This is a genomic window from Parasphingorhabdus sp. (assembly GCF_036568145.1).
Classification (GTDB): Bacteria; Pseudomonadota; Alphaproteobacteria; order Sphingomonadales; family Sphingomonadaceae; genus Parasphingorhabdus.
The window spans coordinates 1-55,962 of record NZ_DATCTC010000031.1 but is presented as its reverse complement, the minus strand read 5'-3'; the positions used below and the strand labels follow the sequence as shown (position 1 = coordinate 55,962).

At 54.0% G+C, this 55,962-nt stretch carries 60 protein-coding genes and 1 pseudogene (1 of these 61 only partly in view); 29 read left to right on the top strand and 32 right to left on the bottom strand.

All coding sequences use genetic code 11. From position 1 onward, the window contains the following. Window positions 1-106, bottom strand: the start of a protein-coding gene (locus tag VIN76_RS11830) for a DMT family transporter (protein ID WP_332042057.1). It extends 863 nt beyond the left edge of the window; 106 of the gene's 969 nt are visible here — the first part of the coding sequence; it begins with the start codon at window positions 104-106; the stop codon falls past the left edge of the window. A 259-nt stretch (window positions 107-365) separates the two neighbouring features. Here VIN76_RS11830 and VIN76_RS11825 point away from each other — a divergent pair, with 259 nt between their 5' ends. The 6 genes from VIN76_RS11825 to VIN76_RS11800 all read left to right on the top strand — a co-directional run bounded on the left by VIN76_RS11825 (window position 366) and on the right by VIN76_RS11800 (window position 6,292). Further along, the gene (locus VIN76_RS11825) at window positions 366-1,784 is read left to right on the top strand and encodes an aldehyde dehydrogenase family protein (protein WP_332042056.1); all 1,419 of its coding nucleotides are present in this window, start codon (window positions 366-368) and stop codon (window positions 1,782-1,784) included. Window positions 1,785-1,847: 63 nt separating this feature from the next. Beyond that, complete coding sequence (locus tag VIN76_RS11820) at window positions 1,848-2,993, top strand: acyl-CoA dehydrogenase family protein (protein WP_332042055.1); 1,146 nt, start codon at window positions 1,848-1,850, stop codon at window positions 2,991-2,993. Between the two features lie 27 nt (window positions 2,994-3,020). Further along, window positions 3,021-4,070, top strand: coding sequence for an enoyl-CoA hydratase/isomerase family protein (locus VIN76_RS11815; RefSeq protein ID WP_332042054.1), 1,050 nt, complete (start codon window positions 3,021-3,023; stop codon window positions 4,068-4,070). A gap of 94 nt (window positions 4,071-4,164) precedes the next feature. Next, window positions 4,165-4,950 (top strand): enoyl-CoA hydratase-related protein, encoded by a 786-nt coding sequence (locus tag VIN76_RS11810; RefSeq protein ID WP_332042053.1) that lies wholly within the window; start codon window positions 4,165-4,167, stop codon window positions 4,948-4,950. A gap of 253 nt (window positions 4,951-5,203) precedes the next feature. Continuing rightward, window positions 5,204-6,082: a 3-hydroxyisobutyrate dehydrogenase gene (mmsB, locus tag VIN76_RS11805; RefSeq protein WP_332042052.1), complete on the top strand. Its 879-nt coding sequence runs from the start codon at window positions 5,204-5,206 to the stop codon at window positions 6,080-6,082. Between the two features lie 6 nt (window positions 6,083-6,088). Continuing rightward, a complete protein-coding gene (locus tag VIN76_RS11800) occupies window positions 6,089-6,292 on the top strand; it encodes a hypothetical protein (RefSeq protein ID WP_332042051.1) in 204 nt (67 codons plus the stop codon). Window positions 6,293-6,295: 3 nt separating this feature from the next. Here the strand turns inward: VIN76_RS11800 and VIN76_RS11795 are convergent, their stop codons facing one another. After that, window positions 6,296-7,840 (bottom strand): CpaF family protein, encoded by a 1,545-nt coding sequence (locus VIN76_RS11795; RefSeq protein WP_332042050.1) that lies wholly within the window; start codon window positions 7,838-7,840, stop codon window positions 6,296-6,298. Between the two features lie 172 nt (window positions 7,841-8,012). Here VIN76_RS11795 and VIN76_RS11790 point away from each other — a divergent pair, with 172 nt between their 5' ends. Continuing rightward, entirely contained in the window at window positions 8,013-8,972 is a 960-nt protein-coding gene (locus VIN76_RS11790) for a DMT family transporter (RefSeq protein ID WP_332042049.1), read from the top strand. A gap of 162 nt (window positions 8,973-9,134) precedes the next feature. Here the strand turns inward: VIN76_RS11790 and VIN76_RS11785 are convergent, their stop codons facing one another. The 5 genes from VIN76_RS11785 to VIN76_RS11765 all read right to left on the bottom strand — a co-directional run bounded on the left by VIN76_RS11785 (window position 9,135) and on the right by VIN76_RS11765 (window position 14,147). After that, window positions 9,135-9,392, bottom strand: a complete 258-nt coding sequence (locus tag VIN76_RS11785) for an ATP synthase F1 subunit epsilon (RefSeq protein WP_332042048.1) — start codon at window positions 9,390-9,392, stop codon at window positions 9,135-9,137. Window positions 9,393-9,540: 148 nt separating this feature from the next. After that, window positions 9,541-10,986, bottom strand: a complete 1,446-nt coding sequence (gene atpD / locus VIN76_RS11780; protein WP_332042047.1) for a F0F1 ATP synthase subunit beta — start codon at window positions 10,984-10,986, stop codon at window positions 9,541-9,543. Window positions 10,987-11,078: 92 nt separating this feature from the next. Further along, window positions 11,079-11,951: a F0F1 ATP synthase subunit gamma gene (locus VIN76_RS11775; protein ID WP_332042046.1), complete on the bottom strand. Its 873-nt coding sequence runs from the start codon at window positions 11,949-11,951 to the stop codon at window positions 11,079-11,081. A 76-nt stretch (window positions 11,952-12,027) separates the two neighbouring features. Continuing rightward, window positions 12,028-13,557, bottom strand: a complete 1,530-nt coding sequence (gene atpA, locus VIN76_RS11770) for a F0F1 ATP synthase subunit alpha (protein WP_332042045.1) — start codon at window positions 13,555-13,557, stop codon at window positions 12,028-12,030. 35 nt (window positions 13,558-13,592) lie between these two features. After that, on the bottom strand, window positions 13,593-14,147 hold the full coding sequence (locus VIN76_RS11765; protein ID WP_332042044.1) for a F0F1 ATP synthase subunit delta: 555 nt from the start codon (window positions 14,145-14,147) through the stop codon (window positions 13,593-13,595). Window positions 14,148-14,502: 355 nt separating this feature from the next. Here VIN76_RS11765 and VIN76_RS11760 point away from each other — a divergent pair, with 355 nt between their 5' ends. Together VIN76_RS11760 and ada are read left to right on the top strand one after the other, a co-directional pair. Next, on the top strand, window positions 14,503-14,994 hold the full coding sequence (locus VIN76_RS11760; RefSeq protein WP_332042043.1) for a DUF1203 domain-containing protein: 492 nt from the start codon (window positions 14,503-14,505) through the stop codon (window positions 14,992-14,994). Next, complete coding sequence (gene ada / locus VIN76_RS11755; RefSeq protein ID WP_332042042.1) at window positions 14,972-16,000, top strand: bifunctional DNA-binding transcriptional regulator/O6-methylguanine-DNA methyltransferase Ada; 1,029 nt, start codon at window positions 14,972-14,974, stop codon at window positions 15,998-16,000. Before VIN76_RS11760 ends, ada begins: the two co-directional genes overlap by 23 nt. A gap of 183 nt (window positions 16,001-16,183) precedes the next feature. On the opposite strand, the gene VIN76_RS11750 is transcribed toward ada, so the two are convergent. The 3 genes from VIN76_RS11750 to VIN76_RS11740 form a co-directional block, all read right to left on the bottom strand. Beyond that, window positions 16,184-16,927, bottom strand: a complete 744-nt coding sequence (locus VIN76_RS11750; RefSeq protein ID WP_332042041.1) for a flavodoxin family protein — start codon at window positions 16,925-16,927, stop codon at window positions 16,184-16,186. A gap of 166 nt (window positions 16,928-17,093) precedes the next feature. Further along, on the bottom strand, window positions 17,094-18,644 hold the full coding sequence (locus VIN76_RS11745) for a S1C family serine protease (RefSeq protein WP_332042040.1): 1,551 nt from the start codon (window positions 18,642-18,644) through the stop codon (window positions 17,094-17,096). A gap of 117 nt (window positions 18,645-18,761) precedes the next feature. Then, window positions 18,762-20,939, bottom strand: coding sequence for a primosomal protein N' (locus tag VIN76_RS11740; protein ID WP_332042039.1), 2,178 nt, complete (start codon window positions 20,937-20,939; stop codon window positions 18,762-18,764). A gap of 89 nt (window positions 20,940-21,028) precedes the next feature. Between VIN76_RS11740 and VIN76_RS11735 the strand changes: the two genes are divergently transcribed. Then, window positions 21,029-21,712, top strand: a complete 684-nt coding sequence (locus VIN76_RS11735) for a DUF4197 domain-containing protein (protein ID WP_332042038.1) — start codon at window positions 21,029-21,031, stop codon at window positions 21,710-21,712. Window positions 21,713-21,854: 142 nt separating this feature from the next. Further along, complete coding sequence (gene fsa, locus VIN76_RS11730) at window positions 21,855-22,508, top strand: fructose-6-phosphate aldolase (RefSeq protein ID WP_332042037.1); 654 nt, start codon at window positions 21,855-21,857, stop codon at window positions 22,506-22,508. A gap of 77 nt (window positions 22,509-22,585) precedes the next feature. Here fsa and VIN76_RS11725 read toward each other — a convergent pair whose 3' ends face one another. After that, window positions 22,586-23,827, bottom strand: a complete 1,242-nt coding sequence (locus VIN76_RS11725; RefSeq protein ID WP_332042036.1) for a penicillin-binding protein activator — start codon at window positions 23,825-23,827, stop codon at window positions 22,586-22,588. 1 nt (window position 23,828) lies between these two features. Here VIN76_RS11725 and rsmI point away from each other — a divergent pair, with 1 nt between their 5' ends. The 4 genes from rsmI (at window position 23,829) to VIN76_RS11705 (ending at window position 26,751) form a co-directional block, all read left to right on the top strand. Then, window positions 23,829-24,671 carry a 16S rRNA (cytidine(1402)-2'-O)-methyltransferase gene (gene rsmI, locus VIN76_RS11720; protein WP_332042035.1) on the top strand — a complete coding sequence of 281 codons (843 nt, stop codon included), beginning with the start codon at window positions 23,829-23,831 and terminating at the stop codon, window positions 24,669-24,671. Then, window positions 24,671-25,024 carry a YraN family protein gene (locus tag VIN76_RS11715; protein ID WP_332042034.1) on the top strand — a complete coding sequence of 118 codons (354 nt, stop codon included), beginning with the start codon at window positions 24,671-24,673 and terminating at the stop codon, window positions 25,022-25,024. Before rsmI ends, VIN76_RS11715 begins: the two co-directional genes overlap by 1 nt. Before the next feature lie 123 nt (window positions 25,025-25,147). Further along, entirely contained in the window at window positions 25,148-26,104 is a 957-nt protein-coding gene (gene gshB / locus VIN76_RS11710; protein ID WP_332042033.1) for a glutathione synthase, read from the top strand. Window positions 26,105-26,148: 44 nt separating this feature from the next. Then, entirely contained in the window at window positions 26,149-26,751 is a 603-nt protein-coding gene (locus VIN76_RS11705) for a DedA family protein (protein WP_332042032.1), read from the top strand. A gap of 3 nt (window positions 26,752-26,754) precedes the next feature. Here the strand turns inward: VIN76_RS11705 and VIN76_RS11700 are convergent, their stop codons facing one another. Genes VIN76_RS11700 through rph form a run of 4 tightly spaced genes read right to left on the bottom strand, consistent with a single transcriptional unit; the run spans window position 26,755 to window position 30,272 of the window. Continuing rightward, window positions 26,755-27,660 (bottom strand): tyrosine recombinase XerC, encoded by a 906-nt coding sequence (locus VIN76_RS11700; RefSeq protein WP_332042031.1) that lies wholly within the window; start codon window positions 27,658-27,660, stop codon window positions 26,755-26,757. A gap of 48 nt (window positions 27,661-27,708) precedes the next feature. After that, window positions 27,709-28,902 (bottom strand): radical SAM family heme chaperone HemW, encoded by a 1,194-nt coding sequence (gene hemW / locus VIN76_RS11695; protein WP_332042030.1) that lies wholly within the window; start codon window positions 28,900-28,902, stop codon window positions 27,709-27,711. A gap of 15 nt (window positions 28,903-28,917) precedes the next feature. Then, window positions 28,918-29,550, bottom strand: coding sequence for an RdgB/HAM1 family non-canonical purine NTP pyrophosphatase (rdgB, locus tag VIN76_RS11690; RefSeq protein WP_332042029.1), 633 nt, complete (start codon window positions 29,548-29,550; stop codon window positions 28,918-28,920). A gap of 8 nt (window positions 29,551-29,558) precedes the next feature. After that, window positions 29,559-30,272, bottom strand: coding sequence for a ribonuclease PH (gene rph / locus VIN76_RS11685; RefSeq protein ID WP_332042028.1), 714 nt, complete (start codon window positions 30,270-30,272; stop codon window positions 29,559-29,561). A gap of 97 nt (window positions 30,273-30,369) precedes the next feature. Between rph and hrcA the strand changes: the two genes are divergently transcribed. Beyond that, window positions 30,370-31,416, top strand: coding sequence for a heat-inducible transcriptional repressor HrcA (gene hrcA, locus VIN76_RS11680; protein ID WP_332042027.1), 1,047 nt, complete (start codon window positions 30,370-30,372; stop codon window positions 31,414-31,416). Window positions 31,417-31,436: 20 nt separating this feature from the next. Beyond that, window positions 31,437-32,042, top strand: coding sequence for a nucleotide exchange factor GrpE (gene grpE, locus VIN76_RS11675; protein ID WP_332042026.1), 606 nt, complete (start codon window positions 31,437-31,439; stop codon window positions 32,040-32,042). 13 nt (window positions 32,043-32,055) lie between these two features. Here the strand turns inward: grpE and VIN76_RS11670 are convergent, their stop codons facing one another. Further along, a complete protein-coding gene (locus VIN76_RS11670; RefSeq protein WP_332042025.1) occupies window positions 32,056-33,411 on the bottom strand; it encodes a GntP family permease in 1,356 nt (451 codons plus the stop codon). Between the two features lie 261 nt (window positions 33,412-33,672). Between VIN76_RS11670 and VIN76_RS11665 the strand changes: the two genes are divergently transcribed. Together VIN76_RS11665 and VIN76_RS11660 are read left to right on the top strand one after the other, a co-directional pair. Continuing rightward, window positions 33,673-33,981 (top strand): YMGG-like glycine zipper-containing protein, encoded by a 309-nt coding sequence (locus tag VIN76_RS11665; protein WP_332042024.1) that lies wholly within the window; start codon window positions 33,673-33,675, stop codon window positions 33,979-33,981. Window positions 33,982-34,185: 204 nt separating this feature from the next. After that, complete coding sequence (locus VIN76_RS11660; RefSeq protein WP_332042023.1) at window positions 34,186-35,583, top strand: MATE family efflux transporter; 1,398 nt, start codon at window positions 34,186-34,188, stop codon at window positions 35,581-35,583. A gap of 16 nt (window positions 35,584-35,599) precedes the next feature. On the opposite strand, the gene VIN76_RS11655 is transcribed toward VIN76_RS11660, so the two are convergent. Together VIN76_RS11655 and VIN76_RS11650 are read right to left on the bottom strand one after the other, a co-directional pair. Continuing rightward, window positions 35,600-36,094 carry a vgr related protein gene (locus VIN76_RS11655; protein ID WP_332042315.1) on the bottom strand — a complete coding sequence of 165 codons (495 nt, stop codon included), beginning with the start codon at window positions 36,092-36,094 and terminating at the stop codon, window positions 35,600-35,602. Window positions 36,095-36,133: 39 nt separating this feature from the next. After that, a complete protein-coding gene (locus tag VIN76_RS11650; RefSeq protein WP_332042022.1) occupies window positions 36,134-36,610 on the bottom strand; it encodes a copper chaperone PCu(A)C in 477 nt (158 codons plus the stop codon). A 199-nt stretch (window positions 36,611-36,809) separates the two neighbouring features. Here VIN76_RS11650 and dnaK point away from each other — a divergent pair, with 199 nt between their 5' ends. Then, the gene (gene dnaK, locus VIN76_RS11645; protein WP_332042021.1) at window positions 36,810-38,750 is read left to right on the top strand and encodes a molecular chaperone DnaK; all 1,941 of its coding nucleotides are present in this window, start codon (window positions 36,810-36,812) and stop codon (window positions 38,748-38,750) included. 124 nt (window positions 38,751-38,874) lie between these two features. Continuing rightward, complete coding sequence (dnaJ, locus tag VIN76_RS11640; protein WP_332042020.1) at window positions 38,875-40,023, top strand: molecular chaperone DnaJ; 1,149 nt, start codon at window positions 38,875-38,877, stop codon at window positions 40,021-40,023. Between the two features lie 175 nt (window positions 40,024-40,198). Here the strand turns inward: dnaJ and VIN76_RS11635 are convergent, their stop codons facing one another. After that, a complete protein-coding gene (locus VIN76_RS11635; protein WP_332042019.1) occupies window positions 40,199-40,321 on the bottom strand; it encodes a hypothetical protein in 123 nt (40 codons plus the stop codon). A 442-nt stretch (window positions 40,322-40,763) separates the two neighbouring features. On the opposite strand from VIN76_RS11635, the gene VIN76_RS11630 reads away from it, so the two are divergent. Beyond that, window positions 40,764-41,855 (top strand): GGDEF domain-containing protein, encoded by a 1,092-nt coding sequence (locus tag VIN76_RS11630; protein WP_332042018.1) that lies wholly within the window; start codon window positions 40,764-40,766, stop codon window positions 41,853-41,855. 606 nt (window positions 41,856-42,461) lie between these two features. Here the strand turns inward: VIN76_RS11630 and VIN76_RS11625 are convergent. The 13 genes from VIN76_RS11625 to flgB form a co-directional block, all read right to left on the bottom strand. Continuing rightward, a complete protein-coding gene (locus VIN76_RS11625) occupies window positions 42,462-43,328 on the bottom strand; it encodes a flagellar motor protein MotB (protein WP_332042017.1) in 867 nt (288 codons plus the stop codon). Window positions 43,329-43,330: 2 nt separating this feature from the next. After that, window positions 43,331-44,194: a flagellar motor stator protein MotA gene (gene motA, locus VIN76_RS11620; RefSeq protein WP_332042016.1), complete on the bottom strand. Its 864-nt coding sequence runs from the start codon at window positions 44,192-44,194 to the stop codon at window positions 43,331-43,333. A gap of 125 nt (window positions 44,195-44,319) precedes the next feature. Continuing rightward, complete coding sequence (locus VIN76_RS11615) at window positions 44,320-45,168, bottom strand: hypothetical protein (RefSeq protein ID WP_332042015.1); 849 nt, start codon at window positions 45,166-45,168, stop codon at window positions 44,320-44,322. A 49-nt stretch (window positions 45,169-45,217) separates the two neighbouring features. Further along, on the bottom strand, window positions 45,218-46,549 hold the full coding sequence (gene flgK, locus VIN76_RS11610; protein ID WP_332042014.1) for a flagellar hook-associated protein FlgK: 1,332 nt from the start codon (window positions 46,547-46,549) through the stop codon (window positions 45,218-45,220). Further along, on the bottom strand, window positions 46,549-46,914 hold the full coding sequence (locus VIN76_RS11605) for a rod-binding protein (protein ID WP_332042013.1): 366 nt from the start codon (window positions 46,912-46,914) through the stop codon (window positions 46,549-46,551). Before VIN76_RS11605 ends, flgK begins: the two co-directional genes overlap by 1 nt. Further along, window positions 46,911-48,047, bottom strand: coding sequence for a flagellar basal body P-ring protein FlgI (locus VIN76_RS11600; RefSeq protein ID WP_414696349.1), 1,137 nt, complete (start codon window positions 48,045-48,047; stop codon window positions 46,911-46,913). Before VIN76_RS11600 ends, VIN76_RS11605 begins: the two co-directional genes overlap by 4 nt. A gap of 21 nt (window positions 48,048-48,068) precedes the next feature. Beyond that, the gene (locus VIN76_RS11595; protein ID WP_414696362.1) at window positions 48,069-48,701 is read right to left on the bottom strand and encodes a flagellar basal body L-ring protein FlgH; all 633 of its coding nucleotides are present in this window, start codon (window positions 48,699-48,701) and stop codon (window positions 48,069-48,071) included. An 87-nt stretch (window positions 48,702-48,788) separates the two neighbouring features. Then, window positions 48,789-49,577, bottom strand: coding sequence for a flagellar basal-body rod protein FlgG (gene flgG / locus VIN76_RS11590; protein ID WP_332042011.1), 789 nt, complete (start codon window positions 49,575-49,577; stop codon window positions 48,789-48,791). A gap of 37 nt (window positions 49,578-49,614) precedes the next feature. Then, window positions 49,615-50,358, bottom strand: coding sequence for a flagellar basal body rod protein FlgF (locus tag VIN76_RS11585; protein WP_332042010.1), 744 nt, complete (start codon window positions 50,356-50,358; stop codon window positions 49,615-49,617). Window positions 50,359-50,392: 34 nt separating this feature from the next. Next, window positions 50,393-51,223: a flagellar hook basal-body protein gene (locus VIN76_RS11580; RefSeq protein WP_332042009.1), complete on the bottom strand. Its 831-nt coding sequence runs from the start codon at window positions 51,221-51,223 to the stop codon at window positions 50,393-50,395. 39 nt (window positions 51,224-51,262) lie between these two features. After that, window positions 51,263-51,931 (bottom strand): flagellar hook assembly protein FlgD, encoded by a 669-nt coding sequence (locus VIN76_RS11575; protein ID WP_332042008.1) that lies wholly within the window; start codon window positions 51,929-51,931, stop codon window positions 51,263-51,265. Then, window positions 51,931-52,326: a flagellar basal body rod protein FlgC gene (flgC, locus tag VIN76_RS11570; RefSeq protein ID WP_332042007.1), complete on the bottom strand. Its 396-nt coding sequence runs from the start codon at window positions 52,324-52,326 to the stop codon at window positions 51,931-51,933. The genes VIN76_RS11575 and flgC overlap by 1 nt, the downstream gene beginning before the upstream one ends. 2 nt (window positions 52,327-52,328) lie before the next feature. Then, window positions 52,329-52,682 (bottom strand): flagellar basal body rod protein FlgB, encoded by a 354-nt coding sequence (gene flgB, locus VIN76_RS11565; protein ID WP_332042006.1) that lies wholly within the window; start codon window positions 52,680-52,682, stop codon window positions 52,329-52,331. A gap of 140 nt (window positions 52,683-52,822) precedes the next feature. Here flgB and VIN76_RS11560 point away from each other — a divergent pair, with 140 nt between their 5' ends. From VIN76_RS11560 to VIN76_RS11530, 7 genes and pseudogenes are all read left to right on the top strand, one after another. Next, the gene (locus VIN76_RS11560; protein WP_332042005.1) at window positions 52,823-52,969 is read left to right on the top strand and encodes a hypothetical protein; all 147 of its coding nucleotides are present in this window, start codon (window positions 52,823-52,825) and stop codon (window positions 52,967-52,969) included. Then, window positions 52,966-53,673, top strand: a complete 708-nt coding sequence (locus VIN76_RS11555) for a MotA/TolQ/ExbB proton channel family protein (protein ID WP_332042313.1) — start codon at window positions 52,966-52,968, stop codon at window positions 53,671-53,673. The genes VIN76_RS11560 and VIN76_RS11555 overlap by 4 nt, the downstream gene beginning before the upstream one ends. Window positions 53,674-53,676: 3 nt before the next feature. Next, on the top strand, window positions 53,677-54,165 hold the full coding sequence (locus tag VIN76_RS11550; RefSeq protein ID WP_332042004.1) for a hypothetical protein: 489 nt from the start codon (window positions 53,677-53,679) through the stop codon (window positions 54,163-54,165). 94 nt (window positions 54,166-54,259) lie between these two features. Next, window positions 54,260-54,757 (top strand): flagella basal body P-ring formation protein FlgA, encoded by a 498-nt coding sequence (locus VIN76_RS11545; protein WP_332042003.1) that lies wholly within the window; start codon window positions 54,260-54,262, stop codon window positions 54,755-54,757. 124 nt (window positions 54,758-54,881) lie between these two features. Continuing rightward, complete coding sequence (flgM, locus tag VIN76_RS11540) at window positions 54,882-55,181, top strand: flagellar biosynthesis anti-sigma factor FlgM (protein WP_332042002.1); 300 nt, start codon at window positions 54,882-54,884, stop codon at window positions 55,179-55,181. Further along, window positions 55,178-55,489, top strand: a complete 312-nt coding sequence (locus tag VIN76_RS11535; RefSeq protein WP_332042001.1) for a hypothetical protein — start codon at window positions 55,178-55,180, stop codon at window positions 55,487-55,489. The genes flgM and VIN76_RS11535 overlap by 4 nt, the downstream gene beginning before the upstream one ends. A gap of 265 nt (window positions 55,490-55,754) precedes the next feature. Further along, window positions 55,755-55,962, top strand: a pseudogene (locus VIN76_RS11530) (lytic transglycosylase domain-containing protein); the annotation flags it as partial.

The following is a 55,962-nucleotide window of genomic DNA, read 5'->3' as shown; positions in this document are numbered from 1 at the left end:
CGAGCGAAACCATACCGGCAAGCCGCGTCAATATGCCGGCTATGGGATGATTCTGCCCCAGTGCCGGTTGTTCGGGCTGGTTTTTATCTAAAGCATCAGTGGTCATAAGGTGCCGGCAATGATTAGGGGATGTTCCATTCGATCGACGATAGGCGCAACTCGATTGGCAATGCAATTATACATTGTAGTACAATGACTTTGTCCTTGCGATTAGCGGCTTTCCAAGGGGGCGCATAAAGGGACGCTATTCATGGCGGGAAAGTTGCAAGCCTATTGGCGGTTGACTATATGGTGCAGGAAAATTGCTGGTTCAACGAGTCCTTTTATGTTGAGCATCCGGCAACAACATAGATTAGGAGCGTGAAATGCTAGACAAGACCACAAATCCCCAGGACCCGATTGTGGAAGAAATCGCCGAATTGGTGGCCCGATCGCGTGCTGCACAAAAGCAGATTGAAAATTATACGCAGGAACAGGTCGATGAACTGATCCGCGCGATGGTCTGGGCCGTGGCCGAAGAACCGGTTGCCAAAAAAATAGCCCAGCATACGGTCGATGAGACCCAGCTTGGCAATTATGACGGCAAATATCTGAAGATTTTCCGTAAAACCCGCGCGACCCTGTTTGACATTATCAACGACAAATCGGTCGGCATTCTTGAGGAAGACCCGGAACGCAACATTGTAAAAATTGCCAAGCCGGTTGGCGTGATTGGCGCTTTGTCCCCGTCCACCAATCCCGAAGCAACGCCGGTTATCAAGGCGATCTCTGCGGTAAAAGGGCGCAACTCGATCATCGTGGCTCCGCACCCCCGCGCAAAGCTGACCAACAAGCTGATTTGCGACCTGATGCGCGAAGCCATCGTAAAAATGGGCGCGCCAGCGGATCTGGTTATCAGCATCGATGTGCCTTCCGTCGAAAAGACCAATGAACTGATGCGGCAATGCGACCGCGTGCTTGCCACCGGCGGCGGCGCAATGGTGACGGCGGCTTATTCCAGCGGGACCCCCGCTTTGGGCGTAGGCGTCGGCAATGCGGTTATCACTGTCGACGAAACAGCCGACCTGGACGACGCAGCGGAAAAAATCCGTATGTCCAAGACTCTCGATCTCGCGGCGAGCTGTTCGTCGGACAACAGCGTCATCTTGGTTGATGCGATTTACGACGAAATGCTGGCCAAGCTTGTTGAAAAGGGCGGCTATATCCTGAACGACGAGGAAAAGCAGAAGTTTCAGGACGTGCTGTGGGTCGATGGCCATATCAACGCAAAAGTCGTGGCGCAGACACCGGAATTCATTGCTGGCATGGCCGGATTTGAAATCCCCGAAGGCACGCAATTCTTCATCATCAAAGAAACCGGATACGGCCCCGATCACCCCTTCTCTGGCGAGAAGATGACGGTTGCCATGGCGCTTTACCGTGCCGCCGATATTGATGAAGCGATTGAGCTGACGAACAATATCCAGTCCTATCAGGGGCAGGGCCATAGCTGCGGTATCTATTCGCAGTCGGACGAGAATATCATGAAGCTCGCCAACGCGACACGCACATCGCGCGTGATGGTGAACCAGCCGCAATCCGCTTCGAACAGCGGAAACCTGTGGAATGGTATGCGCCAGACATTCTCGCTGGGCTGTGGTAGCTGGGGCGGTAATGGCACGAACAACAATATTACATGGCGTGACCTTATCAATGAAACCTGGGTATCGAAACCGCTGGCCAAGACCAAAGAGCTGCCTAGCGACGAAGAGTTATTCGGTGACGTGATACAAAAATTGGCGTAATATAGCCGCATAACATAACGGGCGGTGGAAACCTTCTCCGCCGCCCTTTTTAATGGGATTAATATGACCGATCAATTTTCGCTGACCGAAGACCAGCTCGCTATTCAGGATATGGCCCGGAAGTTTACCGCTGATGCGATTACCCCGCACGCGGCCAAGTGGGATGAAGAATCTATTTTCCCGCGCGATGTGATTAAGCAAAGCGCAGATTTGGGCTTCGGCGGGATTTATGTGTCAGAGGAATCCGGCGGCATTGGTCTGGGCCGACTGGAAAGCGCAATCATCATGGAAGCCATGGCTTATGGCTGCCCATCGACCTCCGCTTTTATATCGATCCACAATATGGCGTCGTGGATGATCGATACATTCGGTTCGCAGACGGTGAAGGACAAATATCTGCCTGACCTGATCGGTATGGAAAAAATCGCCAGCTATTGCCTGACCGAACCGGGTGCCGGTTCCGATGCGGCGTCGTTGAAGACCAAGGCAGTGAAGGACGGCGACCATTATGTCGTCAGCGGTTCCAAAGCCTTTATCTCTGGCGGCGGAGAGAATGATATCTATGTCACGATGACACGGACCAGTGACGATGGCGCAAAGGGTGTGACCTGCCTTGTCATTGAAAAAGATATGGAAGGCGTCAGCTTTGGCGCAAACGAGAAAAAGCTCGGCTGGCATTCGCAGCCCACAGCGCAGGTCAATTTCGACAATGTCCGCGTACCGGTTGAAAACCGTGTCGGCAGCGAAGGTGAGGGCTTTCGCATCGCTATGGCGGGCCTTGACGGCGGGCGTTTGAATATTGGTGCCTGTTCGCTGGGCGGAGCGCAGCGCTGCCTTGATGAAGCGGTGACTTATACCAAAGAGCGTAAACAATTTGGCAAGAGCATCAGCGATTTCCAGAATACACAGTTCATGCTGGCCGATATGGCTACCGACCTCGAAGCCGCACGTGCTTTGCTTTATCTGGCGGCGGTCAAGGTGACCAATGGCGCTGCAGACAAAACCAAATTCGCAGCAATGGCGAAGCGTTTGGCGACCGACAATGGTTCAAAAATCGTCAATGACGCGCTTCAGCTTTTTGGCGGCTATGGCTATTTACAGGATTATCCGATTGAGCGTTTCTGGCGTGATTTGCGTGTGCATTCCATTCTTGAAGGCACGAACCAGATCATGCGGATGATTGTATCTCGTGAAATGCTCAGGCAATAGCCTGTCCCCCCAGTGTAGAAAGATAATATGACCGAAGATCTTATCATCAAGAAAACGGGCCGCGTCGGGCATATCAGCCTGAACCGCCCCAAAGTCCTCCACTCGCTTAACCTCGCCATGTGCGAAGGGATGCTCGATGCGCTGATCGCCTGGCGCGATGATGACAGTGTGGAAGCGGTGATTATCGACCATAGCGAAGGCCGCGGATTCTGCGCGGGCGGCGATATTGCGATGTTGCAGGCTTCCGGGAAAAAGGACGGCAAGGAAGGGCGCGAGTTTTTCTATAAGGAATATCAGCTCAACCACCTGTTGTTCGAATATCCAAAGCCGGTCGTCGCTTTCATGGACGGGATCACCATGGGCGGCGGTGTTGGTATTTCTCAGCCTGCCAAATATCGTGTGGCAACCGAAAACACACGTTTTGCCATGCCGGAAACGGGCATTGGCCTGTTCCCCGATGTGGGCGGCGGCTGGTTCCTGTCACGGCTCGAAGGGCGCCTGGGACAGTTTCTTGCGCTCACAGGTGCGCGGCTGGACGGTGCGGAATGTAAGGAAGTGGGATTGGCAACGCATTATTTGCCAGCCGACAACCTAGCCGAAGCGAAACAGCGGATCAGCGAAAACCCGGACCGTATTGACGGGATATTGGGCCAATTGTCTGACATAGTTCCGGAAGCACGGATTTTGCAAAATCTGGACAAGATCGACAAGTTTTTTGCCTCGGATGTCTATGAGGACATTCTTGCCGCACTGGACGCAGATGACAGCGATTGGTCGGCGAAAGAGCTGGCGACACTTAGCACAAAAAGCCCGCAAACCTGCAAGGTTGCGCTGCGCCAGTTAAAAGAAGGTGCGGCAATGGAAACATTTGCCGACGAAATGCGGAACGAATATCGTATCGGCTCACGGGTGTTGACGCGCCATGACTTTATCGAGGGCGTTCGTGCTTTGATCGTTGATAAGGACAATGAACCCAAATGGGACCCCGCCACACCCGAAGAAGTGAGCGACGAGCTGATCGATTCTATTTTTGCGCCGCTTCCAGCGGATGAGGAATGGGAACCTTTGGCACTTTAGGCTCGTCATCCCGAACTGGGTTTCAGGGTCTCAAAGAGCACGAAATATCAACAAATGTGCGCCGACGGCAGCATGACGAAATCAGGAGAATGACATGGCAGATTATGAAACAATATTGGTCGAACAGCGCGGTGCAGTCACGCTGATCACATTGAACCGGCCACAGGCGCTTAATGCCCTGAACAGCCAGGTGCTCGAAGACCTGATTGGTGCATTTGCCGATTTTGAAGCCGATGAAAAACAGATTTGCGCCGTGCTCACTGGATCGGGCGACAAGGCTTTTGCCGCTGGCGCTGATATTAAGGAAATGTCCGAAAAATCGGCTGCCGAATTTTATCTGGAAGATTTCTTCGCCAAGTGGACGAGCGATATTGTCAAGACAACACGCAAGCCATGGATTGCCGCGGTAAACGGTTTCGCGCTGGGCGGTGGCTGTGAACTGGCGATGATGGCGGATTTCATCATTGCGAGCGAAAATGCAAAATTCGGCCAGCCTGAAATCAAGCTGGGCGTTGCCCCCGGTATGGGCGGATCACAGCGTCTCACCCGCGCTGTCGGTAAAGCCAAGTCGATGGAAATGTGCCTGACTGGCCGGATGATGAATGCCGATGAAGCGGAGCGTTCCGGATTGGTCGCGCGCGTTGTGCCGCATGATGAGCTGCTCGATGAAGCGCTTAAAACCGCCACAACCATTGCATCAATGCCTCCAATGGCGTTGCGTGTGAACAAGGAAATGGTCAACGCCGCCTTTGAAACCATGCTGGATCAAGGCCTGCTGCATGAGCGTCGGCTGTTCCAGATCCTGACCGCGAGTGAGGATAAGGCCGAAGGCATGGCCGCGTTTATTGAAAAGCGTGAAGGACAGTGGAAGGGGCGTTAAACTAAGGTGATCATTGACTGGTTCCTCTTGGCCGCAGGTATTGTTATCTTTGTCTTGGGCTGGATAGTTAATAGATCTATCAAGCCGGACCCTGATCGCCCTTTTTGGCTAACAAGTGGAGGAATCGACAGGAAGGGTAGAATTCTGTCTTTTCGAGAATTAATTGAGCCTTGTGTGCCGTTTGGGCTGATAATTTTCGGCTTTGTCTTAATCATAATAGCTTTAATGAGTTTGTCTAAGTGAGGTTTAAGAAATGAAAATCGGATTTATCGGTCTTGGCAATATGGGCGGCGGCATGGCTGCCAATCTGGCGAAAGCCGGGCACGAGGTTTATGCTTTTGACCTGTCGGGTGAAGCGCTGGCAAGGGCAGGGGAAGCAGGCTGCACACCGGTTAGCGATGCTGCCGATGCGATCCGTAATATGGAGGCGGTGGTCACGATGTTGCCCGCTGGTAAGCATGTGCGCTCGGTCTATGCCAATGACGTGATTATCAACGCTTCTCCCGGAACGCTGGTTCTGGATTGCTCGACCATCGACGTGGATAGCGCGCGCGATGTGGCGGAAATGGCAAAGGCCAAGAATATCCTCCCGGTAGATGCTCCTGTTTCCGGCGGCATTGCTGCGGCCAATGCCGGCACGTTGACCTTCATGGTGGGCGGCAGTGAAGAGGCTTTCAAACGCGCTGAACCGATCTTGTCCGACATGGGCAAGACGGTGATCCATGCCGGTGACAACGGGGCCGGGCAGGCTGCGAAAATCTGTAACAACATGCTGCTGGGCGCATCCATGGTTGCAACCTGCGAGACATTCAAGATGGCTGAAAAGCTCGGTCTGGATTTGCAGACATTCTATGACATATCATCCAAGGCTTCGGGGCAGAACTGGTCGATGACCAGCTATTGCCCGGTTCCCGGTGTCGGCCCGCAAAGCCCTGCGGATAATGGCTATGAAGGCGGTTTTGCAGCTGCATTGATGCTAAAGGATTTGCGCCTTGCCATGGAAGCGGCGGAAAGCGCGGGGGCCAAGATTCCAATGGGTGAAAAGGCCGCTGCGCTTTACACCCAATATGCTGAAAGCCAGGAGCAGGGCGGTAAGGACTTTTCCGGCATCATCAACATGCTGGATAGCTAACCGGTTTTGAGCCAGTTTCCTGATCTGAGCGGTTGGGCCATTGTCGGCGGAATGGCGGTCCTGATCGCAGCAATCGCCGCGATAGCCGAACGCCGCCGGAACAACCGCAAGAATATCGACAAGGTCGGTTTCATGCCCTGGCCATTCATCATGGTGATGGCACTGCTATTCGCGGCTATCTCTATCGGACTGGCGCTGAAGGGGTTCTAGGACTTAAAGACAAGCCTCTAGAAACGGCTGTTCAAATCCATATTGCCGTGCCTTTTCAAGCGTATAGGGGCGCAGGCCAGCGGATTGATATTCACCGATAATCTTGCCGTCGGCATCTTCGTCCAGATATTGATATTTGAATAGCTCCTGCGTCACGATCACATCGCCTTCCATCCCGATGACCTCGGTGATGTTGGTGGTCCGGCGAGAACCGTCGCGCAGGCGTTTCACCTGAACGATCAGATCAACAGATTCCGCAATCTGGCGTGAAATCGCTTCTTTGGGGATCTTGATGTCGCCCATCAGGATCATGTTTTCCATACGCCCAAGACATTCGCGCGGGCTATTGGCGTGCAGCGTACACATGGAACCATCATGGCCCGTGTTCATGGCAGCGAGCAGGTCAAAACATTCCGCGCCGCGAATCTCACCCAGGATGATCCGGTCCGGCCGCATACGAAGAGCGTTCTTCACCAGATCGCCAATGGTAATCGCACCTTCGCCTTCCAGATTGGGCGGGCGGGTTTCAAGCGGTAACCAGTGCGGTTGCTGCAAGCGAAGCTCGGCAGCATCCTCGATGGTCAGCACGCGCTCACCAGGGTCGATCATTTTCGACATAGCGTTGAGCATGGTCGTTTTACCCGAACCCGTACCGCCGGATATAACTACGTTAAAGCGGCAGGCTCCGGCGATTTTCAGCGCCGTGCACATCTGTGTCGACATTGAGCCAAAGCCCTGCATCATATCAAGCGTAATGGGCTTTTCGGAGAACTTACGAATGGAGATCGCCGTGCCTTTTAGGCTGAGCGGGGGCACGATAACGTTTACACGGGAACCATCGGCAAGCCGGGCATCGGCAAGCGGTGTGGTCTGGTCAACACGTCGGCCAACCTGGTTCACGATACGCTGGGCAATCTGGAACAGATGTTCTTCATCACGAAACTTGATTGGCGCGACTTCCAGCTTACCCTTGATCTCGATATAAGTCTGTTCCGGGCCGTTGACCATGATATCCGAAATATCGGGATTCTGGAGCAACTCTTCCAATGGACCAAAGCCGAGTAGTTCATCAACCAGCACCTTTTCAAGTGCAAATTGCTCTCGCCGGTTCAGCGTCAGTTTCAGCTCGGTCAGCACTTCCATGATGATCGGGCGGAATTCTTCGGTCAGCTCTTCCTTGTTGAGCGTCGCGGCAGCTTCCGGATCAACCCGTTCCAGTAATCGCGGTAAAACCTGTTCTTTGATCTTGTGGACCGAAGCGCCAAAGCCTTCATCCTTGTCACCGCTATCCGCGATTGCGTTGGAACGCTCGGCAAGGCGCGACATGGCGTCATCTTTATCCGGAGCACTAACAACTGGCGGTTCGGGAATAATATTACTGCGCTGCTCCCCGGGAAGAGGAACCGTGTCTATGGGGGGGAATTGACCGCCGCCAACCGCTTTATGGGTGTCTTCCCGCCTTGACCCGCCACTGCCAGACATTGGTTTAGCGACGCCAAATGACGATCGCCCGCCACCCAATCCATTTTTCTTACCAAATGCGCTCATGTCTCTCCGCCGGAAATAATGCGTTCCCAATCGATTAAATAATACTATGGCCGAAAATGGTTAATTATCGGATAATCAGACGAGGCAGTTTGACTTCATCTAAATTGATACGTTCGGAAAATGATGGTTGTTTTAATGGCGGATAGCCTGCAATCGACGGCTTTGAACTCTAATGACGGGATGGGCTGTGCAGGCAGGTAAGCGTGATGGACAAGCACCGGAAAAGGCTGGGGCAAATAGCGGTTCAGGCAGCGGGATTTTGCTTGCCCTGATTGCGTTCTCCGGATTCCCGGTTGGTGACGCTATCATCAAGTCCATGGCCGGCGACTGGCCCGCCCCGGCGGTAGCTGCACTTCGTTTTTCCATGGGGGCACTCGCTCTTGCAGCCATTCTTTTCTGGAGAGAAGGCAGAGCCGGTTTCGAGATCAGCCGCCCCGGGTTGCACGCTGCCAGAGGATTATCATTGGCTGTCGTGACTTTAAGTTTCTTTTCCGCAATTTATGTCATGCCCCTGGCTGATGCCGTGGCGATATCGTTTGTCAGTCCTATCCTGACCGCTTTGATTTCGGGATGGTTTTTGAAGGAAAAGATGCGGTCTTCGACATGGAGCGCGACGATTGTGGCCTTTGGCGGTGTGCTGATAATGCTCCGCCCCAATGTCGCAGCCTTTGGCTGGGTCGCGGTTTTACCGCTAATTGCAGCGGGGGCGATGTCGTCAATGCTGATCCTCAACCGCATGGTATCGAGCCAGAGGTCCATTTTTGCAGCGCAATTCTACATTGCGTTCTGGGCGGCAATATTCCTGACTATCGCCGCCACGGCGGGGCATTTCCTCTTGCCATCCATGTATGTTCCCGGCGCTCCGGACTGGGACGTTGTGCTGCGCTGCGCGATTGTCGTTATAACCGCGACGAGCTGCCACTTCCTTCTTTATATGGCGACTATGCGCACGACGGCTGCTGCCGTTGCGCCGATTGTCTATGTACAGCTAATCGTGGCATCGGCGATTAGTGTATTCATATTTGGTGATCCGATTGACCCGCTGGCCCTTGTCGGCGGCAGTTTGATTTTGTTGAGCGGACTGTTCCTATGGCGTAGCGAACGCAAAGCCGCGACGGTGCTGGAAGCTTGATTGCTCCCAGCTTAAGGTTCTTGAATTTGTTGTGAAGATTTCCGTAACCCTGAGCCTGTCGAAGGGGGGCTATAGTATCAATGCCGCGCTTAACCCAGAAACGTCCTTCGACAAGCTCAGGACTAACGGAACGGGTGAAAAATGTGGAGGTAGCGAGGCTAGTTAGGAAACAGCTTCAGCCAGAACCGTCAGGCCCTTTTCATTCACTTCGGCAAAACCGCCCTGGACAGAGATGACTTCTGCCTCTGCGCCTTCGCTGGCATAGATAGAAAGCTCTGCGTCACGGATAGTGGACATAAAGGGGGCGTGACCGGCCAGCACACCAAAGTCGCCTTCTGCGCCCGGCACAACAACCATATAAACATCATCCGACCGGACGAGCTTTTCTGGTGTCACGAGTTCGAAATGTAGGTTCGCCATCTAAGTGTCTCCGACCCCTCCCTTTCAAAGAAAGGGCAGGGTGATGAGGAAAGCTGGCCCGATGCCAGCATTTCCGAATGTAACGGGCGGAACTGTAACAGATCAGCCCCAGCCATTCCCCTCCCCGCAAAGGAGAGGGGATTTATAATTAAGCCGCTTCCGCAGCCAGTTTCTTGCCTTTTTCAATCGCTTCATCAATGCCGCCAACCATGTAGAAGGCATTTTCAGGAAGGTGATCATATTCACCATCCACAACCGCTTTGAACGATTTAATGGTGTCGGCCAGGTCAACAAACTTGCCGGGGATGCCGGTAAAGACTTCTGCAACGTGGAACGGCTGAGACAGGAATTTCTGAATCTTACGAGCACGGGCAACGATCAGCTTATCTTCTTCGGAAAGTTCATCCATGCCGAGAATAGCGATAATGTCTTGCAGCGACTTATATTTCTGCAGTGTTTCCTGAACAGCACGGGCCGTATCATAATGTTCCTGACCCACAACGCGTGGTTCCAGAACACGGGAAGTTGAATCGAGCGGGTCAACAGCAGGGTAGATGCCCAGCTCCGAAATCGCACGGTTCAAAACGGTGGTTGCGTCCAAGTGGGCAAACGAGGTTGCAGGTGCAGGGTCGGTCAAGTCATCGGCAGGAACATAAATTGCCTGAACCGATGTAATCGAACCTTTATTGGTCGAAGTAATACGCTCTTGCAGCTGACCCATATCAGTGGACAGGGTTGGCTGATAGCCCACAGCCGAAGGAATACGGCCCAGAAGTGCAGACACTTCGGAACCAGCCTGCGTAAAGCGGAAGATGTTATCGACGAAGAACAGAACGTCCTGGCCTTCCTGGTCACGGAAATATTCCGCAATGGTCAGTCCGGACAGAGCAACACGGGCACGCGCTCCAGGAGGCTCGTTCATCTGGCCGTAAACGAGGGCCACTTTGGAACCTTCGGAGGTTGCGTTGCCGTCTGCGTCCTTGGCGATAACATTTGCATCAAGAAATTCGTGATAAAGGTCGTTACCTTCACGGGTACGTTCACCCACACCGGCGAACACGGACGTGCCGCCATGGCCTTTGGCAATGTTGTTGATCAGTTCCTGAATAAGAACGGTCTTGCCAACGCCGGCGCCGCCGAACAGGCCAATCTTGCCGCCCTTTGCATAAGGCGCGAGCAAATCGACAACCTTAATGCCGGTGACGAGGATTTCACTGTCTGTAGACTGGTCAACGAAGAGAGGCGCTTCTGCGTGAATGGGGGCAGAGCTTTTTGCACCAATCGGACCAAGCTCGTCAATCGGTTCACCAATCACGTTCATGATACGGCCGAGAGTTTCAGGACCAACAGGCATCATGATCTGTGCGCCGGTGTCGGTGACTTCCTGACCACGGGTCAAACCTTCGGTCGCGTCCATGGCGATAGTGCGGACCGTGTTTTCGCCCAGATGCTGGGCAACTTCAAGCACAAGCCGGTTGCCGTTATTGTCTGTTTCCAGAGCCGACAAAATTGCCGGTATGTCTGTATCAAAGGTCACGTCGACGACAGCGCCGATAACCTGTGAAATGCGGCCTACATTGTTGGTTTTTGCCATTATATTCGTCCTTTAGCCTTCATTCTTTTATCCCTCGCAAAAGCGGAAGGATCAGTCTGCAACAGGTCCCCGCATTGGCGGGAACACAGATATTAAAGCGCCTCTGCGCCAGCGATAATTTCAATCAATTCAGTCGTAATTGCGGCCTGACGGCTGCGGTTATATTCGATGGTCAGGCTGTCGATCAGGTCACCGGCATTGCGGGTCGCGTTATCCATCGCGGTCATCGACGCGCCCTGTTCTGACGCCATATTTTCCAGCAAGGCACCAAAAATCTGGGTGGTCAGATTGCGAGGCAGCAACTCGTTGAGAATTTCCTGCTCGTCCGGTTCATATTCAACAGCAGCATCAGATGCTTCGCCTGAAGTGTCGAGCGCAACCGGAATGATCTGCTGTGCGGTTGGTTCCTGTACAAGCGCGGATTTGAATTTCGAGTAGAAGAGATGGGCCACGTCAAACTGGCCCTCTTCAACCATAGCGGTCAAATCTTCGGCGATGGCCTTGGCTTCGTCAAAGCCCGGTGTTTTCGCTTCGGTCGTGTCAAAATGCTTCAATATCTGTTTGGGATATATGCGCTTGATGACAGGAATACCTTTGCGGCCAACCATATAGAAAAGGACAGTCTTGCCTTCCCCGATCAGTTTTTCCGCCTTCAAGCGTGCTTCCTTGACGATATTGGCGTTAAACGCACCGCAAAGACCGCGGTCCGAGGTTGCCACCACCAAAAGGTGGACCTGATCTTTGCCAGTACCAGCCAGCAGCTTGGGTGAGTTTTCATCCACCGTTACCTTGCCGGCAAGACTCGCCATGACCTTCGCCATTTCCGAGGCATATGGACGAGCGGCTTCCGCTGCCATTTGTGCACGGCGCAATTTTGCGGCGGCCACCATCTTTTTGGCCTTGGTGATCTTCTGGGTCGATTTGACCGACCCGATCCTGTCTTTCAGTTCTTTAAGACTGGCCATAGCTAGTCACTTACTCCAAAATCCAAATTCGCCGCCCATTATCCTGAAACTGGTTCAGGATAACGAGCTTCGAAGGTTACGCGAAACTTTTTCCAAAGGCTGCCAAAGCATCTTCCAGCTTCGCTTTGGTGTCGTCTGCCAGGTCACCGCTTTCACGGATCGTTGTCAGAATGTCGGCGTGCTGGCTACGCATGTGGGCCAGCATGGCTTCTTCGTAGCGCACAACGTCGGTCACTGCGACTGAGTCCAGATGACCATTGGTGCCCGCGTAGATAGAGGCGGTCTGTTCTTCAAACGGCAGCGGAGAGAATTGCGCCTGTTTCAAAAGCTGGGTCAAACGCTCACCACGTGCCAGCAATTTTTGCGTGGACGCATCAAGGTCAGAACCAAATTGCGCGAACGCCGCCATCTCACGATATTGAGCAAGGTCCAGCTTAATCGAGCCGGAAACCTTTTTCATCGCCTTGGTCTGCGCCGCAGAACCCACACGGGAAACCGACAGACCCACGTTAATCGCGGGACGGATGCCCTGGTTAAACAGATCGGTTTCGAGGAAGATCTGACCGTCGGTAATCGAAATCACGTTGGTCGGAATATAGGCGGAAACGTCACCGGCCTGTGTTTCGATGATCGGCAGAGCGGTCAGGGAACCTGAGCCATTATCTTCGTTCATCTTCGCGGCGCGTTCCAGCAAACGGCTATGCAGATAGAAAACGTCGCCGGGATAAGCTTCGCGTCCTGGTGGGCGACGAAGAAGCAGGGACATCTGGCGATAAGCCACAGCCTGTTTGGAAAGATCGTCATAAACGATACAGGCGTGCATGCCGTTATCACGGAAATATTCACCCATGGTCACACCGGTATAAGGTGCGAGATATTGCAGCGGAGCAGGCTCGGAAGCGGTTGCAGCAACAACGATCGAATATTCCATCGCGCCGTTTTCTTCGAGCTGACGCACGATCTGTGCAACGGTCGAACGCTTCTGGCCGACAGCAACATAGATGCAGTATAGCTTTTTGCTTTCGTCATCACCGGCATTGACTGTTTTCTGGTTGATGAACGTGTCGATGGCGACGGCGGTCTTACCCGTCTGACGGTCACCAATGATCAATTCGCGCTGGCCGCGGCCAACGGGAACCAGAGCGTCAAGCGCCTTCAGGCCGGTTTGAACAGGCTCATGCACCGATTTACGCGGGATGATGCCCGGCGCTTTGACTTCAACACGGCTACGTTTGTCAGTGTTGATCGGACCCTTGCCGTCAATGGGATTGCCAAGACCGTCAACAACGCGGCCAAGCAGTTCTTTACCGATAGGAACGTCCACAATAGTTCCGGTCCGTTTGACGACATCGCCTTCTTTAATTTCTGAGTCAGAACCAAAGATCACGACACCGACATTATCGGCTTCGAGGTTCAGCGCCATGCCCTGAATACCGTTGGAAAATTCAACCATCTCACCGGCTTGCACCTGGTCCAGACCGTGGATACGGGCGATGCCGTCACCAACAGCCAGAACGGTTCCGATTTCGGAAACCTCGGCTTCATTGCCAAAATTGGCGATCTGGTCCTTGATGACCTTTGAAATTTCTGCGGCGCGAATATCCATTATTCTCTTCCTTTAGTCCTTTATGGCCTGAGCCATTAGCCTTTCATGGCTTGGGAAAGCGTGTTCAAACGGGTTTTAATTGAATTGTCGATCATCTGGCTGCCAATTTTGACGACCAGACCGCCCAGAATGGACGGATCAACAAAGGTGGAAACCGATACATCGTTCCCCACACGTTTTTTCAGCTGCGCTTTCAGCGCATCAATTTGTGCATCATCCATTGGATGGGCGGAGGTTACCTCTGCAGTAACTTCACCGCGATGGTTGGCCGCCAGAGTTGTAAAGGCGCGAATGATGGCCGGTATCTGGTCTAGACGGCGATTGGCCGCAAGAACACCCAGCGTATTGGTGGTCAGGCCATCCAGCTTCATTTTCTTTGCGAGAGCGGCAATTGCTGTGGCAGCAGTCGCACGGGACAAAACCGGGCTGCTGATCAGCGCCTTCAGGTCGTCCGATTCGCTCACGGCCTTGCCGAGTGAAGCGAGGCTTGCTTCGACTTTGTCGATGGCTTTGTTTTCGGTGGCCAAGGCGAACAGTGCAGTGGCGTAACGCCCTGCTAAACTCGCTCTAATGCCGCTGGAATTCTCCACGCGCCTGCTAACTCCTTCGTTACTTCGTATATATTCATTGACCTGAAAACCGGGTCAAAAAACTGCTAAGTGATCATGACTCCTGACAGGTGAAATACTGTGCATCTCGCCTTAGGTTGGGCGGCGTCTAGCAACCATTTTGCTGCGACGCAAGATGGCTTTGGGAATGATTTTTAACAAGCTGGTTGTGACAAGATTTGCAACTGCGACCGACGTTCGTGCAGAGGACGTCGGCAGGGGCTTACAATATACTAAAACGCTGCCGGATATAAATTTGCTTTGAGCGCAAGATACGGGAAGCAGCGTTGCCGGATACTGTGTAAATTCCTCCTATCAAACAGCATGGAGAGAATTTGTGACATATCAGATTAGCGGCCTTAGTCCTAGGCTCGCCGAGCCATTTGAAGGAATAGACGACGCACAACTAACCACACTGGGCGCTGTCCGGATGGTAGCGACAAGCAAGCCCGGCTTTCCGTGCCGGATATCGCTGGCTGATGCCGAAGTGGGTGAGGAAATCATTCTCTTTCACCACGTCTCTCATGATGTGGACAGCCCGTACCGCAGTGCATACGCCATTTTTATCCGGACAGGATTAACGGAAGCCGCGCATTATATCGATGAAATACCGCCCGTTTTTCAGGATCGTAACCTGGCAATGCGGGCCTTTGGCAAGGACGCGATGCTAAAAACGGCCATGCTGTCGTTGTCTGGGAATGCCGATAAGTCTATTCGGGAATTGTTCGAATTGGACGAGGTGGCCTATATAGATGTCCACAATGCAGCGTACGGTTGTTTGCCGCGCGAGTGGAGAGATTCGAAGCATGACACGCGAACATGTAGATAGCGACCAGGCCTGGAAAGCGGTGTGCTCCCGCGACCGTTCCTTCGACGGGCAATTTGTTACCGGCGTTTTGAGCACGGGAATCTACTGTCGCCCTTCCTGTGCCGCGCGCCATCCGAAGCGAGAGAATGTGCGTTTTTTTGCAAAACCGGAGCAAGCAGAGGCGGCAGGGCTTCGGCCATGCCTCAGATGCCGGCCCAATGACGTGGCGCGCGATGAGGCAGCGGTAAAAGCCGTCATCGATGCGATTAGAATGCTCGAAACGGCGCCCAAGCTGGACGAGCTTGCAAAGCTTACAGGCTATTCGCCAACGCACCTGCAAAGAATATTCAAACGCGAAACCGGATTGTCACCCGCTGCCTATGGCCGGGCTTTACGCTCCGAACGGATGAAAGACGCGCTTGAGGATGGAGCTTCTGTAACAGATGCTATTTACGATGCAGGTTATGGTTCCGCATCACGATTTTATGAGGAAAAGAAAATGGGCATGAAAGCCAGTGCCTGGAAAAATGGCGGGGCAGGAGTCGCAATTCACTGGGCCAAAGTCGAAACATCGCTTGGCTCGATGATGGTTGCAGCGACTGACAAGGGTGTTTGCTGCCTGTCTTTCAACGAAGGGGAGCAAGAGCTACGCAAACGCTTCCCCAAGGCTGATTTGCAGCAGGGGAATCCAGCGTTCGGGAAACTGCTGGATGACGTTGTCAGTCAGGTTGAGCAGCCCAACCGGCCGCATAATATCCCGCTGGACGTGCAGGGCACGGCATTCCAGGAAGCGGTCTGGCAAGAGCTTCGGAAAATTCCGCTCGGCGAGACGCGCAGCTATGCTGAGATTGCCGCCGCGATTGGCAAGCCCAAAGCGGTGCGTGCTGTGGGAAGTGCGAATGGCGCCAATAATGTCGCCGTCCTGATTCCCTGTCACCGCGTGGTTCGCAGCGATGGCACTATGGGCGGCTATGCTTATGGACTGGATATCAAAGAGCGGTTGCTGAAAAAGGAATCTGGAAACTGACGGCAGCTCGGCCTGATGCTGCATTAGCTTCACGACTTCCGGCACTATGGAAACTCCGTCATTCTCGCGAAGGCGGGAATCTCTCAAAAGACATCGACACATTGAAGGTTAGAAAGCTGGATTCCCGCCTTCGCGGGAATGACGATTGTGATTGGCTAGTAGGCGCCGGCTAGATCCGAGCAATTACCGATATTCTGGGTTGGGATGATTATAGCGGACACCCTCATCCCACGCGTCGCGCGAATTGCCATATTGGGGAATACCGCCCGCCTGTTTCAATATATTGGCCATGTGCATCAGGTTCCATGCCAAGAATGTCGCATTACGCTGTGTAAAATCACTATCGAAACCGACACGGCTGCCATCATCCTGTTTATCGCCATAGGATGGACCCGGGCCGATGGCGCCAATCCAACCCGCATCGGCCTGCGGCGGAATGGTATATCCAATATGGGCGAGGGAATAGAGCGTGCTCATGGCACAATGTTTCACACCATCTTCATTGCCTGTGACAATACAGCCGCCGGTTTTGCCATAGAAAATATATTGCCCTTTATCATTAGTCTCGCCGGAATGGGCATAGAGCCGTTCAATTATCTTGCGACATTCAGACGATACTTCGCCAAGCCAGATTGGGGTACCGATAACCAGAATATCACTGGCCATTACCGTTTTGGAAATTTCGGGCCATGCGTCCTCGTCAAAACCTTCTTTGGTCATGTCGGGATAAACACCGGGGGCAATGGCATGATCGGCACTGCGATAGCATTTAACCGCTACGCCGGCATCTTCCATAATTTTTCGGACAACATCCATCAGGCATTCGGTGTGGCTGAATGATGGCGACGGCTTTAGCGTGCAGTTGATAAAGACAGCTTTCAATCCGGAATAGTCAGGTGCTTCTGGGGCATCCTTTGCATCGGTCATCGGAAATCCTTTGCGAAACTATATTACCATTTACCGGTAATCCCGAAACCAGTTTCTTTCTTTTTACCACATCCATTAATTAGGGTCCATCAAAGGCCAATTCATAAAAAGCCCATCCATCAAAGAATATCCGATCTCACTTCTCAGGTGGCTGTCACAGCTTTCATCATTGCGACAATTTTTCGCATTCATAAACCAGCCGTTCGTTGGTTTGCGGCGGCAATTCACTTCGGATGGATTTCACCATCTCGGCAATTTCGGAAAGTGCCCTTTCATCGGTGGTGCAACTTCTGTAGCCATATTGCTGGCGAATGTCGCGGGCACGGGACATTGCGGCCAGGCCAAGAAGGTAACGCTCGGTCGTGAATTCTGCGGTTGCCGGATTAAAGCTGCTTATTGTGACAGTCTGTTCCTGATTGGGCACGAAAATCCGCGACCACTTGCCACCATCAGGGGCATATTGGGTGCGGCCGTTGACGCAGCCACTTTCTGTCCATTCCAGATCCAGAGAGTCAACTTCGGACACGGTGATCCGGCTGCGGTCAAGGTTCAAATTACATTTATATACCCCGCTAGTAGCGAGTGTTTGTCGGTTATTTTCTTCTTCCTTTTCTTCGGGAAGTTCTTCTTTGAGTGCGGCTGCAACGCGGTCGTCAATTTCACTGAAGCTGGGCCGGGACAGGAAAATGAGGATTGCGCCAACCAACAACAATGCGGCACCGCCGGCAGTGCCGATTGCGGGGGTGCGCTTATCCTTGAACATCAGATATCCCGCGCCTCCGATAGTCGCCAGTGAAAGCACCAGCATCAGCGCGGCAATAGCCAGATGATTTTCACGTTTGGTGATAATATCCGCACTGATGGAGCGGCGTAGCTGGGCTTCGGTCTGCAGGCGCTTTGCCGTTTTGGCTTTTTCGGCAGCCTCTATCTTTGCCCTTGCGGCGGCCTCACGCTGTTCTTCCTGAAGGCTGAATGCGGCGGCAGAACGGCAAGGAGTGGCGGTTATCGAAGGTTTGACGCCGGCTTTGCGGAGAAAGGACAGGATCTCGCGGCTGGATACAGCAAAGCCGAATTCTGCATCATTGCCATCCGAAATCGATCCAAAGCTGTTTGCCCCCAATATCCGACCGCAATTGTCGATTAGCGGACCGCCGCTATTGCCACTGGCAATCGGCGCAGTGTGCAATATCGTATCAAATTGTTTGGTGGAGCGTCCGCCCGATACAGAGCCGCGCGTTTTAACAGGGGACATAGGGGTAATGAGTTCGTCGAGATTAAGTCCCTGCGCGCGGTCCACAGAGCCGGGATAGCCAACTGCCAGAACTTCGGCCCCGTCCTCTATCGGACCGCTGAACACTGTCATGGGTGGCAGTCGCCCGCCATCCTCAATCTGGATCAGCGCCAGATCATTGCCCGGAGAATAAGCAATGATCCTTCCGCCATAACTGGTTGATCCCTGAGACGGCACAATGCCGATGACAACCGATTTTTCCTGGCGCGCTATTTCAACCACATGGGCATTTGTTACAATTTTGTCAGGGGCAACCGCGAAACCGCTGCCATGGCCAACAAAGGCGACTTGATCGCCATCTGTTGCGGCCAGAACCACGCGGACGACCGAGCGGCTGGCGGCAGCAATATCTGCCGGGTCTGCCTGAGCCGGACCTGCAAGCAGAGCGGTAAGGGCAAGAGCAAGAATAGCAAGGAAGCGGTTCATTAGTGAGCCTTCAGTTTTACGCTTCGCATAGGATACGAAGCCCAGTGATTGAGCGCTACCATTACCTTCCATCCTGTATCAAGCATGGAGCGCAAGGGGGATCGTGTTTTTCATGGATCAGACAAAGCTGTAGGGATCGACATCGACGCTGACACGCACGGCTCTTGGCCATTCCAGTTTTTCCAGCCAGGCGCGCGTAATATCCTGCAAGTCAACCGACCGGTGGGCATGGATCAGCAAGCGGTGGCGGTAGCGCCCTCTCAGCATGGCGAGCGGGGCGGGGGCAGGGCCATAAACCGCAAAGCCTTCCACCTTTGGCGCGGTCTGGCCGATCAGGCGGGCCGTTTCCATCGCTTCCGAGTTATCTTCCGATGATATGATGATCGCGGCAAGCCTTGAAAAAGGCGGGGCAGCGGCTGCGCGGCGGGACTCCGTCTCGGCAGCATAAAAGCCATCCCGGTCGCCCTTGATAAGCGCCTGAATCACCGGCGCGCCCGGCATGCGGGTCTGAACATAGACATGGCCCGGTTTTTCGGCCCTCCCGGCTCGCCCCGCGACCTGTGCAATTTGTTGGAAACTCCGCTCTGCCGCGCGCAAATCCCCGCCTTCAAGGCCAATGTCCGCATCGACAACACCCACCAGCGTCAGGTTGGGAAAGTGATAGCCTTTGGTAACGAGCTGCGAGCCAATTACGATATCTATCATTCCTGACTCCATCTGCTCCACAAATTCACCAGCCTTGGCAGGCGACCAGATGGTATCGGAAGTGACAATCGCGGTTCGCGCCTGGGGAAAAAGCATTTTGACCTCATCGCAAATACGCTCAACCCCCGGACCACAAGCGACAAGCGAATCCTCGTCACCGCATTCCGGACATTTATCCGGCTGCGGCATAACATGTCCGCAATGATGACAAGCCAGACGTTTTGTCAGCCTGTGCTCGACCATCCATGCCGTGCAGTTCGGGCAATTGATGCGATGGCCACATGTCCGGCACAAAGTAAGCGGAGCAAAACCGCGGCGATTTAGAAAAAGTAATGATTGCTCACCCTTATCAAGGTTCTCTTCCAGCGCATTAATCAGAGTCGGCGCAAGCCACGACCCGCGCGCAGGAATGTCCTGCGTCAGGTCGAGCGCTTCAATTTTTGGCAAGGTTGCTGCACCAAAGCGGGCTGGCAGTTCGAGCAGCTTATAATTGCCTTGATCGACTTGATGCAGACTTTCAATCGCGGGTGTGGCAGAGGCAAGAGCTACTGGTATCTTCTCATGCAATGCACGCATCACAGCAACATCGCGCGCATGATAGCGCACGCCATCTTCCTGTTTGAAACTCACTTCATGAGCTTCATCAACGATGATCAGGCCGAGATTCTTATAGGGCAGAAACAAGGCTGAGCGCGCTCCTACCACAACTTTTGCACCGCCATCTGCCAAAGCGCGCCAGTTTTTCTTGCGATCCGATTGTTTAAGCCCGCTGTGCCACGCTATCGGTTCAGCGCCAAAGCGCGCCTTGAACCGGTCCAGAAACGGTTCAGTCAAAGCGATTTCAGGAAGCAAAACTAAAGTCTGCTTATTTTGACGTAAGGCTTCCGCCACCGCTTCAAAATAGACCTCGGTCTTACCGGAACCTGTCACACCATCCAATAGATAGGGCTGGAAAGATGCGGCCTGAACTGCATCAGTCAACTCCCGGCTGATCCGTTTTTGATCGTCGCTCAAATCTACCTTTGCAAATTCAGGATCAGGATGCTGGATATTCACGAAGGGAGAAACTTCACTGCGATTCAGTGCGCCCGCTTTCTCTAGCCCCCTGATTACGGCAATAGAGACATCTGCTTTATAAGCCAGCTCACTAATCGTGCCTTGAATGTCGGCGAGTTTCTTAAGCGCCTGTTCCCTTTGGGGTGTCATCCGGTCGGGGATATTACCGTTTAAATGATATTCAATAATCGGGCGGTTATCGGCAAATGCCGCGCCGCTTGACAGGACCATGCGCAGGACTGATGAAGGAGAGGCAAAATAATAATGCGCGGTCCATTCGATCAGACGCCTTAGCGGCGCGGACAGAGGCGGCACATCTCGAACTTCCAAAATCTTGCGGAGCTTTTTCGGGTCAATCTCATCTATTGGAAAGCCTTCTGCTTCCCAAATAACGCCCGGAACTTTGCGCGGTCCAAGCGGTGCCATTACTATTGATCCCAGCTTTGCATCCATTCCGTCGGGCACAAGGTAATCGAGCGGCCCCAAAGCTGCATTGAGCAATAGCACTCTCACTCGATTTGTGGCACGATTCATATCGCCCGTATAAGCATGGTTTGGGACCGCGTCACCAACTGCTATGCAAACAATTGGGTGCAGGCTTTTAAGGGCTAGGGGGTAGGATTATGCAGAATATTGATCGCCGGAAATTTCTGTCGAATGGACTCATTGGAGTCGCAACGGCTATATTCGTATTGCCGGGCTGTGTCAGCCTGCCTCCGCTCAGCTTGACAGAAGCGGTCAGGCGGCTGCTGACTGTCTCGTCGCAAAATGCTTTTGCCGAATTGATGCAGCCCAACGGGTTTTTTGACAGCCAGGTAGCGCGCATATCGGTGCCAGACAGGTTGGGCGGTGCGCCTGTGACGAATATCGCAACGGCGGTGCTGCGGTCTGAGCCAATCCAGAAACGTTTGCTCAAACAGGTGAACCGCGCCGCTGAGACAGGGGCGGAGCTGGCCGCACCGGTCATTGCTGACACCATAAGAAACATGAGCATAGCCGATGCGGCGTCGATCATCAAAGGCGGGGACCGCGCCGCCACTAATCTTTTGCAGCGTGAGCTTGGTTCGTCATTGGTCACCCATATGTTGCCGGGGATCAGCAAGGGTTTGAACTTGTTTGACAATGAAATAATCAACCTGGCTCTGTCACAGGTCAGCGATATAGATTTTGCCGAGATTAGCGAGGACGTCACGATCAAAACCAGCGAGGCGATCTACCGCTCCATCGGCACGCAGGAGGCCAGAATCCGGGCCAATCCATCGGCCACAGGCGATCCGCTGTTAATCAGTGTGTTCGGCTTGAGCTGACCAGTTTTATCCACCGGGTAACCCGCAAGCTATCCACAGCTTTATGCACATTTATTCGATATGCTCTGTTTCGCCCGGCCATAAAAACCGGTAAGCGGGCCGTAAGCATATTTAACGCACCTGCATCCGGAGTAGAAACCCCATGAAATTTTTTGTTGATACCGCTGACACCGCCGAAATCGCCGATCTGGCCGCAACCGGGATGGTTGATGGCGTCACCACCAACCCGTCACTGATTAAAAAATCGGGCCGGGATATTATGGAAGTGACCAAGGAAATCTGCGGTCTGACCGATGGCCCTGTTTCCGCAGAAGTGGTTGCGCTGGACCATGAAACAATGATGAAAGAAGCAGAAGTGCTTCGCAAAATCGCGGACAATGTCTGCATCAAAGTACCGCTCACCATTGATGGCCTGAAAACCTGCAAAGCGCTGAGCAGCGAAGGCACGATGGTCAATGTGACGCTTTGCTTCTCTGCCAATCAGGCGTTGTTAGCCGCCAAAGCGGGCGCGAGCTTTATATCCCCATTTGTCGGACGCCATGACGATAATGGTTTTGACGGAATGAAGCTGATTGATGATATCCGCCTGATTTACGACAATTATGCCTTTGATACGGAGATTTTGGTCGCTTCCATTCGCCACCCGGTCCACGTTCTGGAATCGGCGCGTATCGGTGCTGATGTCGCTACCATGCCGCCAAATGTCATTCGCGGATTGTTCAAGCATGTTTTGACCGACAAAGGCATTGAAGGCTTTTTGGCCGACTGGAAAGATACCGGCCAACAGATCGGCTAATCTGTAATATTCAATGCTGTATTATGAGGTCATCCCGGCCCGGTCTTGGCCGGGTTGACCCCTTAAAGAGTAAGCTATCAAAACCCCTTGGGTGCGGGGTCTATGACGCTAAAGCTGCCATCCCTGATTTCCTGCACTTCCAGAGCCCGTTCCGAAATGCCATTGCGGCGGAAACGGAATACGCCGTCCAGACCGACAAACCCACCCGGATCAGTCAGCTGATTGATCGGGAATGGGGTGCCCACTTTCCAGTTTTGCGCCACTTTGACGGTAAGCAGAACCGAATCATATCCCAGACTGGAAAGCCGGAAAGGCGCGCTGCCATAACGGCTGCGATATTTGGTGGCATATTGCCGGTATAAACCATCTGAAACACTGGCAAACCACGCTCCGCGCAAAGACGGGGTTCCGGCAAGTTCGCTGCTGGTGTTCCAAAGGTCGGTACCCAAAATCTTGGCTGTATCGCTGGCATTTTTGCGGATATAGGGTGCGGCCTGAATCGCCATCGTGCCATTATCTGCCAATAAGACGGCATCAAAGTCACCATTTTGGGACAGTTTCTTCGTGGCCGCTTCAACTGACGCCGCATCGCGGTTGAAATTCTGGATCGAAACAACTGTTCCGCCTGCATCCTTAACTGAGCTCAGCAAGTTAGAAGAAGCGCGCTGTCCATAGACGCCATTTGGCACCAATGCGGCAAAACGGTTCATGCCCTTTGACTTGGCATAGCTGACAACGCGTTCGATTGATTGCGCTGGAATGTGACCGAGCAGAAAGACATTATTTCCCGCAACACCGGAGTCATTGGAAAAGCTGAGTATTGGCACACCAGCGGGCCGTGCGATATTTGCTGTCGCTACAACATTGTCGCTGAGCAGGGGGCCGATGATTAGTTTATTGCCATCCGCAATTGCTTTGGTAGCAGCCGCGGTAATACCTTTGGCAGTATCATAGCTGGTCATGCGGATATTCTGCGCCTTGGTATCAAGCAGCGCCATCGTAGACGCGTTAGCCAGAGATTGACCGATACCGGCATTTTTACCGGATAGGGGAACCAACAAGGCAATCCGGTGATGATTTTCATCGCTGGGCAGGTCACCTGTTACCGGCGGCGGTGCAGGTGTGGGTGTAGGTGGCGGCTCTGTTCCGCGCGGCATGATTGTTCCGCAACCCGCCAGAAATATGACGGAAGCGAGGCCGGCATATTTCAACAAGCTACGGCGGCCATTTGGTGCGGCGTTTTGCGGGGGCGCAAAACTTGCCTGGGGGAATGATTTTTCATCCTGTCCTACATGCGATTTATCTGTCATGGCATTCATTATGTCTGCTCCCATTGAACATGGTCTGTATATCGTGGCTACGCCAATCGGCAACCTCGGAGATTTATCCCGCCGAGCGGTAGAAATCCTTGGCATTGCGGATATTATTTTAGTGGAAGATTCAAGAGTTACCGGCAAGCTTCTGAATCATATCGGTAAAAAGGGCAAGATGGTCGTCTATAATGACCATAAGGGAGAGCAGGAACGGCAAGAAATTTTAGCATCATTAAGATGCAAAATTGTCGCACTGGTTAGCGATGCGGGGACACCGCTCATCTCTGACCCCGGTTACAAGCTGGTTCGGGACGCACGGGCACAGGGGGTCTATGTCACAACAGTGCCGGGCCCAAGTGCTGTTATTGCCGCGCTCACCTTATCGGGATTACCCAGTGACCGGTTTTTGTTCGAGGGTTTTTTGCCGAGCAAAAGCAAAGCGCGTGGTGAGGCTTTGGCCGAGTTGAAGCCGATTAAGGCAACACTGATATTCTATGAAAATGGTTCCCGGCTTGGTGCGATGCTGGCGGACGCGCTGGACCATTTGGGAGATCGCCCGGCGGCCGTGATCCGCGAAATCACCAAGAAATTTGAAGAAACGGTCACCGGCAGCCTGAAAGAACTGGCTGACCGCTATGCCGATGAAAAGCCCAAGGGAGAGATTGTCGTCGTGGTCGGACCGCCAGTAGCGGCAGAACCGGCAAGTGACACGGATATCGAGGAAGCGCTTCGCGAAGCGTTGCAACGGCTTCCGGCATCAAAAGCCGCCGGGGAGGTTTCCCGTATCTATAGTGCCGACCGGAAGGCGCTTTACGATTTGGCAAATCGTTGGAAAGCGGAAGGCCGGTAATGACGCGCAAGCGTGCTGAACAACAGGGAAGGCGCGCAGAAAGCATTGCCGCAGGTTGGCTGCGCTTGCACGGCTGGCGAATATTGGCCCAGCGTGTCCGCACTCCGCGCGGCGAAGTGGATTTGATAGCAAAGCGGGGCGGACTGGTTGCTTTTGTGGAAGTTAAAGCGCGGACGAAGATTGAGGATCTGGAACTGGCTATTGACCATCACCGGCTAAAACGGGTCGCTGCGGCGGTCGAAATTCTCTATCCGGAATATTGCCAGAATGGCGAAGATGCGCGGATTGATGTGATTTTGGTTGCACCGCGCCGCTTACCGACCCATTTAACCAATGTCTGGCATGGGTTTTAGCCGCGCCAATCAATCCGTTAGTCCCGAGCTGGTCGAAGGACGCCTGTTATTTGCCGATAAATGCATTCGATAGGTTGAAACACTAACGGATATGTGACCGCCATATTCAAGGGATGATAGGTTATGAGTTTGAGAATCGCTGTGCAAATGGACCCGATGGAAACTGTGAATATCGCAGGGGACAGCAGTTTCGCTTTGATGATTGCGGCGCAAAAGCGCGGCCACCGGCTTTATCATTATAATGTAAAAGACCTCACATATGTTGGTGGCCGTCTTTATTCACTCGCGCATCCGGTCGAGGTGCAGCAGGTGGAGGGGGACCATTATGAATTTGGCGAGCAGGTCAGGATTGATTTAGGAAGGGATATCGACGTTGTTCTCATGCGTCAGGATCCGCCTTTCGATGTCGGTTATATCACCGCGACGCATCTTCTGGAACGTATCGAGCATGAAACCCTGGTCGTCAACAATCCGGCATCGGTCCGTAACGCACCTGAAAAAGTCTATGTTCTGGACTACGCGCAATTTATGCCGCCAACATTGGTTACGCGAAACATTGATGAAATCCGTGCTTTTCAAGCGGAACATGGCGCGATTGTCGTGAAACCACTGCACGGTAATGGTGGCAAGGCTATATTTCTTGTCCCGGAAGATGGCAGCAATTTAAGTGCCTTGACCGAGCTGTTTAACCAGACTTGGCCCGAACCGCATATGATCCAGCCGTTTCTTCCAGAAGTGCAGGATGGTGACAAGCGCATCGTTTTGGTTGACGGTGAAGTTGCTGGCGCGATCAACCGCAAGCCGGGGAAAGGGGAGTTCCGTTCCAACCTGGCGCAAGGCGGCTATGCCGAAGCGGCGGTGCTAACGAAGCGAGAGAAGGAAATTTGCGCGGCGATGGGACCGGACCTGAAGCGCCTTGGCCTGCTGTTCGTGGGCATTGATGTGATCGGCGGGAAATGGCTGACCGAGATCAATGTGACATCGCCAACCGGCATTGTGGCGATCGACAAGTTTAATGGCACTGATACGTCGGGAATGATCTGGGATGCGATTGAAGCGCGGATCAGCGCGCGCGCGTAAGAATATTTCCGGGAACACATGAACAATCAAATGGTTTGGGTCACATGAGTGAGTGGATTCCCGATTTTATCGAACAAGGCGGTTATCTGGCGATTGCCTTGCTCATGGCTGCCGAGAATATATTCCCCCCTATACCCTCCGAACTGATCATGGGATTGGGCGGCGTCGCTGTCGGACACGGCGGTTTTTCTGCACCGCTACTGGTCCTGGTGGGCTCGCTTGGCTCCCTTGCTGGTAATTATATGTGGTTCATGATCGGGCGGCATTGGGACGAGGACGACGTGCGCAACTTTGTCCGAAAGCACGGCCGCTGGCTGACCCTTGACGTGCGGAGCGTGAACCGGATTGATGCCACATTCGATAATCACGGCGAATGGGTCGTCTTTTTTGCGCGTTGCATACCCAATATACGCACCCTTATTTCGGTTCCGGCCGGGTTGTTCGGGATGTCCCACAAGCGTTTCATATTGGCCACTTTGGCAGGGGCATCCGTATGGAATAGCGCGCTGGTCTTTGCAGGATATCAACTGCAACAAAATGTCGACGAGATCGAAAAATATGTCGGCCCGGTGTCGATAGGTGTCATCGTGTTGGCCATAGTCATCTATATCTGGCGCGTAATTTTCTGGCGACCGAAGGAAGAATAGCCGCTAGGAGTTTGTCGCACGCGGGTGGGCGTTCTGGTAAACATCCAGCAAATGCGCCGCATCCACGGCTGTATAGACTTGCGTGCTGTTTAAACTCGCATGGCCGAGCAATTCCTGAAGACTCCGTAAATCCGCGCCGCCAGCGAGCAAATGCGTGGCGAAGCTGTGGCGCAGGGCATGGGGTGTGGTCTTGTCTGAAATACCAAGATTTGTCCGTGCGCGTTGAACAACCCGCCTGATCAGGTTGGGCGATAACGGTCCACCGCGCTTGCCCCGGAATATCGTTTCTCCTGGTGCCATCGCATGAGGGCACAGGTCGATATAATGTTCAATCGCTTTACGCACTTCGGCAAGTAAGGGCACGATCCGTGTTTTGCCGCGCTTGCCGGTTATGCGGATGGTATCCGACAGCGGGAGCGCATCGGCGGTCAGATCCAGCGCTTCGCTGATCCGCAGGCCAGAGCCGTATAAGAGCAATAAAACCGCCCAATCGCGCGCGCCAATCCAGTGTTCACTGGCGCTTTCCGCGATGTCATTTGCTATTGCAAGGATGTCATCGGGAGCAGCAGGGCGAGGAACGCCGCGGGTGACTTTCGGTCCCTTGATCCTTGGTATCTGACTGTCATTTCCGCCTACAAATTTCAGGAAGGCACGGATCGCGGACAGTTCCCTTGCCGCGCTGTTATTGGACAGATCATCCGCGCGGCGAAAAGCGAGGTAGGAACGTATGTCGGCTTGAGTAAGGGCTTTGAGTTGCGCGCTATCAACCGGGCCGCCAAAATAGTCCATCAGGAATGCGCAAAACCTCTCGGCCGTGGTGATATAGGCCCGCACGGTATGCTGCGAACGCCGCCGCCCTTCACGCAAATGGCGGGAAAAATCCTGAATGAGCGCATTGGTGCTTTGCATAGCGCAGAATCTAGCAGCGCCTATGGATAAAGTCCAAATATCTGATGGTCAGAGATGGTCTGATATGACTTTGGGCAATATCGCATCGAGCAGCGGCATGCCTTTCGTGGTTACCGTCAGCCGGTCAGCCTCGGTTACCATAAATCCCGCGTCGGAGAGCTTTTCAGTCTCCTGCATATCGATGATGTCCGCAGCCGCCAGCCCGGTTTTTCTCTCCAGTACTGCAAGGTTGATGCCCTCAGCCAGCCGCAGTCCCATCATCAATGCTTCCATCGCCCGTGTTTGCGGTGACAGGGCTTGCTCGACTTTCAGACCGTTACCGTTGCGTTCGACAGCGGAGAGGAAGTTCTCCGGCTTTTTGTGACGCTCGGTCGCGCTGTTCAGCCGCCTGCCATGCGCGCCGGGGCCGATGCCGATATAATCGTCATAGCGCCAATAGCTCAGGTTATGGCGGCTCTCCTGACCGGGCCTGGCGTGATTGCTGATCTCGTAAGCAGGCAGACCGGCGGCGCTGGTCAATTGCTGCGTGAGGTCAAACAGGTCGGCGCAATGGTCATCATCGGCAGGAACCAAAGCGCCCGTGCGGACTAATGTTTCAAAGCGTGTGCCCGGTTCAATGGTCAGTTGATAGAGTGACAGGTGCGTGGTGCCAAATTGCAGCGCGCGTTCCAGTTCCGTTTGCCAGTCGCCAAGGGATTGGCCAGGGCGTGCATAGATCAGATCAAAACTCACACGGCCAAAATTTTCCTGCGCTGTGTCCAGAGCCGCCAGACCTTCTGTGACATCATGCGCCCGGCCCAGAAACTCTAATGTCTGGTCATCAAGCGATTGCAAACCCAATGAAACACGGTTCACCCCGGCACTTGCCAGATCGGAAAACCGGCTCGCCTCAACCGAAGACGGGTTTGCTTCCAGAGTGATCTCGCATCTTTCTTCCAGGCCCCATAGAGAATCGGCTTCTTCTATCAGCTTGGCGACAAGCCGGGGCGGCATGAGCGAGGGTGTTCCGCCTCCAAAAAATATCGAGCTTATCCGCCTGTTTTGAGTGATCTGATACTCATACCGCATATCGGCCAGGAGCGCCGCTTGCCAAGCGTCATGATCGATCTGGTCGCGCACATGGCTGTTAAAATCACAATAGGGACATTTGGAAATGCAGAAGGGCCAGTGAATATAAAGAGCAAGCCCGTTCCGGTCCTCCGGCTTTACGGATATTGTGGAGGATGCGGCTTCAAGCATCATTATGAACGGTCCGCTTTAATCAAAACAGGCTTTTACCAGTTTGCTGAACGCATCGGCGCGGTGGCTCATTTCGTGCTTTTGCTTTGGGTCCAGTTCCGCGAAAGTTTGCTCAAAGCCATCTGGCTGAAACACCGGATCATAGCCAAATCCCAATGTCCCGCGCGGCGGCCATACCAGATTGCCATTCGCGCGGCCTTCAAAGATTTCCGTATGTCCGTCGGGCCAGGCGAGGGCGAGCGTGCATATGAAATGGGCGCTGCGGTCGGTACCCGGTCCCAGTTCGGCCAGTTTCCCCTCAACCTTGCCCATGGCCATATACCAGTCCCGGCCCGGTCCGCCTTCGAATATGTCCGCTTCTGCCCAGTCGGCGGTATAGACCCCCGGAGCACCGTTTAGAGCGGTCACGCACAGCCCGCTATCATCCGCCAGAGCCACGCAATTGGCCCCTTGCGCGCTGACGTTCGCTTTGAGCAGCGCGTTTTCAGCAAAACTTGTTCCGGTTTCCTCCGGTTCGGGCAAGCCCAGTTCTCCTGCTGAAACAGGCTCGATACCAAAGGGTGCGAGCAAGGCGCGGATTTCGCGCACCTTGCCCTGGTTATGGCTGGCAATGACGAGTTTGCCGGGAGAGAGTTTGCGGTGCCTGGTCATCTTCCTGCTTACGAAACTGCCTTTTCCTGCGCTTCAAAAATCTGGCCGCAGCCGATTTTGGCAAGCCGCATCAAACGCATCAAACCTTCGTCATCAAATGTCTGGCCCTCGGCTGTGGCTTGCGCCTCGGCAATATTACCGTCACCGGTCAGCACGAAATTGGCGTCGGCACCGGCATTGCTATCTTCATCATAATCAAGGTCGAGAACGGGAGTGCCGTCAAAAATACCGCAACTGATCGCGGCAATTTTCTGCTCAATCGGATCTTCGCTGATCAGTTTTTGATCAATCAGACCGTTGACGGCCAACCGAAGCGCGACCCATGCGCCGCTGATCGACGCGGTTCGTGTGCCGCCGTCGGCCTGAATAACATCGCAGTCCAGTGTGATCTGGCGCTCGCCCAGTTTTTTCAGGTCAACCACAGCGCGCAAAGAACGGCCAATAAGGCGTTGAATTTCCTGTGTTCTGCCGGATTGCTTGCCGCGGGCCGCTTCGCGCGAACTGCGGGTATGAGTGGCGCGGGGAAGCATCGAATATTCGCCGGTGACCCAGCCTTCGCCTTTGCCGCGCAGCCATGGCGGAATGCGCTCTTCAATGCTGGCCGTGCACAATACCCGCGTGTCACCGAAACTTATCAGGCAAGACCCTTCGGCATGCTTTGTAAATCCGGTTTCGATAGTAATGGCACGCATTTCGTCTGGCGCACGTCCTGATGGGCGCATAAGTGATTCTCCTGTGGATGGCTTGCGCTACGTCTTAGAACAGGCAGTTAATTCTGCAAGGCTGGAATCAAATGAGAAGTGTGCTTATCTAGCAATCATGACAACCACACCGATCACCGAAATGACAACCCGAGCGCAGGATATTTTCCGGATCGTGGTGGAATCCTATCTCGACAATGGCGCGCCTGTCGGATCGCGGACCATTTCAAAGGCGCCTGGCCTGGAGCTTTCGCCCGCCTCTATCCGCAATGTTATGCAGGATCTTGAAGAATTCGGCCTGCTCGCTGCCCCGCATACCAGTGCGGGCAGGATACCTACGGAAAGGGGGTTGCGGCTGTTTGTTGACGGTATGATGCAAACGGCGCAGCCGTCGAAAAAAGAGCGCGAGGCGATTGAATCGCAGATCAGGGATCAAGGCCCGATAGAAGAAGCGCTGTCCGCGACTACGGCCATATTGTCCGGATTGTCGGCTTGTGCCGGGCTGGTGATGGTGCCCAAGCGGGAGCCTTTGCTGAAACAGTTCAGTTTTGTGAAATTGTCGGAAGGACAGGGGCTTGCGATCCTTGTCGGGCAAGATGGCGCGGTTGAAAACCGGGTGCTGGAGCTTCCGTTTGGTATATCGGAATCCGCGCTGATCGAGGCCGGGAACTATCTTACCGCTCAATTTGGCGGAATGACGCTGGCCGAGGCATTATCGCGGCTTGACCGGGATGTTGAGACGGAGCGCATGGCGATTGACAAGGCGTCGGAAGATCTGGTGCAGCGCGGTCTGGCTATCTGGTCAAAGGATTCCGCAGCCCGGCCGGTGCTTATCGTGCGCGGTCAGGCAAATCTGCTGGAAGAAAGCGCGCTTGCCGACATTGACAGGATCCGGCAGTTGCTCGACGAACTGGAAGGCAAACAGGAAATTGCGCGCCTGCTGGATAATGCCAGAGATGCCGATGCGGCAAAAATCTTTATCGGAGCGGAGAATAAATTATTCTCCCTTTCCGGGTCTTCTGTGATAGCGGCACCATATAAAGATGGTGATGGCAAAGTGGTTGGTGTGGTTGGTGTTATCGGGCCAACGCGCTTGAATTATGCCCGAGTCGTACCCATGGTAGATTTCACAGCACAGACTATATCCAAATTATTGACCAAATAACATAAAACGAGTGAAGAATAATGAGTGATACGAAGCCCCAAGCCAATAAGAATGACAAGCTGGACGAAGCCGCAGCAGCGGAGCTGGAAGGTGTGCCGGACGCATTTAAGGATAATGGGCGGGACAATGATGCTGCGTCTGAAGAAGCTTCTCAAGACGAGCGCATAGCTTCCCTTGAAAACGAACTGGCCGAAGCGAAACAGCAAGTGCTTTACGCTCAGGCCGAAACGCAGAATGTCCGCCGCCGGCTGGAAAAAGATGCGCAGGATGCAAGAGCCTATGCCGCAACCGGATTTGCCCGCGATATGCTCAGTGTCTCGGACAACCTGCAACGCGCGCTTGCTGCCATTCCGACAGAGATCAAGAATGAAGAAAAGTGGAAAGGCCTGATCGGCGGTATCGAGGCAACGGGCCGCGAACTGGAAACAGTGTTCGAGAAAAACGGTATCAAACGTGTTCCCGCGCTTGGCTTGCCACTTGATCCAAACCATCATCAGGCAATGATCGAAGTGCCAACCGATGAGGAGGAACCCGGCACTGTCGTTCAGGAAATGCAGGCCGGTTATGTTATCAAGGACCGGTTATTGCGTCCCGCACTGGTTGGCGTGGCGAAAAAGCCGGACTAACCCCCCGCACAGCCTAGAAGATCATAAACAACCCTAGCACTAATATTGTGCCAAGGGTTGGTATGATGACGGTCAGTGCGCCGACTGCACTATAAGCATCCTTGTGCGTTTCCCCGCAAACCGCGCGGATGGTGGTGACGACATATCCATTGTGCGGCAAGCTATCGAGCGCGCCAGAGGATATGGCGACAACACGGTGCAGTTCGTCCGGCTGTGCGCCGATATCCAGATAATGCGGCGCGAGAAGAGGCAGGGCGATGGTTTGTCCGCCCGATGCCGATCCGGTCAGGCCGGCAATGACAGTGACGGCGATGGCCGCGCCGATCAGCGGGCTGCCGGGTAGGTTTTGGACCATTTCCAACGCCGTCTGAAAAGCCGGGGAAAGCTGGGCAACCGCGCCAAAGCCGACGACGGCGCAGGTGTTGGTAATGGCCACCACCGCGCTGGTCGCACCGCGGGAAAAGGCCTCCGGCATAGTTTTCAGTTTCCGGTAACCCACAACCAGCGCGACAATGGCCCCGGAACCCAAAGCGGCGACAAGTGCCCATTTGTCGAGCGAGTTTTGCGGCAATATCGCGGAGAGCGGCCCCATCGCCTGCGGATACTGGAAAATCAGGAAGATGCCGAGCACGGTAATCAGCGGCAGCAAACATAATAAAGGTGCGGGCAAGCTGCCATAATCCTGATTGTCATTATCGGTCTCGCGGCCAACAAATGTTTCCCCGTTGGCGACGGCGCGCTTGACCATCCAGTTCAGCCAGAAATGACCGGACACGGCCATGATAATTGCAACAAAAAGACTGGCCTCCCAACCTGCGTAGGCCGTGGTGCCAAGAAACTCCATTGGGATCAGGTTCTGGATTTCCGGGCTGCCCGCCGATGTCATGGTGAACGTCACAGAACCGAAAGCCAGTGCCGCGGGAATGAAGCGGCGCGGCAAATTGGCTTCGCGGAACAGGTGCACCGCCAGAGAATAGACAGAGAATGCCACGATAAAAACGCTGACCCCGCCATAAGTCAGAACAGCACAGGCGGCGACCACGGCGAGGACCGCATGCTTGATACCGATTTTTTCGACAATCCAGTGGGCGACGCTCGCCGCAGCGCCCGAAGCGCCCATGATTTCACCGAATATTGCGCCAAGCAGGAACATGAAGAACCAGCTTTTGAAAAAGCCTACAAATCCGTCCATATAGGCGGTGGCGAAATCGGGAGCCCCTTCTGCGGCGAGGGGAGGCAACCATGCCAGCCCGCTGGTCGCGGCAACAATCGCGGCGGCAATCGGCCCGGCGATCAGGATATTTACACCCTTCACGGTCATGTAGATGAGTAGCGCCAGTCCGCCGATGAGCCCGATTGTCGATATCATTCTGGTCCCCTTTATCCCTGACGGCCTAATGGCAGAACAATGGAACGGGCTGCAAGGATCAATTTTGAGGGGGTGTCAACTTTGGCCGTGTAATATATATGCCCGGGTTGGCGGCCTTGGTAGGAAAGCCAATCCCGTACAACAACAGTCATCGCATCAGGGGCGCCGTTCATCCGAAAATTCGCGGTTGTTAATGAACCAGATCATATCCGGTGCGTTATAAGTCCTTATACGGGGCAGTTTAATTTCAGGAGAATGGATATGCGACCTATCGGAAACACATTAGTGAAGAAAATATCAATACTGTCGGTTACAGCGGTTTCTGCTGTATCCCTGACTGCCTGTGCCAGTAATTATGCTGCCGAGGGTGCGGCGGCTGGTGCAGCTGCTGGCGGTGTGATTGGCGCGGTGACAGGCGGCGGCGATGATGCTCTGAAGGGTGCGGCCATTGGCGCGGCGGCTGGTGCGGCGGCAGGCTATTTTGTAGACAAGAATGATGGCTGTGACGGCTATGACAGCAGAGGCCGTCTGGATGACGATTGCCGCGGTTTGCCGGGCTATCCGCGTTAATTTTTAAGCCTAGATTTCCGCGAATCTAAGGCGCTCTCAATATTAGGGTCTAATCAAAAACCGTCATTCCCTCAGCCCACTTCCCTCTCCCTTTACTGGGAGGGGGAGATAGGTGCCTTGAATAAGGCCATCCGGAAAACAAGTTTCAACAGATAATAATCAGCTTTCACTAGCGCGTTGCTTCAGGCTCGGCTAACGGGCGCTATGGTTAGCGCAGCGCACCTCGTTTCAACACCGAATCCGTGGCGCCGTGAAGCCGGTGCGACGATGCGGCTTGCGTGGCCGTTGATCCTGTCCAACCTCACCATGGCATTGATCGGCGCGACCGATGTGATGATGATCGGCTGGCTTGGTCCGCGCGAATTGGCAGCGGCTACACTAGGTTTCAACCTTGCGATGAGCTGCGCTATTTTCTGCATGGGGTTGATAACCGCATCTGCACCGTTAATGGCCAGCGAGATTGGGCGCATGGGCCATAGTGTGCGCGATGTTCGCCGGACTTTCCGACAGGCAATATGGGCGGCGATTACCGTTATCATTCCTTTCTGGCTGTTGCTGTGGAACACGGAAAGCCTGTTGCTGGCATTCGGGCAGGAAGCTGACCTTGCGCGCAATGCCGGGTTATATATTTCGGCCTATATGTGGTCGATACTGCCGTTTTTATGCTTCATCATATTACGCAATTTTGTGTCCGCGCTAGAAGAGCCGATCTGGGCGCTGGTCATCAGTGTCATCGCGGTGCTTGCCAATTTCCTGTTTAACTATGCCCTGATTTTCGGAAAATTCGGCGTGCCGGCTTTTGGCGTGATTGGCGCCGGTATTGGCAGCGTGATGACCAATGTGCTGATGTTCGGGGGCATGGTTCTGGTCGTCCTGCTGCACAAGCGTTTTCGTCGCTACCATTTGTTCGGGCGTTTCTCCCATAGCGATTGGCCGCGATATCGGATGATATGGAAGCTGGGTCTGCCGATTGCCGTGACCATGGGGCTGGAAGGCTCTGTCTTTGGCATTGCGGCCTTGCTGATGGGGCTTATCAATGCGGAATCCGTGGCGGCCCATGCGATTGCACTGCAACTGGCGTCACTGACCTTCATGGTGCCGATGGGCATAGCGCAGGCAGCGACGGTTCGTGTTGGCATCCAGTACGGGCGGCGCGACCATGCCGGTATCAAGCGGGCGGGCTGGGTCAGCTTTATTCTGGGTACATCATTCATGGCGGCTATGGCGGTCGTGCTGGTACTGGCACCCGAAATGCTGATCTCGATTTTCATTGATGCAGATGCGCCGGGCAGCGGAGAAGTCGCGGCCTTGGCAGTCAGCTTTCTGGCTATTGCTGCAATTTTCCAGATCGCCGATGGCGCGCAAGTAGTCGCGGCAGGGATGCTGCGCGGGCTGCATGACACAACCGTACCGATGGTTTTCGCGCTGATGGGATATTGGTTTATCGGAATTGGCGTGGGTGCCGGTCTTGCTTTCTGGCAGGGCTGGGAAGGTATTGGCGTGTGGGCCGGGCTGGCCAGCGGGTTGGGCATTGTCGCGGTGTTGATGCTGTCGCGGTGGATGATGCGGGAAAGGCTGGGGCTGCTGCCTCAAGCCCGATAGTAAAGGTTTTACCCGGTCAGGCTGTCCGGTCGCCCGGCGCAAAAACACCAAGCGGAGAGAAGGGCACCAGTCCGGCAAATTGCGCGGGCTGGAATCCGTTTTTTAACCGTGCGCCCTGTTTTAACAGAAAGTCGTGCCGGACAATCTCTGCCTGTTGCTCAATTCCATAGTCTGCAAAGGGCTTGCCGGGGATCAGCTTATAGTCATAGCGGCAGAATGGATGTCGGGCGAGCGGCAGAAAGACGCCGCTTTGATGTTGCCAGACATGGACCATTTCATGAATGAACAGTCCCTGTATATGAATATCCGCATCGCTATAATCGGCGCGGAACAGGCCGCTTCGGGGGTGGAACCATATGTTGCCATCGGGGGCCATGGTGACGCGGCGGGGATGAAAGGGCCACCATTTACGATTGAAAATCCGTACGCTTTGATAATCAACCGCCTCCCCGAAAACGGAAAGGCACATTGCCTTTTCCGCATCGGTTAAAGAGCGAACCGTTTCGCCCATTTTTGGCTTGTCTATCCCGGTCTCGTCCAGAGTTACCACTTATTCTGCGTTGTGGGCTTCCTCATCCTGGGCTTCAGCATCAGCCCCGCCCACCTTGTTGATTACAGCATCGACCTGGATCCGGTCATCGTTTGAGAATATGAAGATCATCCGCAATGTGCCGCGCTCGATCGATCTGTTGCCAACGCCCCAAAGCATTAGATGCTTTCCGCCGGGTTCAAACTTGACCGTTCCGCCAGCTGGAATCTCAACCCTGTCCACTGCCTGCATTTTCGAGACGCCGTTTTCTTCAATGGTTTCATGCATTTCCAAGCGCAGCGTGTCATCGGCGGTGACGGCAAGCAATGCCACATCTTCCGGACCGCCGCGAACAGTGAAATAACCGGAGGACGGGTTACCCTCGACCGGAGAGAGGTTGATCACTGCCTCATCGACCAAAAGCACATCTCCCTGACCGCAAGCGGAAAGGAAAATTGCGGCGATAGATGCAAAAAATATTGAATATAGTTTTGTCATGACGGGCCAAAAACTCCTGTTCTTGCGGACTGCAAAAGCGTTTTTTTGTTTCTACAGGCTCGACAGGGCAATGCCAAGTCTTGTGCCGAAGAAAATGCCACCTATATCCCATCTCGAAGCTGTAACGGTGCCAATCTAAAAGGGCCGGGCGGCTATTTTGCTAGTTTTAGAAAATATTTGAAAGTGAATTGAGGGAAAAATGGCTAAAGTAATCGGTATTGATCTGGGCACCACCAACAGCTGCGTTGCGGTTATGGACGGCGGAAAGCCGAAGGTAATTGAAAATTCAGAAGGCGCGCGGACAACTCCGTCTGTTGTCGCTTTTGCCAAAGATGGCGAGCGCCTGATAGGTCAGCCAGCCAAGCGTCAGGCTGTGACCAATCCGGAAAACACCATTTTTGCCGTAAAGCGTCTGATCGGTCGCCGGTTCGATGATCCGATGACGAAAAAAGATATGGAACTGGTCCCTTATGACATCGTCAAAGGTTCCAACGGTGATGCGTGGGTAAAAGCGGGCGGTGAAGAATATTCGCCTGCACAGATTTCCGCATTCACGTTGCAGAAGATGAAGGAAACGGCCGAGAGCTATCTTGGCGAAACCGTCCAGCAGGCGGTTATCACGGTTCCGGCATATTTTAACGATGCCCAGCGTCAGGCCACAAAAGATGCCGGTAAAATTGCCGGTCTGGAAGTTTTGCGTATCATTAACGAGCCAACGGCTGCGGCTCTGGCTTACGGGCTTGAAAAAAGCGAAGGCAAGGTCATTGCTGTTTATGACCTTGGCGGCGGTACGTTTGATATCTCCATTCTGGAAATCGGCGACGGCGTTTTCGAAGTGAAATCGACAAATGGTGACACGTTCCTTGGCGGTGAGGATTTCGACGCGAAGATCGTTGAATTTCTGGCCGAAGATTTCAAAAAAGCGGAAAGCATTGACCTCACCAAGGACAAGCTGGCGCTGCAACGTTTGAAAGAAGCCGCGGAAAAAGCGAAGATCGAATTGTCTTCGGCGCAGACCACGGAAGTCAACCTGCCGTTCATTACTGCTGACCAGAATGGTCCGAAGCACCTGGTGAAAACCATCACGCGCTCCGACCTTGAAAAGCTGGTCGGTGATCTGATCCGCCGCACGCTGGAGCCTTGCAAAAAAGCTCTGAAAGATGCCGGCATCAGCGCGTCGGAAATTGGCGATGTTGTTATGGTCGGCGGTATGACCCGTATGCCCAAGGTTCGTGAAACCGTGCAGGAATTTTTCGGTAAAGAGCCGCATGTCGGCGTGAACCCCGATGAAGTTGTTGCCATGGGCGCGGCTATTCAGGCCGGTGTTTTGCAGGGCGATGTCAAAGACGTATTGCTGCTCGACGTGACTCCATTGTCGCTGGGTATCGAAACTCTGGGCGGTGTCTTTACCCGCATGATCGACCGCAACACGACGATCCCGACAAAGAAATCGCAGGTTTATTCGACCGCCGATGACAATCAGGGCGCGGTGACCATCCGCGTGTTCCAGGGCGAGCGTGAAATGGCGGCGGATAACAAGCTGCTTGGCCAGTTCGATCTGGTCGGTATTCCGCCAGCACCGCGCGGTGTGCCACAGATTGATGTGACGTTCGACATTGACGCGAACGGTATTGTCAACGTGTCGGCCAAAGACAAAGGCACCGGCAAGGAACAGCAGATCAAGATCCAGGCCTCTGGCGGACTGTCCGACAGCGACATTGACCAGATGGTTCAGGATGCCGAGAAATTTGCCGAAGAAGACAAAAAGCGTCGTGCAGAGGCAGAAGCCAAAAACAACGCCGAAAGTCTGGTCCACACGACCGAGAAGCAATTGTCCGAACATGGTGACAAGATTGACGCCGATCTGAAAGGTCAGATTGAAACGGCAATCGCGGAAACCAAGGAAGCGATTGAAGGCGGCGATCCGGAAGCGATGAAAACCAAGTCAGAAGCGCTGGCTCAGGTTTCCATGCAAATGGGTCAGAAAATCTACGAAGCCGAGCAGGCTGCGGGTGGCGATGCTGCGGATGCAGCGGCAGCTGGTGCAGCCGCGAGTGCGGATGACGATGTGGTCGATGCGGAATTTTCCGAAGTCGATGACAACGACAACACGGACTCCAAAGATAAAGCCGCTGAGTAACGGCCACAAAAACTGAGGTTGTCGGGCCTGCCGGAACCATGTTCTTTCAAAAGGGACATACGGCAGGCCCAGCAACCGATTTGTTTTGGATTTATGGCTTTCGGGGAGGGCTGGGTAGTAAGTAATGGCAACCGAAATGGACTATTATCAAGAGCTTCAGGTTGAACGCGGCTGCGATGGCGCAACGCTGAAATCATCCTATCGCAAACTGGCGATGAAATATCATCCGGATAAAAACCCCGGTGACCCGGAAGCGGAAGCGAAATTCAAGAATATCAACGAAGCCTATGATGTTCTGAAAGACCCGCAAAAACGGGCGGCCTATGACCAATATGGCCATGCGGCCTTCACCAATGGCGGCGGCAATAATGCAGGGCGTGGCGGATTTGGCGGCGCGGCGTTTAACGATATTGGCGATATATTCGAAACTATTTTTGGCGGCGGCGCTGGCGGCTTTGGCGGTCAGCAACATCATCGCGGCCCTGCGCGGGGTGCGGACCTGCGCTATGACATGGAAATCTCGCTTGAAGATGCGTTCCATGGCAAGCAAACCGAAATTGAAATAGATGTCTCCGTCGGCTGCGACGAATGTGACGGTTCCGGCGCACAGGCAGGTACTGGCGTAAAAGCATGCACCACCTGTCATGGCCATGGCAAAGTCCGGACACAGCAAGGCTTTTTTGTCGTCGAGCGCACCTGCACAAGCTGTCAGGGCCGTGGCGAAGTGATCGAAAGCCCGTGCCATGTCTGCCGCGGGGAAGGGCGCGTTGACCGGCCCCAAACGCTGGAAATCGAAATCCCGGCTGGTGTTGACAGCGGCACACGCATCCGCCTGTCCGGCAAAGGGGAGGCAGGCGCTTATGGCGCTCCCCCCGGCGATCTTTATATTTTTATCCATCTGGCACGCCACGATCTGTTCGAGCGTGAGGGCACGACCCTGTTCACTCGCGCGCCGATCAGCTTTACCATCGCTGCGCTGGGCGGTGAGATTGCCATTCCCGGCCTTGACGGCACCAAGCATGAAATCCGTATTCCCGCCGGTATCCAGTCCGGCAAACAAATCCGTCAACGCGGCGCTGGTATGCCGGTTCTGCGCGGGCGGGGGAATGGCGACATGGTCGTTCAGATTGATGTCGAAACCCCGACCAAGCTGTCCTCCCGGCAAAAAGAATTGCTGCGCGAGTTTCAGGAAACCGAAACTGGCGACGAATGCCCCAACAGCACGGGCTTTTTCTCAAAGATCAAGGAAGCCTTTGGTGGTCTGACTGATTAGCTTTTATCAAATAAAGAGGGCGATTTCTGCAAGGACCAACCAACAGAAACCGCCCTCTACCAAATTGTTAAACCGGCCGCCCATTATGGGGATCATTACTGCGGAAGCTCAACAAATCCGGACAGCCTAAGCCGTCTGAAGATATAAACGGCATTTCCCTATTCCGATTAAGGCGTCAGCATCTATTACCGCCTTTAGCCGCCAGTTTTTGCTGATCTTCTTTCAGCGCGCAAATAGCTTCTTCTACCTTGATCGCGCAGATCCGGTGGCCATTGTTGTCCAGCAGGGACAAAATCATTTCAAGTTTCGCTATCAGAGCGGGGATATTGGAATCCCTGTTCGTTTCTTGCACCTCACACATCATTATATAATGCCTTTTCTGAGCTGTATGGCTGGCTTTTGCCCTATGCCGCAGTTGCAAACGAAAATCTGAAACAGAAACTTGCTTTTCTCTGGGGGACTATTCGCATAGTTGAAGCCGCATAATTGACGATAGTTCTGCCTTCAACAATAATACAGACTATCGAATGTAAAATGTCATATCATAAGTATCAGGCTTGGATGACTTACTTGTCTTGGCGCCGCATTGCATTGTGATTTGAGCAAATACTTACCCCACGGATAATGGAGGGGGAGAGGCACTTAATCGCTTCCCTGATCTGCCGTTAACCATTGCGGGACGAGGACAATCCCTAACCGGATGACGCATCTGACACATTGCGCCAGATTGAGGATAAAAAGTGAAACTGGATATCAAAAATATACTGGAAACCTATTTCAGTGACAAAAACGGTGATGAGGCGTGCCCGGTTTGTATCGTAACAGACGGTGAGCGTTCGCCGCTTTATGACATTGCCGGCTTCATCAGGCAGCACGGACTTTCGTTGTCTTCGGGAAACCTGGAACTGGGGTGGGAATATATTTGCGGCGGGAAAGTCGCACTGAAGAACGAGATACGCGGCCTGTCCTGCGCCGGGCGCCTTGATAATATGGCTGCGCGCGAACTGCATGACAAATATTTGCGATCAGACATCGGCATGAAAATCGACAAGATTTTAACCGAAGCGATTGCTCATATCCGAACGACAACACAGTCGATAGACCATGGCGAAAAAGCCACGCTTGAATGGGAAGACAGCCTGATCGAACAGGCTGGTCATATCCGGGCGCGGACAGGCGACCTTGACCTTGATACGACCGTCCAGAAACTGCTCGACCTGTCAGAGCTGATGATTGAAACAACACGAGAAAGTCGCGCCCAAATCTCCGCGACCAATAAGAAGCTGGCGGTGTTGCATGCCGAATTGGAGCAGGCCAGAAACGATGCGGATTTTGACCAGCTAACCAAGCTACCGAACCGGCGGAAATTTGAACGGACGCTGGACGGGGTGCTGGAAAAACTGATCGGGGATGAGCGGTCGCTGATTCTGGCCTTTATCGACATTGACCATTTCAAGGCGATAAATGACGAATTTGGCCACGATTGCGGAGACCGGGTATTACGGCTGATCGCCGATGAGCTGTCTTCCATGTCGAACAGCAAATGCCATACGTCCCGCTATGGCGGCGAAGAATTTGCGATTATTTTTGAAGATGACGACATCAATAAAGTGGTCAAAAAAGTGGACAAATGCCGGGAAGCCTTATCCCGCCGACAGTTGGTTGACCTGGAATCCGGTCGCCCGCTAGGGACTGTCACTTTTTCCGCAGGCATTGCAAAATGTCTGAAATCGGACACAAAGCGCTCCTTACTCCGCAAGGCAGATCTGGCGCTTTATGAAGCCAAGTCCAAGGGACGTAACAGCGTTCTGAAATATTCAAGCAATTTGTGATTGTGTGGGGGGCGTGGGCTGTGAGGCCCATGTATTTGGCTGCGGCCTTCCAGATATCGTCATTCCGGCGCGGGAATGACGAGGGCATATGGATAAAGCGACTGATCTGGAAACGTAGTTGACCCTCGGCACAACAGGCGCCCCACTAGCAGAGTAATGGCAAAAGGGGTGCATGCTCCAAGCAAGTTCCAGCCAACCTGCCGCCCTTTCCAGCCCCTAGAAACACGCTTGGGTAGAGCGGGGTGAGCCACTCTACCCAATGTTATAACGCATACCAGGTGCGCTACGTTCATCAAAACCGCAACCTGCGGGGGTTGCAAAATGGCTTTGATCGAAAGGTCTGACTTTCAGGCACTTGTATCCGAATCGGATGAAAAAATATCAACCGATTTTCGGCCCAACTTGGGTCCATTGATATATATTAAGTCCATAATGGTTGTAATTTAGGAGGGCTTGGCAGAGCTTTGCGCTCGTGCCAATGCCGTCACTCCCGCGAAGACGGGAGTGACGGTTGTTGGTTATGATGCTGTGCAAGACGTGGAATCGCGGTAATCTTCCGAACCGTCTTCGGATCGCCGGGATCACCATCAACCGGGCATTTAGTCCCTACTCGGTCTTCATCGTGATCGAGATACGCCTGTTCCGGTCATCCATCGGCTCGGCCGGGTTATAGGGTTCTGTATCAGCGACGCCTTCGATCCGGGCCATGCGGTCCAGTCCGACGCCTTGTCTGACGAGCTCTTGTCTAGTTGCTTCGGCGCGGGCGGAGGATAACAGCCAGTTGTTCATATTTTGCCCGCTGGCATAGGGCAGGCTGTCCGTATGGCCCCGGATAATCAGTTCATTGTCCACCGTGTCGATGATTTTGGCGACTTGCGCGATCAGTTCAATTGCGCGGGATTGCAGATTGTTGGTTGCGAGCGCGAACATGCTGAAATCCGCTTCGTCGATAATGTCGATCCGCAGTCCCTCTTTGGTGTCGGTAAAGCGGACGTTGGAGAGCAATTTCGCCGTTTCAGGGTTCTTCATCAGCTCTTGCTTGACGCGCTGTTCAAACTCCTGGGCGGTCAATGATTTGGGGATGGAATCGCGGCGGCGGTCGATGCGCTTCTTTTTCTCCCGCAGCGGATCATTCTTTGGCGAGATGGCCACGGCCTGATTGCCGATCTGGGTCGCCTTGTGAGGATATTTGTCGGGATCGGTGACCGATGAACCGCCAAACATTTTCGAGCCGCCGGCGCTGTCGCGCTTTACCTGAGCAATGGTGGGGGCGAAATAGTCGGCTATGCCCTTGCGCTGTTTCTCATCCGTCGCGCCAAGCAGCCACATCAGCAGGAAAAACGCCATCATCGCGGTAACAAAGTCCGCATAGGCGACCTTCCATGCCCCGCCGTGATGGGCGTCATGGCTATCGGCAATAATCCGCTTTACGATGATCGGCCGAACTGGTTCAGGCGCTTTTTTCTTGGCCATGTTCAGCGTCCTCTTACCGCGTCAAATACATCGGAGAAACTTGGCTGGTTCAAATGCGGTACACTGGTCCGGGCAGCTTCGATAATCAGCGGCTGCGGGTGGCCATGAAGATTGGCGATGATGAGCTGTTTTGCGACATGATAGATAGTCGCATCGCCTTCGATCAAAGCGCGTGCGCGGCCGGCCATCGGGCCGACAAAGCCATAGGCTAATAATACGCCCAGAAATGTCCCGACCAGTGCCGAACCGATCATGGCGCCTAGAATTACGGGCGGCTGATCAATAGCACCCATGGTTTTGACAACGCCCAGAACCGCGGCAACGATGCCCAGAGCAGGCAGCGCATCGGCCAGTGTTTGAAGATTGTTGGCAGGGGCAATGGCTTCATGATGATGGGTCTTGATGGACTGGTTCATGACATCTTCGACCGCATAAGGGTCAAGCGTACCCGACGAAACCACAACCAGCCGTAAGCTGTCAGCGATCAGGTGGATCAGGGCATCGTCTTTTAACAATTTGGGATAGGCACTGAAAATCGGGGATGCTTTTGGGTCCTCGATATGGGGTTCCAGCGCAACCGGGCCGTCGCTTTTCAGAATCTTGTTCAACTGGGATACCAGCAAGATGCAGTCCATGAAATCCTGTTTGCCATAGGTCGGGCCTTTGAAAACCTTTCCCATTGCGCCGAGCAGAGCCTTTAGCTGAGCGCCGTTATTGCCGATAATCAGAGCGCCGACAGCCGCGCCGCCGATAATCCCCATCTCGATAGGAAGCGCATGAAGAACGACGCCCAGATCACCGCCAGATAGCGCGAAAATCCCGAAAACCATGACCAGCAGAACAACAATACCAATTCCAGCGAACATAAACTCATTCCAATATACAGGCCCGTTTCATCCGACTGACCCTCTGGCTAGCGAGGGAACGGTCTTCATATTGGTTAACGGGCGGGGGTCCTTATGATTAAGAGCGCGATAGTGATGAACAGCGGTTAACCGATAAGCTTGATTAACGATGTCCGGCCCGTCTGGGCATATAGTTGCTGCGCCGCCTCCAGATTCACCAGCAGGGACTTGAACTGGGCTATGGCCTCGGTCACGTCCGTACTCTCAAGGGCGGTTAGCCGCTCGGTGATGTTCAGCTTTGATTCCTGTAACCGCAATTCCTGTTCATCAAGCCGGTTACCTTGCACGCCCTGACGCCCGATTACGGTGGCGAAATGGTCGCTCACTGACTTGGCATGCGCCAACTGGTCGGACCTATCCGCTGCATTGCCGGTGCGAACAGCATCGATCATATCGGCCATGATGACATCAAGATCCTCGGTCATGCCGCCGCCAATATCAATGTCGCCGAACACTTCCTGCCGCGTGGGGGCAGGGGTGACCATCACATCCGCATCTATCCGCATCTGGATCGGATCGCCCGGGTGGAAAAGATAACCGCCATAATTGTCTTTCGACAGGCTCAACTTATTGAACTGGTCCCGAAAACTTTCCAGTTCCAGCGCGATAATGTCGCGGTCGCGCTGTGCCAGTGTTTCTGAATTGGCGAGGATCATCAACTCGCGGACACGGGCGGCTCCGCTTGACAAAGTGTCGATGGTGGATTCCGCCTGCTGCGACAATATGCGGGCGCGGCCGATATTGCTGGCCCAGCCGTCCTCGATAGTGGCTTGCTTGCTGATGGTAGAGATTTCCAGCCATGCCGAGGGTGCTTCGGACGGACGGGTGAACTTTTTCCCCGTCGCAACAGATTCCTCTGTCCGGGCAATCAATCGCGATAGCTCGGCCTGTTTCTGTATCGCATCCGGCGGTCTAGTTCGGTTGATCGATTGCATTATTTCCCCCTTGGGCGCTTTGGGTCCGGCACCCGATTAAAAATCTGCCCTAAAAAATTGCCAGAACGGATTGAATGGTTTCCCGCGCGACCTGAATGATCCGGGCGGAGGCTTCATAGGCTTGTTGCAGGCGGATAAGGTCGGCAGCTTCGCGGTCGAGATCAACGGATGATACACGGTTGCGTGCTTCCCTCGTGGCCCGGTCAAATGCGATAGCCGCGTCGCTTTCACTGCGTGTGGACAATAGATTCTGTGCCTGGCTGACGATCATCCCTTCATATTTCTGCTCTGTCCCGCCCGCGGTTCTGAGGTCAACAAAGGCCAGTATATTGCCGTTGGCAACGCCGCTGGACGATGCCAGAGCAAGATCATCACCTGTCAGCCCGGTTGCCGTCAGGCTGGCCGCCGTGCCGCTATGCGACACTACAGCAGCGCCGGGCGCCCCGCCATCTGTGCGGCCATTGGCCTGCCAGCCGTTCAGTTCAGCGGCAAACTGCACCGCCAAGGCATCCAGTTCGGCGGATAGGGCGGCAGTGTTCGATTGTGCGCGGTGTAGCCCGCCCACTGTTCCGCCGGTGGGCGATGGCTGGATCGTTCCGCCAACCTCTATGTCAAAAGCGCCGCCCGCATTGGGGACAAACGTCACCGGGCTGGCTATGTTGAAATCGACCAGACTGGTGCCGCCGCGTGTAATATCGACCATGCCACTGGCCCCGAAACTTAGCTCGACATCCAGCTTTTCGGTAATGACGGTAAGGGCCGCGTCGCGCTGGTCGAGCAAGGCGATTTGCTGCGATGTACCCTCTTGGGTGGGGCGCAGTTTCTGGTTAATCGCGGCCAGCTCGGCTAGGGCACTATTAAGGCCCGTGACTTCTTGGGCAGCGGCTCCGTCCATCAGGTTTTGCGTTGCCGACAGGTTGGCCGCTGTCTGGTTGAAGCGTGCAACCGAGTCTTCAATATCACCCAGAAATTGCCCCCTGAGCGCCGGTTCAAATGGCACCGCAGACAGTTGCTCTGCGCTGCCGAAAAGCTTGGTCAACTGGCTGCCAATGTCGGATTTGTTATTGGCCAGCGCGATTTCGCCCTGTTCCATCCATTGGACCATGATTTCGCTTCGCACCCGGTCAGCGCCGGTCTGGCGGGTGGCGGATTCCAGAAACTGGTCGCTGGCGCGGGTAATGCCCTTTATCGCCACGCCGCCGGAGCCGGTATAATTGGTATAGAGCGGATTGGTGCTACTATAGATCGTCGTGTCCCCGACATTCAGGGAGCGACGTACGTAATCGGGATTTTCGGCATTGGCGATGTTTGATCCGACCACTTCCAGCGAGCGGCTATTCACCAGTAGAGCAGACCGCCCGATATTTAACATGTCAGACATTATCTTGCCTTCCCGCCATATTGACCGGCGCTATTCGCGGTTACTCCGGTTTTGTCCAAATGCCGGCTCAACAAGTCGGCAACACCGAACACACCCTTTTCGGCCATGTTTTTTGCGAGCTGGGCATCTTGCATGTCGCGGAACTCTTCCATGCCCTGACCGTCGAATATACCCTCTCCCAGGGAAGCCGTTCGCATAGAGGTAAGCATCTGGCGGACAAAAATAGCTTCAAAATCTGCGGCCATCGCTTTGACTTCGGCTTTTGCGTCAGCTTTCGCTGCGGCATTGGCGCCGCTTGCCGGTGCTTTGGCGGCATGGCTTGGCGATGCCAGTATAGGATTTCCGTTAGGATTGATGAAGGTCATATGATTATCAACTCCGCTTTCAGGGCGCCTGCCTGTTTCAATCCTTCGAGGATCGCTGTTAGATCAGACGGTGAAACACCGATGGAATTAATAGTCTCGACAATTTCCGATAAAGAAGCGCGCGTGCCGATTTCAAATGCCGGCGCGCCTTCGTCCTCTATTGAAATGTCGCTATCCTGCTCTGTTTCGGTGCGTCCGCGGCTAAACGGAGCGGGCTGAACCACCATCGGATTTTCTTCTACCCGCACGGTTAGTTTGCCGTGGCTGACCGCCGCCGGTCCAAGCCGGACCGCGCCGTTGATGACAACTGTACCGGTACGTGCATTGATGATTATCCGGGCTGGAGCGTCGGCCGTTATAACCGCCAGATTTTCGATCTTGCCCATCAGCATGACGCGCTCCTGCGTGCCAGGAGGGGCGGCTATACGCACGGTGACAGCATCGCTCGCAATGGCGATTTCGCGGCCGACCGCCTCGTTGATCGCGTCCGCAACGCGCAGGGATGTCGTAAGATCAGCTTCGGTCAGGTTAAAGCTGAGATAAGGCTCGCTTTCAAAACCCGTGGCGACCGTCCGTTCTATGGAGGCGCCGCCGGAAATCCGACCGACAGAGGGAATGTTGACTGTTAATCTGGACCCGTCTGCGGAAGAAATGCCAAGGCCGCCAACAGCAAGATTGCCCTGTGCCATCGCGTAAATCTGTTGGTCCGCGCCATATAGCGGCATTAAAATCAACGTGCCGCCGCGCAGCGACTTTGCTTTGCCCAAAGCGGAGACGGTCACATCCAGCCGCTGGCCGGGTTTGGCAAAGGCCGGCATTTCGGCGGTGACCATGACGGCCGCTGCATTTTTGGTTGCCGGATTGATGCCGGGGGGCAGCGGTAGGCCAAAGCGGCTGGTCATGCCCTTCACGCCCAAAGTGGCATATTCCAGGCTGTCGTCGCCGGTTCCGGCAAGCCCGACCACAATACCATAGCCCACCAACTGGTTGGTACGAAGACCGGCAAACTGCCCGATATCCTTGATCCGTTCAGCCTGCGCCGGTTGCACCGCAAGCATGGCTGTAATCGTCGCAGCGATTGCAAATGCGGCGACTTTCCGAATGGAGCGGCTTATTTTCGGGAATAGGGTCATAGTGTCTCGCCTGTCCGGGGACTAAAAGGGTGAAATGATGGAAAAGAAGTTTTGCAGCCAGCCTTGCTTGCTGGCCGTGGCGATTTCGCCCGTGCCGCCGTAAATGATGCGGGCATCGGCGACCTTGTTGGATGGAATTGTGTTGTCGGATGACACGTCAATCGCACGGATAAGGCCGCTGAATTGTGTATGCTCGTCGCCGCGGTTCAGCGATGTCAGTTTCTGTCCACGCACAAGCATGGTTCCGTTGGCATAGCTTTCGACCACCGTCACGCTGATCCGCCCTTGCAGGGAATTGGACTGGGCCGCTTTCCCGCTGCCGGTAAAATTCTGTGATCCGCCTGCCGCGACATCGCTGGGTGAAAATAGCGAGAATGGCCCGGTTGTGGGCGGCGACAGAGAAAATCCGCCACCACGGTCCTTGGATGCGCTGTTGGTCTTGGCCGCTTTGGTATTTTCAACCAGCAGGATCGTGATGATATCACCCTTTTGGCTGGCACGCATGCCGCTGGTTAAAGCTGCATATCCGGAAGCGGACTGAAATATCGCGCCATTTGCATGAGCAGGGGCAGCATCGGGAAGGACAGGCGCGACCACAGGCGCAAAGCCATGTTCCGGTGCGCTGCCACCAGAGCCCATGCAGCCCATAAGCATGAAGGGCGCGGCCATGATCGCCAGGGGCAATTTTGAAAGCAGTGATATGTGCATGATGCTAAAGTCTCTCGCTCAGAGTAAAGTTCATCAGATTTGCTGATTCACGAATTGCAGCATTTCATCCGTGGCGGAGATCATCTTTGAATTGACCTCGTAGGCACGCTGCGTCTCGATCATGTTGACCAGTTCTTCGACAATATTCACGTTGGAGCCTTCCAGCGCGCCCTGACGGATCTGGCCCCGCCCTTCCGCGCCCGCTTCGCCCACCAGAGGCATGCCGCTGGCTGCGGTTTCGGTCAGGATATTGTTGCCGACCGAAAGCAGGCCAGCCGGGTTGGTGAAGCTGGCAAGCTCTATCCGGCCCAGTTCACTGGGTTCGTTCTGACCAGCAAGCGTCGCTGACACCACACCGTTATTGCCGATGGTCAGCGATGTTGCATCTTGAGGAACCTGAATACCGGGGATGAGGGGCAGGCCGTCGCTGGTGACAAGATTGCCCTCTGCGGTCATGTTGAAATTACCGGCGCGAGTGTAACCTATGGTGCCATCAGGCATTTCCACCTGGAAAAAACCGGCCCCTTCAATCGCCATATCAAGGGCATTTTCGCTGTTCTGCAATGTGCCCTGGGTATCGATCTTACCGATCCCGGACAGTTTTACACCAGAGCCCAGTTGCAGGCCGCTGGCAAAGCGGTTCTGTGCATCGGATGGCGCGCCCGGCGTGACGATATTCTGATAGGCAAGCATTTCAAAATCCGCGCGGTCGCGTTTGAATGCGGTAGTGTTCACGTTCGCCAGATTGTTGGCAATAACGCGCATTTTGGTATTTTGCGCGTCCAGTCCGGTGCGCGCGACTTGTAGGGCTGCATTGCTCATCTTATCGTCTCCTTCGTGCGGTTCACGCACTCAATCATCATTGCGGTATGTTCATGACCGCAGCGCTGCTTTCATCCAGCTCTTCGGCTGTCCGCAGCAATTTGGCCTGGGTTTCCCAGGCGCGGCTAGTTTCGATCATGTCCACCAGAGCGCTGGTCATGTTGACGTTGGATTCTTCCAACGCGCCGGATACCAGCCGGGCATTTTCATCAATCGGCAGGATACCGTCATCGGCGGCACGAAATAATGTATCGGCTCCCTTGGAAATGGCGCTGCCGGTCATGCTCACCAGTTTCATCTGGTCCAGCTCCTGTGGCATATTAAGATCACCGCCTTTGGGCACAAAAAAGATTGTCCCGTCGGCGCCGATATCCACCCGTTCCGCGGGCGGCATGGTGATAGGCCCGTTTGCCCCCATCACCGGAAAACCGTCACCGGTCAGCATGGCTCCCGACGCGGCGATCTGTAAATCACCGCGCCGGGAATATGCTTCTCCCCCGTCGGCTGCCTGAACCGCGATCATGGCATCGCCTTCCAGTGCAACATCCAGAGGACGGCCGGTTTGTGTAATCACACCGGCGTTCATATTGGCTTGCATATCCCGTTCGACCGCCATTGCCCGGCTATCATGGCCGGGACCGGTTAAATATTTGGCATGCGCCGAGACCATATCGGCCTTGAAACCAACCGTATTTGCGTTCGCCATATTATTGGCGATGGCAGTTTGCCGGTTCATCAACGATTTCATCGCGTTGACGCTGGTATATGCAAGTTTATCCATTAGACTTTCCTAGATTATTCTATCCGTCAGGAGTTTAGACCTTCAGGTTGATCATCGTCTGGCTAAGGGTATTGGCAGTCTCGATAGCCTGGGCATTGGCCTGGAAATTACGCTGTGCGGAGATAAGCGAAACCAGCTCCTCCGTAATATCCACGTTGGCCAGTTCCAGCGCGCCGGAACGTACCTGTCCCAACGGACCATTAGCTGCCTGATTGATCTTAGGTGGGCCGGAATCACCGGTTGCCTGCCAATGGGCATCGCCGTTCGGGCGAAGCCCCTCAATCGCGGTAAAGCTGGCCAGAGCCAAGGCGCCGAGTTTGATCTGGTTGCCGTTTGTAAAGCTAGCAGTGACCACGCCTTCACCATTGATGGAAATATTGGCAAGCAATGCGCTGGGATCACCCGGATCGGTTTCAGGCATGACAAAGTCATACATGTCGGCAACATTGGTGGAGGTTGCGATACCGTTGGCATCAACAGGCAAAAGCTGTGCCTTGGAGCCGGTTGTGTCGATGACTTCATGGTCAACGTTGACCGTGAACGCACCGTTACGGGTAAAGGTCAAGCTTTCTTGCGGTGGCTGGCTGCGGACGGCAAAAAAACCGTCACCGGCAATCGCCAGATCGAGTGTTTTTTCGGTCGGCTTCAATGTGCCTTGCGTAAATTGCTGCGTAATACCGCTCAACCGGACACCTTGACCGGCGACCGTCTTGGTCGTCTGGGTCGGTGCCGCGGCGAACAGGTCACCAAAGATCGCCTGGCTTTTCTTGAAACCGATCGAGCTTGTATTGGCGACATTGTTTGAAATCACGTTCAAGTCGGTTTGTGCCGCTTTCAGGCCGGTTAGGGATGTAAAGAAAGACATTATTCTTCTCCTGTTTTAAATCTGGAAATATGGCTGCGCTTATCCGATGCGCAGTGCTTCCGAAGGCATGACATTACCAATCGGGGTTACGAGGATGGGCGGACCGTTGCCCTCGGATGTTTTGACGGATGCGACCGGAACCCAAGTTGCAAGATTGGACACGGACCCGCCGTTCACCCGGACTTTCAACCGGCCAAGGTCTTGCGGTTCGCCATCTGCATTCTTGCTATCGAAGTTAAACTGGATGGGGCCTGCTTCCTGCTGGCCAAGTTCGGCAAACATGACGATCTCACCGGCTTCGTTGAGCAGGTCGATAGAGATATTCTCGCTCGGCTGGTTCAGTTCAAACTCGCCGGTATATTCACCGTTCTTGTTCGCAACGACATAGTTGCCCGGAACCAGAAGAGACTGCCCGATCCATTCCTTCGCATCGGACAGCCGATTATTGCCCAGCATGGAAGCAATGTCGGTAAGAGACTTGTTCATCTCCGAAATGCCCGCAACGCTTGAAAACTGGGCGAGCTGTGCGACCATCGCCTGATTGTCCATCGGGTCAAACGGGTCCTGGAACTTTAGCTGCGTCGTCATAAGACGCAAAAAGGAATCCTGGTTCATTGTGCTATCGCCAACCGCACCGGCGGGCTGTGAGAAGGACAGGTCGGAAGTATTTGATCTTTTAAATTCATAAACCTGCGGATTGATCTCCATTACTGGTTCCTTACCGTTTCTAGAATGAGTGATTTTGCGGTCTGTAAAACTTGGACGTTATTCTGGTAGTTTCGCGCGGTTTCGAGCATGTCGATCATCTCGGCTGTCTCATCGACTGCGGCTTCCCAGACATAGCCCTCTTCATCGGCGATCGGGTTTGACGGATCGTGACGTCTTTGCGGCTCAAGGTCGGTTTGGACGACGCGCTCGACATCTACTGTCGCCATATTATTTTCCATGACGGAGCGGAAAACCGGGCGCACGGCACGGTAGGCTTCGTCTTTCGAGGCATAATCCGTGCGGGCATTGGCAAGGTTGGATGCGGTGGTGTTCAGCCGCACCATCTGCGCTGACATCGCCCTTCCGGCGACATCAAAAACATTCATACCGCTCATCTCTATTCCCCTTTCAAGGCGCGTTGGATCGTTGACACCTGGCCCTGAAGAAAGGAGAGGGTGGTCCGATATTGAATGGCGTTTTCGGCAAACAGGGTTTGTTCGACAGATAGCTCAACAGTATTGCCATCGAGCGAGGGTTGCAGCGGCACGCGGAAACCCGTGTGGTCGCTCATTGCTTTGCTCAGCGATCCTCCGCCTTGTGCCTGTTGCATCGCACGATCGAAATCGAGGTCCTTGGCTTTGTAACCCGGCGTTGACGCATTCGCGATGTTAGAAGCCAGCATGTTCAAACGCTGGGACCGCAACTGTAGCGCCCCGCCATTTAATGCAAAAATCTGATCCAAACTCGGCATCGAACGAAATCCTGTCTTAATATTGCGGCCCTGCGACCGTCACTTTGATTGAGAAGCACCGGTCCTGAGATGTTCCGGGATAGCTAATCTCGAACAGTTCAACGCAAACGACGTGCCAGTTTCTTGACGGGCAAAGAGAAATGGCAGTTTTTGGGGATTTCATGGCCGTAGAAATTAAAAACCTGTTCACAGCTAGTCTGGAGCGGCAAAATCTTGCCGGTGAGCGGAAAAATCTTGCCGCTTTTGTCCGTCCTGCAAGCGTTGGGAGAGCAAGCCGGTGGACATGATATTCGGTAATAGTGATGTGCTCGGCAAGTTCGGGCAGCTATTTGATCCGCTGATATTCGGCGTTGTGCTTGGCTGTGTGCTTGTCATGGCCTGGATTCAAAATGGAAAATCCTCTTTCGGACTGGCCTTTGCAGCGCTTCCCCATTGCGGGAGGGAGCCGTTTGCGGAGAGCGGAGAAAATGCGACTTTCATGTGCCGCCGTATCGACTTTATGCTGCGGGAACAGGGCTTTGTCGGATTGGAGCAGCTGCATAGCGAGGATCCATTCATCACCCGAATGATTGGAGAGCTGGTCAATGCCAAGGATGCAAAGACTTTTGAGGAATGGGCACGATTGCAGTGCAATATAGCCAAAAAGAAACAGGACCTGGCTGCCAGTTTTTGGAGCGCAGCTTCTGAAATTGCGCCGGCAATCGGCTTGATCGGCACGATCATCGGCCTGATCCAGCTTTTTGCGACCGGCATCGACCCGCTGAAAATGGGCCCGGCGATGAGCCTTACCTTGCTCACCAGCCTTTATGGCATGTTCATTTCCCACATCATCGCGTTCCCCATCCATATGCGGCTGAAAGCGCGGGCAGAGATATTGAACACCTATCGCGCGGCCCTTGCAGAACATATGATCGCGGTTGCGAAACGGGAACTTGTCAAACTGACGCCGGTTCATTTCTCGCCGGCGAAACCCTTGCGGGCGGCGCATTGACCGATGATCGCAGGACGCACCACGCTATCTTTTCTGGACCTGGCACTGATGCTGCTCAGCGTCTTTGCCTATGCCCATTTTGTGAATATCGCCGGTCCGGATGCCCGCAAAAAACTGGCAGAACAAAGCGCACCGGCCCCGCGCATCCATGCTGCCTTTGAATATAAGGTCACCGACTTTTTCGAAGATAACAGCGCGATGCTGACCGATTATGCCCGCGCAGAAATTGCACGGATCCCGAACATTCGGGAAAAACAGTTGCTGACGATATATGTTCCTGTTGTAGCGCAGATGCCGGGCGGGCAAAGATTGCGGCAATGGGAAAAAGTGGCGGCGCGTTCTGCCGCGATTGCCGATGCTTTTGAAAGGGCAGGGCAGGACGGAGAGATGATTTCCCTCAAAATCCCCGAGAAACTGGTGTCCAAGGCGGGTGGCAAGCCGAATATCATGCTCACCTTCCTGCCACCGAAAAGCGACGTTACGGATGAATGAAAAGCTGTGAGTGATAAACTGGCATGAAACCTGCTTGGTTTTTGACAAGTTTATTCGGGTAATTCTTTCCGGATCGAACGCACAGGAACCAGACATGCAATATAAACGCCTTACACTTCCGATACTCTCCCTTCTTGCAATGGGTGCAGCTTCCCCTTTTGAGGATAGCGCCGCGCTCGACCGGCAGGTTGCCGAGCATCTGAATGCCAAAATTGGCGAAGCGGGCGGGGCGCTTGCGCCAATCGACACGAAATTGCGATTAAAACGCTGCCCCGGTGAAGTGCAGTTATCGGCTACCAATAATAGCGCCGTGATGGTGAGCTGTCCCCATCTCGGCTGGCGGATATTTGTGCCGGTGCGAGGCGGGCAGGCAGGGCAATCTTCCGGTCAAGATCGCTCCGGCGAATATGTTGTTTTAAGAAACCAGCCCCTGACACTTGTCGTCCGGCGGCCCAGTTTTTCCATAAGCTATGGAGTCGTGGCCCAGAAAAACGGACGAATCGGTGATTATATTCCTGTCCGTTCCAGCCGGAAATCCAAGGAATTAATGGCCCGCGTGTCCGGATCTGGCGAAGTGGAACTGGTCCAGTAATTATTTTTTGCCGAGAGATATTAATTTTTTCACAACGCGCCGTAAATCGTTAGGAACGAAAACTATCGGTGCCAGTGTAAAAGCAAGAAACACTGAAGGCTGAAAGTGTGAAGGAGCCATTGTAATGAAACCTGTTGAAAGCTACTCGGCCATCAATACGCGGCTGGATCGCCCGGCGGTACAAGAAGGAACGGCCAGGAAAATCGGCGGCGCGGTTGCAAGTCAGAACGCGGACCAGGGCAAAGCAGAGCCGGCCATCACAACCACGGCTTCCCTGCTTGCCGCTAAAACACCGCCGTTTGATGCACAGAAAGTGGCCGAAGTGCGTCAGAAAATCTCAGCCGGAATATATAGCGTGGACACTGCCGCGCTGGCGCAAAAGATGCTCGATATGGGCGTATTCGGAACGGAATCTGATAAATGAAAGCAATAGTGGAATCTTTCCGCAACGCACAAGATACGCTGTTTTCTGCTTTGGAAGGTCACGATAGTGATGCCATTTTCCGAGCCAGCACCGGCTTAAGTGAGGCGGCTACCAGGCTCGGCGCGATTGAGGCCGGGGAGATCGACCACGATTTGAAACCGCTTCTGTGCGAAGCGGACGAATTAATGCAGGCGTCAATATACCGCCTGCGGTTTTTACGCGACCATAGCTCCACACGGTTGCAATTATTGACTGGCTTTCGCGGCGGTCAGGCAAACACTTATTCCGCAGCTGCGCGCGGACGCTAGACTTGTTTCAGCTCCTTACTCCTTCCCTGACTGGGAGGGGGATTAGGGTGTTTTCAAGACACATGCAGCATCACATCACAAAACCCTCGCATTCCCGCCGCGAAGGCGGGAATTAAGCTGTATAGTTCGCAATCTTTCGGCTTTGCCTCAGAGAGATTCCCGCGTTCTGTGAAATGACGGGATTGGTGTTAGGCACAGTCCTCCACCCTTAAACAATTTGGCATGACTATTGCTTCTCCTCTTCACAGGAGACTCTGATATCACCATGTCCAATCTGCCCATTTCCAATTTTTCGAGTGCTGATTTCGCTCCGCTCCGCACGGCCGGGCGCGGCGATCTGCCAAGCATTATCGCGCAATCGGCGCAGCGGACCGGTGTTGATTTCCAATATCTGATCGCTCAGGCACAGCTAGAAAGCGGGATGCGGGCGGATGCGAAGGCCGGGACATCTTCGGCTACCGGGCTTTACCAGT

Bases quoted from the DNA above. Each gene is read 5' to 3' on its own strand.
- hrcA (WP_332042027.1), top strand. From the start codon at position 30,370: ATGACAACCACACCGATCACCGAAATGACAACCCGAGCGCAGGATATT.
- flgM (WP_332042002.1), top strand. From the start codon at position 54,882: ATGAAACCTGTTGAAAGCTACTCGGCCATCAATACGCGGCTGGATCGC.
- VIN76_RS11705 (WP_332042032.1), top strand. From the start codon at position 26,149: ATGAGTGAGTGGATTCCCGATTTTATCGAACAAGGCGGTTATCTGGCG.
- grpE (WP_332042026.1), top strand. From the start codon at position 31,437: ATGAGTGATACGAAGCCCCAAGCCAATAAGAATGACAAGCTGGACGAA.
- VIN76_RS11790 (WP_332042049.1), top strand. From the start codon at position 8,013: ATGACGGGATGGGCTGTGCAGGCAGGTAAGCGTGATGGACAAGCACCG.
- atpD (WP_332042047.1), bottom strand. From the start codon at position 10,986: ATGGCAAAAACCAACAATGTAGGCCGCATTTCACAGGTTATCGGCGCT.
- VIN76_RS11625 (WP_332042017.1), bottom strand. From the start codon at position 43,328: ATGGCCAAGAAAAAAGCGCCTGAACCAGTTCGGCCGATCATCGTAAAG.
- VIN76_RS11550 (WP_332042004.1), top strand. From the start codon at position 53,677: ATGATCGCAGGACGCACCACGCTATCTTTTCTGGACCTGGCACTGATG.
- VIN76_RS11700 (WP_332042031.1), bottom strand. From the start codon at position 27,660: ATGCAAAGCACCAATGCGCTCATTCAGGATTTTTCCCGCCATTTGCGT.
- VIN76_RS11635 (WP_332042019.1), bottom strand. From the start codon at position 40,321: ATGATTTTGTCCCTGCTGGACAACAATGGCCACCGGATCTGCGCGATC.
- VIN76_RS11545 (WP_332042003.1), top strand. From the start codon at position 54,260: ATGCAATATAAACGCCTTACACTTCCGATACTCTCCCTTCTTGCAATG.
- VIN76_RS11575 (WP_332042008.1), bottom strand. From the start codon at position 51,931: ATGGAGATCAATCCGCAGGTTTATGAATTTAAAAGATCAAATACTTCC.
- VIN76_RS11535 (WP_332042001.1), top strand. From the start codon at position 55,178: ATGAAAGCAATAGTGGAATCTTTCCGCAACGCACAAGATACGCTGTTT.
- flgB (WP_332042006.1), bottom strand. From the start codon at position 52,682: ATGCCGAGTTTGGATCAGATTTTTGCATTAAATGGCGGGGCGCTACAG.
- flgG (WP_332042011.1), bottom strand. From the start codon at position 49,577: ATGAGCAATGCAGCCCTACAAGTCGCGCGCACCGGACTGGACGCGCAA.
- atpA (WP_332042045.1), bottom strand. From the start codon at position 13,557: ATGGATATTCGCGCCGCAGAAATTTCAAAGGTCATCAAGGACCAGATC.
- rdgB (WP_332042029.1), bottom strand. From the start codon at position 29,550: ATGACCAGGCACCGCAAACTCTCTCCCGGCAAACTCGTCATTGCCAGC.
- VIN76_RS11600 (WP_414696349.1), bottom strand. From the start codon at position 48,047: ATGACCCTATTCCCGAAAATAAGCCGCTCCATTCGGAAAGTCGCCGCA.
- VIN76_RS11715 (WP_332042034.1), top strand. From the start codon at position 24,671: ATGACGCGCAAGCGTGCTGAACAACAGGGAAGGCGCGCAGAAAGCATT.
- VIN76_RS11580 (WP_332042009.1), bottom strand. From the start codon at position 51,223: ATGTCTTTCTTTACATCCCTAACCGGCCTGAAAGCGGCACAAACCGAC.
- ada (WP_332042042.1), top strand. From the start codon at position 14,972: ATGACACGCGAACATGTAGATAGCGACCAGGCCTGGAAAGCGGTGTGC.
- hemW (WP_332042030.1), bottom strand. From the start codon at position 28,902: ATGATGCTTGAAGCCGCATCCTCCACAATATCCGTAAAGCCGGAGGAC.
- VIN76_RS11810 (WP_332042053.1), top strand. From the start codon at position 4,165: ATGGCAGATTATGAAACAATATTGGTCGAACAGCGCGGTGCAGTCACG.
- rph (WP_332042028.1), bottom strand. From the start codon at position 30,272: ATGCGCCCATCAGGACGTGCGCCAGACGAAATGCGTGCCATTACTATC.
- dnaK (WP_332042021.1), top strand. From the start codon at position 36,810: ATGGCTAAAGTAATCGGTATTGATCTGGGCACCACCAACAGCTGCGTT.
- VIN76_RS11655 (WP_332042315.1), bottom strand. From the start codon at position 36,094: ATGGGCGAAACGGTTCGCTCTTTAACCGATGCGGAAAAGGCAATGTGC.
- VIN76_RS11605 (WP_332042013.1), bottom strand. From the start codon at position 46,914: ATGACCTTCATCAATCCTAACGGAAATCCTATACTGGCATCGCCAAGC.
- VIN76_RS11735 (WP_332042038.1), top strand. From the start codon at position 21,029: ATGCAGAATATTGATCGCCGGAAATTTCTGTCGAATGGACTCATTGGA.
- VIN76_RS11660 (WP_332042023.1), top strand. From the start codon at position 34,186: ATGGTTAGCGCAGCGCACCTCGTTTCAACACCGAATCCGTGGCGCCGT.
- VIN76_RS11820 (WP_332042055.1), top strand. From the start codon at position 1,848: ATGACCGATCAATTTTCGCTGACCGAAGACCAGCTCGCTATTCAGGAT.
- VIN76_RS11560 (WP_332042005.1), top strand. From the start codon at position 52,823: ATGGCAGTTTTTGGGGATTTCATGGCCGTAGAAATTAAAAACCTGTTC.
- VIN76_RS11555 (WP_332042313.1), top strand. From the start codon at position 52,966: ATGATATTCGGTAATAGTGATGTGCTCGGCAAGTTCGGGCAGCTATTT.
- VIN76_RS11825 (WP_332042056.1), top strand. From the start codon at position 366: ATGCTAGACAAGACCACAAATCCCCAGGACCCGATTGTGGAAGAAATC.
- VIN76_RS11740 (WP_332042039.1), bottom strand. From the start codon at position 20,939: ATGAATCGTGCCACAAATCGAGTGAGAGTGCTATTGCTCAATGCAGCT.
- VIN76_RS11595 (WP_414696362.1), bottom strand. From the start codon at position 48,701: ATGCTTATGGGCTGCATGGGCTCTGGTGGCAGCGCACCGGAACATGGC.
- VIN76_RS11750 (WP_332042041.1), bottom strand. From the start codon at position 16,927: ATGACCGATGCAAAGGATGCCCCAGAAGCACCTGACTATTCCGGATTG.
- VIN76_RS11670 (WP_332042025.1), bottom strand. From the start codon at position 33,411: ATGATATCGACAATCGGGCTCATCGGCGGACTGGCGCTACTCATCTAC.
- flgK (WP_332042014.1), bottom strand. From the start codon at position 46,549: ATGTCTGACATGTTAAATATCGGGCGGTCTGCTCTACTGGTGAATAGC.
- VIN76_RS11650 (WP_332042022.1), bottom strand. From the start codon at position 36,610: ATGACAAAACTATATTCAATATTTTTTGCATCTATCGCCGCAATTTTC.
- VIN76_RS11585 (WP_332042010.1), bottom strand. From the start codon at position 50,358: ATGGATAAACTTGCATATACCAGCGTCAACGCGATGAAATCGTTGATG.
- mmsB (WP_332042052.1), top strand. From the start codon at position 5,204: ATGAAAATCGGATTTATCGGTCTTGGCAATATGGGCGGCGGCATGGCT.
- VIN76_RS11745 (WP_332042040.1), bottom strand. From the start codon at position 18,644: ATGAACCGCTTCCTTGCTATTCTTGCTCTTGCCCTTACCGCTCTGCTT.
- VIN76_RS11795 (WP_332042050.1), bottom strand. From the start codon at position 7,840: ATGAGCGCATTTGGTAAGAAAAATGGATTGGGTGGCGGGCGATCGTCA.
- gshB (WP_332042033.1), top strand. From the start codon at position 25,148: ATGAGTTTGAGAATCGCTGTGCAAATGGACCCGATGGAAACTGTGAAT.
- VIN76_RS11615 (WP_332042015.1), bottom strand. From the start codon at position 45,168: ATGCAATCGATCAACCGAACTAGACCGCCGGATGCGATACAGAAACAG.
- VIN76_RS11815 (WP_332042054.1), top strand. From the start codon at position 3,021: ATGACCGAAGATCTTATCATCAAGAAAACGGGCCGCGTCGGGCATATC.
- VIN76_RS11725 (WP_332042036.1), bottom strand. From the start codon at position 23,827: ATGAATGCCATGACAGATAAATCGCATGTAGGACAGGATGAAAAATCA.
- flgC (WP_332042007.1), bottom strand. From the start codon at position 52,326: ATGAGCGGTATGAATGTTTTTGATGTCGCCGGAAGGGCGATGTCAGCG.
- VIN76_RS11785 (WP_332042048.1), bottom strand. From the start codon at position 9,392: ATGGCGAACCTACATTTCGAACTCGTGACACCAGAAAAGCTCGTCCGG.
- VIN76_RS11665 (WP_332042024.1), top strand. From the start codon at position 33,673: ATGCGACCTATCGGAAACACATTAGTGAAGAAAATATCAATACTGTCG.
- motA (WP_332042016.1), bottom strand. From the start codon at position 44,194: ATGTTCGCTGGAATTGGTATTGTTGTTCTGCTGGTCATGGTTTTCGGG.
- VIN76_RS11775 (WP_332042046.1), bottom strand. From the start codon at position 11,951: ATGGCCAGTCTTAAAGAACTGAAAGACAGGATCGGGTCGGTCAAATCG.
- dnaJ (WP_332042020.1), top strand. From the start codon at position 38,875: ATGGCAACCGAAATGGACTATTATCAAGAGCTTCAGGTTGAACGCGGC.
- rsmI (WP_332042035.1), top strand. From the start codon at position 23,829: ATGTCTGCTCCCATTGAACATGGTCTGTATATCGTGGCTACGCCAATC.
- fsa (WP_332042037.1), top strand. From the start codon at position 21,855: ATGAAATTTTTTGTTGATACCGCTGACACCGCCGAAATCGCCGATCTG.